The following is a 57,671-nucleotide window of genomic DNA, read 5'->3' on the forward strand; positions in this document are numbered from 1 at the left end:
AAATCCGGCGGCGGCCACGGCGGCCACAACGGGTTGCGGGATATCATTTCCGCCCTGGGCAACAGCCGCGATTTTATGCGCCTGCGCCTGGGCATCGGTCACCCGGGCAGCGCCCGCGAAGTGGTCAAGTTCGTCCTGCAACGGGCCCCGCGCTCCGAACAGGAACAACTGGCAGAAGCCATCGACCGGGCCGTGGACATTACCCCCACAGCCGCCGCGGGCGACTGGGGCGCCGCCATGAAAGAACTGCACTCCACCAAAGCGGCCGCCAAATAGATCACCAGATCGATTTCCCGGACACAATCCACCGCATGGGTGCAGCTGCGACCCATCGCTGAATGAGCAAACAGGAACCAGACCATGGGCTTTACTTGCGGTATCGTCGGCCTGCCCAACGTGGGCAAATCCACCCTGTTCAACGCCCTCACCAAGGCGGGCATCGACGCCGAGAACTTCCCCTTCTGCACCATCGAGCCGAATGCCGGCGTTGTACCGGTGCCCGACCCGCGCCTCGACAAGCTGGCGGAGATCGTCAAACCGCAGAAGGTAATCCCCACCACCATGGAATTTACCGATATCGCCGGCCTGGTTGCCGGCGCCTCCAAGGGTGAGGGCCTGGGCAACAAGTTCCTGGCCAATATCCGCGAAACCGACGCTATCGCCCACGTGGTGCGCTGCTTCGAGGACGATAACGTAATTCACGTGGCCAACCAGGTGCACCCGGTGGCCGATATTGAAGTCATCAATACCGAACTGGCGCTGGCCGACCTGGATACAGTGGAAAAGGCACTTCAGCGCTATACCCGCGCAGCCAAGGGACAGGACAAGCACGCCATCAAGATGAAAGCGCTGCTGGAGAAGATCCTGCCGCACCTGGATGAGGCCAAGCCGCTGCGCTCCTTTGGCCTCAGTGATGATGAGCTGGCTAACCTGCGGGAGCTGAGCCTCCTGACCGTCAAGCCCACCATGTACATCGCCAACGTGGACGAGGATGGCTTTGAGGAGAACCCACACCTGGACGCCGTGGCCGCCATCGCCGCTGAAGAGAATGCCGTGCTGGTCCCGATCTGCAACAAGCTGGAAGCCGAGATCGCCGAACTGGACGACGACGAAAAGCAGGAGTTCCTGGAGGAGCTCGGCATGGAAGAACCGGGACTGAACCGTGTGATCCGCGCCGGTTACGACCTCCTGGGCTTGCACACCTACTTCACCGCTGGCGTGAAAGAGGTGCGCGCCTGGACCATCCCGCTGGGAGCCACCGCGCCCCAGGCCGCCGGCAAGATCCACACCGATTTCGAGAAAGGCTTTATCCGTGCCGAGGTGGTGAGCTATGACGATTATGTCACCCACAACGGCGAGGCCGGTGCCAAGGAGGCGGGCAAATGGCGCCTGGAAGGTAAGGACTATGTGGTTGCAGACGGCGACGTGATCCACTTCCGCTTCAACGTCTGACCCCGTGCCCGCCGCCCCCAGCGCGGCGGGCCACTCTCTCCCTGCCGGCCGCAGCCGGCGCAACCGCCCCGGTAACTGCCCATGATGGAATCCAACTGGCGCATCGGCCTGCCACTGGCCCTGATTACCGCGTTTATGTGGGCCCTCCTGCCCATTGCCCTGAAGGGACTGCTGGACGAGATCTCGGCCACCACGGCCACCTGGTTCCGCTTTGCCGGCGCCGCTGTGCTGGCGGGTGGCTACTACCAGTGGAAACGTCGACTGAACCTGCGCCAGCTGTTCCAACGCTCACTGCTGCCCCTCACCCTCCTGGCAGTGGCCGGGCTATTGACCAATTACCTCTCGTACGCCTCAGGCCTGCGCTTTATCACCCCGGGCGCGGCCCAGATCGTCATCCAGCTGGCGCCCCTGCTACTGCTCACCTCCAGCGTCATCTGGCTGGGTGAGCATTTTTCCCCGCGCCAGTGGCTGGGAGTGCTGATGGTACTGGTAGGCCTGCCGCTGTTCTTTAACCAGAGGCTGCCAGAGCTGCTGCGTGGCGAGGACGCCGACTACCTGCTGGGCCTGGCGCTGTTTGTGCTGGCCGCGGTTGGCTGGGCCGTCTATGGCTTTTTCCAGAAGAAGATTTTGTCCCGCGCCCGCGCACAGGACCTGCTGGTGCTGATCTACATCGCCGGCACCCTGTGCTTCCTGCCCGGCGCAGACCCGCTGAGCGTAACCGGCCTGGACCCGGTGCAATGGGCCCTGCTCCTGTTCCTGACCGTCAACACCCTGGTGGCCTACGGCGCCTTTACCAAGGCGCTGGGGAACTGGGAGGCCTCCCGGGTGAGCGCCACCCTTGCCCTGGTGCCCCTGATGACACTGCTGATCGGCAGCGCCATCGGCACCGTCTGGCCGGACTATATTGAAGTGGAGACCCTCAACTGGGTGAGCTGGGTGGGTGCAGGCGTGGTGGTTTGCGGCTCCCTGTTCGCGGCAATCGGGCGCGGACGCTGACCATTTCACGCCCGGCGGTCGCAGCCCGACAGGCGCCCTGTGACAGCGGCTGGCAGCGACCGCATATAAATCGCCCAATTCGCTAACTTACTGAAAAGAAACGAAAATCGGGGGTTGACAGCCCCTCCCCGGCGCCCGATAATGCGCGCCCTCGGTTAAGCCGAGACACACATTGAAAGACAGTGGCAAGGTAGCTCAGCCGGTTAGAGCGCAGCACTCATAATGCTGAGGTCGGGAGTTCAAGTCTCCCCCTTGCTACCATTTTCAACTTGCGAGTACCCATTCTCGCATCCCTGTAACTGGGGCGTAGCCAAGCGGTAAGGCAGCGGGTTTTGATCCCGTCATGCGTAGGTTCGAATCCTACCGCCCCAGCCATTTTCCCCCCTCCCGCTCGAGACACATACACACCTCCGGAACAAGACCGGTTCGAGCCGCAGGCGGCGCAGCCGCCGGAGACCAGCGAGCCGACAGGCGAAGCTCATCCTACCGCCCCAGCCATTTTCCTCTCTCTCCAATCTCCAGTTTCACCGCATCGGTATAAACACCCGGCGCTATGCACCCCTGTATCCCGGGTTTTCTCGAGCCTGGCCAGGCGCACACAAGGTGCGCCCCTACGCAAGCGTCCTGTAGGGGCGGCCCTTGTGATCGGAGGGTAAGGCGCAGGTTCACGCATCGATTTGCGCACGTCGCGATGCCGGTGCACTGCACTTATTTCGCCTTTTTCGCCCCGTGACGCACTATGGGGAAAACGCCCATAAAAAAAGCGGCCCTGTCGAGCCGCTTTCAGTGATCGGAGCGCCTGTGGTCAGCGACTTTCCATCGCCAGCCCCGCCACAGGTAGCCCTGCCGGGGATTCCTTATCCGGCCCGCCGGCGCGCCGAGCACGGGAGTGGCGCCGGGCCTCGCGGCGCAGGCCCAGCGTTCGCAGCCACTCGAAGCCAGCCAGGCACAGCAGGAGTGCCACGATCGCAGCCAGGATACCTGTTACACCCAATGTCGCCCGCTCCGCCACACAGGTCCAGACGAACTGCACCACACACAGCAAGGCCACCACCAGCAGGGTCGGCCGCCTTCCGATCAGGCTCACCACCAGCACACCCAGCGGTGCCCCCAGGGCGACCACCGGTGCCGCCGCCAGCCAGTTACCGAAGACGTCGGGCTGCCAGTCGCCAGCCAGCGATTTCACTGCAACACCAACCACAGAGGAGAACGCCATGATCACCACCGACGTGGGAATGGCCACCTTGAGATCTACCCGGCTCAGGAGCACCAGTGCGGCATAGATCACCATATCGATCCCCACCCCGGTCACCGCCACCGCACTGAAACCCGCGAGCCCGCCCAACAGCAGGCCCACCCGGAAGTCGAGGGGGCAATCCGGGTCACCGGTGTGGTCGTGGGCGGTAATTTCCCGCAGGCGATACAGGTGCAGGATACCGAAACTCCCCCACAGGATCGCGAAAGCCAGCTTGACCCAGAGATCCGGCACCAGCGGGGCAAACAACAGGATACCGGCCGGCGTCGCCACCAGCGCCCCCATCAATGCGCCTCGCAGCATCGCCCAGGCAAGGGGCTGCCGCCGGGCGAGGATATACAGGCTGGCACTCACCATCCCGATCGACTGGACCGCAAAACTGAAGTCCCGCCCCAGGCTGGCGGGCATATCAAACAGCAGCACCAGTACCGGGAACCCCACGGTTCCACCTCCCATGGGGGTTGAACCCGCTGCATAGCTGCCGAAGGCCATGGCCAGCGCCATGGGCCAGTGCTCGAGCGCAACGTCCAGCTTTCCCTGGCCAAAAACAACAAGGGCCCATACGGCATAGAACAGGGCCAGCCCGGTATACCAGACCCAGAGGAAGGAGCCGGAGCGGCGCTTACTGAACACCGTCACCTCCGGCCATGTCCTGGCGCACCGTCTCGAGAAAATGCTCATGGGTCTGGCACGCCGGCAATACCTGGCCCACCTGGGCGGAAAAGCGGGAGAATATCCCCATCGAATCACGCTCATCGAGCGACATCGTCAGGCGGGGGTAGCGGTTCATACCATAGAGAACATAGCGATAATTCATGTCGGTAAAGATACTGGCAAAACTGCCGGCAAAGTCCTGGTGCTCGCAGATCTTGTGCTCCCAGACCCGCAGTTGTTGCTCCAGCCACGGGCAACGGGACAATGTTGACGCTGCCGCACGCCAGAACGCCGTATCGTCCCTGTCAGTCAGCGCGTAGTGCAGCACAATAAACTGCTTCAGGTCCTCGTAGAAACCGCGCATCCTGGCGTTGTAGGCCTCCCGCAGCGGGGGCACATCCATTCCCCCGGCGAGGTGCGTTGCCAGCAGGCCAACCCCCAGGTGAATCATATGCAGCCCGGTGGATTCCAGCGGCTCGATAAAACCTCCGGCGAGCCCCACTGCGACACAATTGCCCACCCAGCAGTCCTGCCGCCGGCCAACACGCTTGTCCAGGTGGTTGCAGCTGAGGAACTCTGAATCCCGCCCCAGGAAGTCACGCAACTCGGCTTCAGCCTGGGATGGAGTGAGTCGTTTGCTGTCGTAGACATAACCGCAGCCCTGGCGGCTGGTCAGGTCAATCTGCCGGGCCCAGCCGTGATCGAGGGCGGTGGCCACGGTATAGGGGCGTGGCCGCCCGTCCCCAGGCAGGGCTCTCTGGATCGCAACGGCCTTGTCACAGGGCAGCGCATCTGCGAAGGACTCCCAGTTGTCGGCCTTCAGGCGGTCGATCAGGAGTCCCCGAAAACCCGTGCAGTCGACGAACAGATCCCCGGAAATTGATCCGGAGTCAGTCACAACGCTCCGGATCTGCCCATCGCCAACCACGACATCGGAAACCGTCGCCTCAATATGGTTGACCCCCGCCTCGACCGCCTTGCGCCGCAGGAAGCGCCCCATAAGGGTGGCGTCGAGGTGATATCCGTAGGGCGTGACGCCACCAAAATCGGGCGACCTGGGGGCCTTGGGGCATAGTCCATCGGTAATCAGGTGGGAATTGATACTGACAGCTTCATCGTAGCGTTCACTACCGGCGCGATCACTGAGCAGCCAGGCAGAGGAAATATCGATCGATCCCCCCGGCTGCTGCTGGTCAAAGGGGTGGAAGTACTCATGGACCCTGGCCCCGACCGGTTTTTTCCAGTTGCGGAACATAATGCCGGTTTTGACCGTGGCATTGGTTTCGGCCATCAGCTCCTTTTCATCCAGCCCCATGGCGGCGAAAAAGAAGCGAATACTGTGGACCGTGGCTTCACCGACACCTATTGCCCCGATATCCGGGCTCTCGATGACATTGATCGAGAAATTCTTCCGGGCCTGGTTGAAGTAACGGTTCAGGTAGATGGCCGTCATCCAGCCGGCAGATCCCCCGCCGACAATGTTGATCACTTTCATGGGATTTACGGACATAGTTTTGACTAGACAGCCTGCAGGCCAAAGCGGGAGATTTTCTCGATCAGCTCGCGGTGCTGCGGCAGGTGTTCACACAACTGTTGCCCGAGCTGCGCGATTTCGGCAAAACGGGCGTTTGCCTGCCCCCCCGCGCCGTACCGGCCACGGATAGTATTCAAGGAGGTGCCGTACTCCATGCCGTAAAGCACATACAGGTAGTTGGGCAGGTTGAAAATTTCCAGCTTGCTGGGAAAGTCATACCCGGTGGGCGGTTGGAACCGCCAGAGCTCCAGTTTCTCGAGCAAACTGTCGGGGATGGATGCAAGATCGCGATTATCCCTCCAGAACTCGCTGTCGTCCCTGCGGGAAATACAGTAGTGGAGCTTGATAAACTCGATAACCCGGTCCCAGGCGTTGCGCGTGTGCCGGTTGAACTGGTCCGCAGCAATACCCATGACGTGCCGGTTGGCCGGGAAGGTATCCGCCAGCATCCGCGCCGTCGCGTCGTAGACCAGGATCCCCGTCGCCTCCAGCGGCTCGACAAAGCCCTGGGAGAGCCCGATGGCTATACAGTTACCCTGCCAGAAGCGCTCCCGGTAACCTACCTTCATGGGAATACGGCGTACCTGCGCCGTTTCACCGGCACTACCCAGGTACTGGCGAAACACATCCTCCGCCCTCTGGTGATCCGTATGGGCACTGGAGTAGACATATCCAGTCCCCCTGCGGTGCGGCAGGCCGATATCCCATATCCAGCCAGACTCCTGCGCTGTGGCGATGGTGTGGCTGGGTATGGGTGCACGCTCCTCGCCATAGGGCACCTGGGCCGCAAGGGCGAAATCGGCAAACAGTTGTCCAGACTTATCCGTGAAGGGGACCCGCATCGCCTGCCCGAGCAACAGGGAGGAAAACCCGGTGCAGTCGACAAAGAGGTCTGCGGAAATCTCACCGTGTTTATCGGTTTCTACCGCTGCGATATCGCCATTTTCAGCCAGCCTGGCCCGAAGTACATTGCCGGTCAGGTGCCGTACCCCCAGTTTCTCCACTGCGTGCCGGGTCAGCAGGCGGGCAAATTTGGCTGCGTCCAGATGATAGGCGTAACTGGTATATCCCTGGTACTCGGGCTGGGTAATATCCTTGGGCGCCAGTCCCCGGTCACAGACCCTGCCCTGCACCGAAACGGCATCCACATAAGGAACAGCCCCATCCTGCGCCAGCCAGTATGGCGTCAGGTCGCCAGCGTGACTGTCGGGGTAATCAAACACGTGGTGATAGTAGCGCCGGCCAGGCTGGCCCGGGGATCGCACCCAGTCGACAAACTTGATGCTCTGCTTGAAGGTGGCATCACACTCGCGGATAAACTCGCTTTCACTGATACCGAGGTAATTCAGGCTCTGCCTGATGGCAGGCACGGTGCCCTCACCGACACCAATGGTGGGGATATTTTCGGACTCGATTAACGTGACGCGGACACCATCGGGATTATCCGGGGAAAGCCTGCGAGCGAGGTGGCACGCCGACAACCAGCCGGCCGTGCCCCCTCCAACTACCAGCACATGTCGTATTTCACCGGACGCGTGACTTTTGTCCATGAGCTGATTCAGGCTGGCGGATCAGGCGCCGGCCTGCATCTTGGCGAGCTTTGACAGCTGATGCAGTGAGCCCAGCTGGGCATAGAGTGCGGGCAAGAAGCCACGCTTACGGAAATCCGCGAAGTCCTCGTCACCCAGCTCATTGAGCTTCTTCTCGTCGACGATATACAGGCCGGAGAGATTGATTTTCTCTTCGCCCGCATTGACCGAAACGGACTGTTGGGTCAACAGCTCTTTATCGACCAGGACCTGGACAAAGGCACGGGTGATCTGGTCGCTCTCCAGGTAATGGATCAGCGACTCTTTCTTGGCCTTCAGGTATTCACTCTCTTCCCCGTTCTCCTCGAACAGAGGGTTGCCCTCTTCCTTGCTGACCAGGGAGCTGTCCTCATTGATGCCCACGACCAGCTGGTCCTCGCCCTGGCCACTCGGCGCCAGCACAAAGGGGTGATTGCGGATACTGCCAGGCACGAAGACCCCCTGCCAGCGATCACCATCCACGAACAGGTTCTCGCCGACCTTCAGGCCCAGCAGGGCAACTGACTGGAACTGGCCGGTTTCAGAGTTCTTTACAAATACGATCGGGTACTCGGCTCCCAGCCGGGTAAACTCGTGGGCCGTGACCGGCACCATGTGACTGTTCTTGACATGGCCAAAACTACCCAGTTCACGCACCTTCAGGTCACGGTGAGCGTCGCTCTGGAGGGGAACAATCTTGGGTGACTGCTTATTAGTCATACAACACCATCAATGTTACTTAGTTATTCTGTCGGATGATCCGCTAGTATATTTTTCATACGAAAAAAGGGAAGCGTAAACTTCCCTTTTCCGTTACCACCAATACTACCAGATTCCGGATCAGAACCTGGCGGAAACGCCCAGGTTCACCCGGCGAGCAGTCTCGTACTCGTACAGCGGGAAGCCCGGTGTAAAGCCGCTGCCCGGCGCCTGCTCGGCATTGTTACCCAGCTGTACAGACTCCTCGGCCAGCAGGTTGTTGACATCCAGCTTTACATCGACATTGTCAGTCGCGTGCCAGACGGCACTCAGGTCGAGGCTGCCGAAGTCATCGTGCAGGCGGTTTCCGTAGGAACCGGACTCACGAATCATGTACTCACTGCGCCAGTTGTAGGCGATACGCGCCGAGAACATGGCATTCTCGTAGTAACCGGTCAAGTTGTAGACATTCTCGGAGCTGTCGCTCAGGAACGGGTTACCGTCGGTGAAGGTATCCTCGGCAGTCGAGGTGTCAGTCCAGGTGTAGTTCACGATGGTGCCGAAGCCATTGCCGAAATCCTGCTGGTAGCCCAGCTCGATACCCGTAATGTCAGCACTTTCGCCGTTATCCAGCTCCTGTACCATCCAGCCGAATGCCTCTTCACTGGCTGGCAGGTCGAAGGGAATCTCGCTGGCATCGGCGGCGTACTCGCTGATGGTCACGAAATTGGACACATCCTTGTAGAACACTGCACCGGACAGCAGGGAGCCATCGGCGAAGTACCATTCCACACCCAGGTCGAACTGGTTGGCGGTATAGGGCTCGAGGCCAACATTACCCACTACCCAGATCTGGTTGTTGTCGATTTCGTCGTCCGCACCCAGCACATTCGGGTTCACGTACATGTCGACGTATTGCGGGCGAGCAATCACCTTGGCGGCAGAGGTACGCAGGATGACCTCGTCTGTCAGGTCGTAGGCCAGGTTGAAGCTTGGCAGGAGCTCCGAGTAGTCCGCACCCGTCTCGGTGCGCTGCCCGTCAAGGTAATAGGTGGAGGTGGCATCGGTCGCGATATAGCGCAGACCGAAGTTGCCCCGTACCCGGTCACCGGCATAGTTTGCCATTACGTAGAAAGCGTCGTTGGTCTCGTCAATCTCGCTGTAGGAGCCAAGATCCTCGATCTTGCCCACGATGGAGGAGCGTGCCCAGGCCTTGAGCGCACCGGCGTCCAGCTTGGGGATAGAGTAACCGCCGGCTCCCGCGTCGATGGTGCCATCGAGCACTTCCGCAGTGGAAATGGACGTGTCGAAGTCCGGATCCTGCAGGAACTCGTAGCGACGACTGGTGGCATTGTGGTCGGCAGTCTTGATTCCGGTCTTGATGCTGTTGATCAGGCCCAGCTCAACATCAAACTCGACGTCCGCCTGGAAGTAAGACTCCTCATCGGTCTTCGGCGTAGCGTTGAAGTTAGCCCCGGTACCCATGGCGACAGAACCCGGGTCGTAGGAAGCCAGGTCAAAGCCATTCAGGTCCCAGCTTTGGCCACCGCCAAAGAAATCGTAAGTACCACCCGGGATCGGGGTACCACCGGAGCCATCGTCCACTACCATCTCAAAATCCGTACCGCCACTGGACGTGGTGCGGCCAGCCTGAAAGCTCAGTTCGTATGAGTCACCGGAATAAGTGGTGGACAGGTCGAACACATCAGAATTCATGGTCGCTTCACGAGGCCGGGCCTGCAGGAAGGCGACGTTCAGCGGCCCGCGGGCAGTGGTGCCATTCAGCTGGTCAGCCGGGTCAACCTCTACACCACACCAGCCACAGTTGCCCTGGGTCAGCCACAGTGCATAGTTGGTATTGTCCGCTTCCATCTGCATGTCGATGGCATTGAAAACGATATCCAGGCGCTCGGTCGGCTGGTACTGGAAAGTGGCGTTAATCGCAGAGCGGTTACGCTCCTGCTCGAATGCCACCGGGCCTGCGCCCCACTCCCAGAACGCCTCGTTGCCCTGGCGCCGCAGCTGGCGCTCCTGGGATACGGCGGATAGCAGCACACCAAAGGTCTCGGAGTCGTTTTTCCAGCTGGCCAGGCCTGAGAACTGCGGGTCGGTGGAATCGGAATCGGATTGGGAAGACGCTTCAACAGCGCCGTGCAGGGTCATTGCATCGAGGTCCAGCGGCTTGCGGGTATTGATCACCACGGTACCACCGACGCCGCCCTCGGCCAGGTCTGCCTGGGAGCTCTTGTAGACTTCGATATCGCCTACCAGTTCAGACGGCAGCAGCTCATAGTTGAAGCTGCGCTTGGCCGGCTCCAGCACGAACCAGCCGGTGGATGCCACGTTCTGGCCATTCAGGGTGGTCAGGGTCAGGTCGTTACCGGCACCGCGGATAGACACTGCCGCACCTTCACCGAACTGGCGCTGGATCGTCACGCCCGGGACGCGCTGCAGGGACTCGGCAACGTTCTTGTCCGGGAACTTGCCGATATCCTCTGCAGAGATCGCGTCCACGATGGCATTGGAATCGCGCTTGGTACTGAGTGCATCCTGCAGAGAACCGCGAATACCAGTCACGGTTATCTCTTCAAGGGACTGGCCAGATTGGGCAACGGCGAGCGGTGACATCAAGCCACCACTGAGCACGGCCGCACTAATGGAAAGTGCAAGTTGATTGCGCTTTAGCATCGAATTTCCCCTTCCTTTTTATTGATATGAAGGCTGGTTAATAATTTTTTCACCTTGTACCGCCTAAATGATAGCGCTGTCATTCCGTTTTATGATAGCGCTGTCATCTGCAGTTATCGAAGATACACACAAAGAAATTAAAAAGCTACTGCTTCGCGGGTAAAACAGCGGTCAATTCCGGCCAATCCGGGCAAGAAACCGCCCAAATAACGTACATCCCGAATAAAAATTCTTGTTGCCTCAGTCACTTACAAACAGGGAAAAGCGGCAGGCAAAACTGATGCAGGTAAACCCGGAGGGAGGTAAAACGGCAGGTTTTTCGTCGAAAACATTGAATAGCAGGGCCAAACGGGCGCAAATCCTTTTGCACCCGGCCGGGAAGAGCGATCAAGAATTACTCAATCTCTTTGATCCGCATGGAGCTGGTGTGGCCACCCACGTTCAGGCGCTCGCCCTGGGTAATCAGGATACGCTGGCCCTTCTGCAGGTCGATCCGGGAGTTCAGCACCTCGATAATCGATTCGGTCAGGTGGCCCAGCGGCACCGGCGCCGGGTCGAATTCGGCCGGCTCCACTCCTCGCAACAGGACCAGCTGTCGTGCCACCCGCGGGTGACGGGTCAGGGCGTAGATCGGCAGCCGGGTCGTGGCCCGCGACATCAGACGCGGCGTGCGGCCTGATTCAGTCAGGGCCGCGATAGCGCACAGGTTCTCCACTCGTGCCGCCGCGTCGATAGCAGCCTGTGCAATCACGGTGTCGATACGATCAGATGCCCCTCGCTCAACCACCGGGCGCGGCACGCTACCCAGGTATTGCTCGGCCCCCACGATCACCTCTCCCATGGATTCCACTGCCGCCACCGGATAATCACCCGCCGCAGTCTCGGCGGACAGCATGACTGCGTCCGTACCATCCAGCACTGCATTGGCCACATCCATGACCTCGGCACGCGTGGGCGTGGGACTGGTAATCATGGACTCCATCATCTGGGTGGCGGTAATAACACCGCGGTTAAGGGCATTGGCACGGTTGATCAGTTTTTTCTGCACACCGATCAGTGCCGGGTCCCCGATCTCCACACCCAGGTCACCACGGGCCACCATGATCGCATCGGCGGCCAGGATCAGGCTGTCCATGGTTTCGTCGTCCGCAACTGCTTCAGCCCGCTCCACCTTGGCGACAATTGCCGCCTGGCTCCCGGCCTCCTCCATGGCGGCACGCGCAGTTTCCAGATCCGCCGCGCAACGGGGGAAACTGACCGCGAGAAAATCCACGTCCAGTTCTGCCGCCAGCTTGATATCACGATAGTCTTTTTCCGTGAGTGCCGGTGCGGACAGGCCACCGCCCAGCAGGTTGATACCCTTGTTATTGGAGAGCTTGCCGCCCTGCAGGACACGACAGAACAGCTTGGTGGGTGTTGTCCCGGTTACCTCCAGGCGGATCTTGCCGTCATCCAGTAACAGCACATTGCCTGCCTGGCAGTCCTCGATCAATGAGGGGAAGTCGACACCAACGCGATATTCATCCCCGCCCTCGGGCGGACAGTCCGCATCGAGGGTGAACTCGGCATCATTCTCCAGCCAGACACTGCCCGACGCGAAGCGCGCAATGCGGATTTTCGGCCCCTGCAGGTCTCCCAGAACCGCCACCAGGCGGTTCTGGGCGGCCGCGGCACTGCGTACCTCATCGACGCGACGCCGATGGTCGTCGGCACTGCCGTGGGAGAAATTAAGGCGCACCACATTGACGCCAGCACGGATCATCTCCTCGATTACATGAGGCTTGTCTGTGCCGGGACCGAGCGTGGCAACGATTTTTGTGTGTCGGATCATATAGAGACTGTCGTTTTCCAAAGACTGTAGTTACCGCTACGCGGACTTGTTACTGCTGCTGCCGGCCTCAGGCTGTCTCTGCAGCGGCCTGCCTGAGCTTGAGTGCCTCGGCCATGGCGAGACTGGTATCCAGCATGCGATGCGAGAATCCCCACTCGTTGTCGTACCAGGCCATCACTTTCACCAGGTTGCCGCTCACCCGGGTATGGTTGGCGTCGAAATGGCTGGAAGCAGTAGTGTGATTGAAATCAATTGAAACCAGGGGTTGGTCGCAATAAGTCAGCACGCCGCCGCTCGCCTCCGCAGCCTGCTGCATGATCTGGTTGACCTCCTCGGCGGTGGTGTCACGGCCGGCGATGAACTGGCAGTCCACCAGGGATACATTGCTAACCGGGACCCGGACAGCCATACCATCGAGACGACCTTTCAACTCCGGCAGCACCAGGCCCACCGCTGCAGCAGCACCGGTCTTGGTCGGAATCATATTGTCCGCCGCGGCACGGGCGCGATAGATATCCGCGTGCACCGCATCCTGCGTGTTCTGGTCATTGGTATAAGCATGCACCGTAGTCATGAAGCCGCGCTCGATACCCAGCTCGCGATGCAACGCCTTGGCCACCGGGGCCAGGCAATTGGTGGTGCAGGAGGCATTGGAAACTACCGTGTGCTCGGCGGTGAGCTTGTCGTCATTTACGCCGTAAACCACAGTGAGGTCTGCATCCTTCGAAGGAGCGGAAATCAATACCGCCTTGGCACCTGCGGCAATATGCGCAGAAGCCGCTTCCTTGCCAGTAAAACGACCGGTGCACTCGAGCACCAGGTCGACGCCGAGGTCCTTCCAGGGAAGCTGGGCCGGATCCCGCTCCTGACACACCTGGATGCGGTCCCCACCGATCAGCAGTGCATCACCCTCAACACTGACTGGCGTGTTGAAACGCCCGTGAATGGTGTCGAAGCGAGTCAGGTGCGCATTGGATTCCACCGGAGCCAGGTCATTGATGGCCACCAGCTGCAGCCTGTCGTTGTAACCCGATTCGTAGATCGCACGGGTAACGTTGCGCCCGATGCGGCCATAGCCATTGATCGCAATTCTGATTTTCATATCCCAAGCCTCGATTATTGAATTTGTTCCTGCGTATCTCACGGCGGGCTGTCTCGAGTCCCGCCAGCATAATTTGTCAGTTGGCCAGCGTCGCAGCCTCACGGGCAAGCCGTGTCACCTCACTCCAGTTCTTGTCTTTCACCAGCGTCGGTGAGGCCATCCAGGAACCACCGATACAGACCACATTGGCCAGAGCAAGGTAATCCGCCGCATTTGCCGGACCGATGCCACCGGTTGGGCAGAACTGTACCTGGGGAACTGGTCCACCGATGGATTTCAACATCGGCACGCCGCCGGCGGCCTGGGCCGGGAAAAACTTCTGGTAGCGATAGCCGCGCTCATAGAGACGCATTACCTCAGACGGACTGGCCGCCCCGGGCAACAGGGGTACCGCGTAATCCTCGGCTGCATCCAGCAATTTCTCAGTGGCACCCGGGCTCACCATAAATGTCGCACCGGCATTCACAGAGCGGCGCAGGTCGTCCGCGTTCAGGACAGTGCCCGTGCCCACATGTGCGTCTGGCAAGTGCCTGGCGATTTCCTCTACAGCCGCCAGCGCGGCCTCTGTGCGCAGGGTCACCTCCAGCACATTCAACCCTCCCTCGACCAGGGCCTGGGCCAGTGGCAATGCCTCTTTCGCGTCGTCGATTACCAGTACCGGCACTACTCCAGCCTGCGCCAGCACCTCTCCTAACTTGTTCTGCATCAATCAATCCCAGTTATTTTGTGTATCTCAGGTGGCAGGATTTTCTGCCGGTCACGGCGCCCAGTAGACAGTCACCGGCTTCCGTCCCTGGCGAAGGACGCTGCGAATTGGCATCGCCAGTTCATCTGTCCCGAGCAGGGCCTCACGGTAAACTTTCAGCTTCTCGTCGCCGGTGATCAGTAGCTTGATATCCCGCGACTGCAGGATTGCCGACAGACTCAGCGTCATGCGCTCGGTATGGCTACCGGTAACTTCGCTTTGCTTTGCCGTGATTGCCCGGCAGAGTTGCTCTGCATCCGGATCGAGTGCCTGCTCAAGTCCCTCGGAATGCGGGAACAGGGAGGCAGTGTGCCCGTCGCTGCCCATACCCAGCAGGCATACATCAAAGGGTCGCGGCAACTCGGCGTAAGCGCGCTCGCAGTCCGATTGGCCCGCCGCTGCGCTCTGGTGCGCATTTTTCATACCCAGGAAAGGCGCCTCGGCGGCATTGTGTTGCAGCAGGCTCTTCTGGATAAAAGTGTGGTTACTGCCGTTCTCACCAGGTTCAACCCAGCGCTCATCCACCAGCGCCACATTGATCTGTTTCCAGGGCAACGGTCGCTTCGACAAGGCGCGGTAAACCGCTTCCGGCGAGCTGCCGCCGGACACCAGGAAAGTCGCCTGGTCATGTTCCTTGATTCCGCGCTGCAGGGCGCTGGCACAATCATTGGCTAGCGCCATCACCAGGCGTTCGCGATCCGAATAAAACTTTTCTTCTACCATCATGGCTTCTGGCCCCGAGTGGTCTCATTTCAGTTGATTGCTTGTCCGTGCCGGCAAGCCCGCTACTGGGCGTTAAACCAGTGCCGCCCATCTTCCTCCAGCAGTTCGCTGGCGGCCTTGGGGCCCCAGCTACCCGCGCGGTAAAGATGCGGCTGGCTGCCGGTTTCGCGCCAGTGATCGATGATCGGGTCGACCCAGGCCCAGGCCGCCGCCACTTCCTCGCGGTGGATAAACAGCGCAGAGTTATTCGCCGCCGCATCCAGCATCAGGCGCTTGTAGGCATCACTTTTGAAGCTGTCATAGGTTTCCGACAGGGACAGGTTGAGTTCCGCTGGCTGCAGCTCCATTTCCAGGCTGTCCATTTTCTTGGACATGAGAACCAGCTTGATGCTCTCTTCCGGTTGCAGGCGGATTACCAGGCGATTCGGAACTACCTGGCCGGCGCTTTCCCCGTAGACACGGTGCGAAACATTCTTGTACTGGATCACGATTTCCGCACAGCGCTTTTCCATCCGCTTCCCGGTACGCAGGTAGAACGGAACCCCCGCCCAGCGCCAGTTATCGATATGGGCGCGGATGGCTACGAATGTTTCCGTGTTACTGGAGGCAGCATCCAGCTCCTCCAGGTAACCGGGTACCAGCTGGGTGCCCAGCCCCCCGGCCACATACTGGCCACGCACAATATTTTCATCCACTGCTTCCCCGACAAGCGGGCGCAGTGCTTCCAGCACCTTGATTTTTTCCGTGCGGATATTTTTGGAAGACATGCTGTTGGGAGATTCCATGGCAATCAGGCACAACAGTTGCAGCAGGTGGTTCTGCACCATATCCCGCATGGCCCCGGTTTCCTCGTAAAACCCGGCCCTTCCCTCAAGCCCTACGGTTTCGGCGATACTGATCTGGATGTGGTCAATGACACTGGCATCCCACAGGTGCTCAAACAGCACATTACTGAATCGCAGTGCCAGCAGGTTCTGGACCGTTTCCTTACCCAGGTAATGATCGATGCGGAAGATATGGTTTTCAGGGAAGTATTCACCGATCTTGCCGTTGATTTCGGCAGAGGTCTGGGCGTTGTAACCCAGCGGTTTTTCCACTACCACGCGGGACTGCTCGTGAATCAGTCCCTTGACCGAGAGGTTCTCGCAACACGGTCCGAATACCGCCGGCGGAATCGCCAGGTAAAACAGCCGCACGCGATCCTGGTCGGAGCCAAGGATATCGCCGAGCTGGTCCCACTTCTCATCGGGCTTGGCAATATCCAGCGCCACCGCACGCAGCAGGCTGCTGAATGACTCCCACACCGACTCGCTGTACTCGCCGTCCCGCAGATGCGTTTTCAATGCCTCACGGGCCAGGTCCAGATAATTGTCGACATCCTCCTGGCGACGACACACTGGCAGGATGCGGGAGCCGTCTGCCAGCCCACCCTCCAGGTATGCGCGGTACAGGGCCGGAATCAGCTTGCGTAGTGCCAGGTCGCCCACGCCGCCAAACAACACCAAGTCAAAAGGCTTATTCATATCTCTTGCTCTGCCATCCTGTAAGAGTTAGGTCTCCGCGCCGGAACCGGTTAATAGAGCACGCTCGCGCCACTTTCAGCGCCACTGGCGAGCGCCCGGAGGTTGGAAAAGAGCTCGCGCCCCATCCCGCGGCCGTTGGCACTCAGGTCATGCTCCGCCGGTTCACGGGCTTCCAGTTCGGCATCATCTACATGCACGCGCAGCACTCCCGCCTCCGAATCGAGTTCGATGATGTCGCCGTCGCGGATCTTGGCGATGTTGCCGCCGTCGGCAGCCTCCGGGGACATGTGAATCGCTGCCGGAACCTTGCCGGAAGCTCCCGACATGCGACCGTCTGTGACCAGGGCCACTTTGAAGCCGCGATCCTGCAGCACTCCGAGCGTGGGGGTCAGTTTGTGCAGCTCGGGCATACCATTGGCCTGCGGGCCCTGGAAGCGAACAACTGCCACAAAGTCCTTTTCCAGCTCGCCGGCCTTGAATCGCTCCAACAACTCGTCCTGGCCATTCATGACAATCGCCGGAGCCTTCACTTTCAGCTGGTCGTTCTTGAGCGCAGATACCTTGATCACGCTGCGGCCGATGTTGCCCTCGAGCAGCTGCAGGCCACCATGCTGGGAAAAGGGATCGCTGACCGGGCGGATAATGTCCGGGTTGCCGGTCTCCTCGACCGTGGGACGCCAGACCAAACCGGACTTGTCATCGTTGAGGAAGGGGTCGTGGCAATAGGGTTTCAGTCCCGAGTTGCCCAGCACCGTGTGCACGTCATCGTGCAACAGCCCGGCACTGAGCAACTCACGAATCAGGAACTGCATCCCGCCGGCGGCAGCAAAGTGGTTGATGTCGGCCACACCGTTCGGGTAGACGTGACACATCAGCGGTACAACATCCGACAACTCGGCCATATCCTGCCAGGTAATCTGGATACCGGCGGCACGCGCCATCGCTACCAGGTGCAGCGTGTGGTTGGTGGAGCCACCTGTAGCCAGCAGGCCAACGATACCGTTGACGAAGGTTTTCTCGGTGAGGATTTTTGCAATCGGGGTATGCTGGCTGGGCTCGGTGATGTTGACCAGCTGCTTGACGGCCGCGTCGTTCAGCGCGTTGCGCAGTTCCGTGCCCGGGTTGACAAAGGAACTGCCGGGTAACTGCAACCCCATGATCTCCACCAGCATCTGGTTGCTGTTGGCCGTACCGTAGAAAGTACAGGTGCCCGGGCTATGGTATGAGGCGCTCTCGGCTGCCAGTAGTTCCTCCCGCCCTACTTTGCCTTCCGCATACAGCTGGCGCACACGGGCTTTTTCCGGGTTGGGAAGGCCGGATGGCATGGGTCCGGCCGGGACAAATATCGCCGGCAGGTGGCCAAAGGCCAGCGCACCAATCACCAGTCCCGGAACGATCTTGTCACAGATCCCCAGGAACATGCTGCCCTCAAACACATCGTGAGACAGGGAGATGGCCGTAGCCATGGCAATGACATCTCGGGAAAACAGGCTCAGTTCCATCCCGGTGCGGCCCTGGGTAACCCCGTCGCACATGGCCGGCACGCCACCGGCAACCTGCGCAGTGGCGCCATTGCGCGCGGCGGCTTTTTTCAGGAGATCTGGATAGGCACCATAGGGCTGGTGGGCCGAGAGCATGTCGTTGTATGCGTTGACGATCGCCAGGTTCGGCCCACGACCGGAGGCAATCAGGTTCTTCTCTTCCTGGCTGGAAGCCGCAATCGCGTGCGCCAGGTTACCGCATGACAGATGACTGGCAGCGCGCCCCTCGATATGTGACTTCTCGACCTGCGCCAGGTATTCCGCACGGGTTTGCTCGCTGCGCTCGATAATCCGTTCGGTAACCGCTTGAACCTTGCTGTGTACCATAAACTTTCTGCTCTATTGTGTATTTATCCGGCAACCTTGAGGGTTTCCCCCGGGTTCTTCCGCCGGTAGTACTCGATCAGGCGCGCGGTCGAACCGTCCTCGCCCGCCAGGTCGCCACTTCGCAACTTTGGTTGTAGTGCCGATGCAAGGCCTTTACCCAGTTCCACGCCCCACTGATCAAAAGAATAAATTTGCAGGATTGCACCCTGGCAAAATATCTTGTGCTCATATAGCGCAATCAGGGCCCCCACCGATTGCGGATCCAGCCCCCGCAACAGAATGGTGTTGCTGGGTCGATTGCCCCGGTGCACCTTGAATGGCACCAGTTCTTCTACCCGCTCCGCCGGAAGCCCACTATTTCTGAGCTCCGCGGCAACACGCTCACGGCTTACACCGCTCATCAGCGCCTGGCTCTGTGCCAACAGGTTCGCCAGGAGAATCTCGTGATGCGTTTCGAGACCGTGCCCTGGCCGGACACTGCCGATGAAGTCCGCGGGAACCACTTCCGGGCTCTGGTGAAGGTACTGGTAAAAAGCGTGCTGGCCGTTAATGCCCAGCTGCCCCCATATTAGGGGGCCGGTAGCGTACGCTGCCTCCTCCCCCGCTCTGGTAGTAGATTTACCGTTACTCTCCATTTCCGCCTGCTGCAGGTACGCCGGCAACATGTGCAGTGCCTGCTCGTAGGGCAGCACAGCCAGGGCGGGCCACCCCATAAAGGTGCAGTTCCAGAGGCTCATCAACGCCAGCAGCACCGGGGCATTCTCCGCCAGCGGTACTTCCCGGAAATGCCGGTCCATACTGGCGGCGCCATCCAGCAGTGCGCGGAAGCCCCCGAAACCGATGGCAATCGCCACCGGCAGACCAATGGCGGACCAGAGCGAAAAACGCCCACCGACCCAGTCCCAGAAGCGGAAAGTAAACCGGTCGGCAATACCGAGTTCCTGTGCCCGTTCCGGGTTCGCTGTCACCGCCGCGAAATGGCGCTGCAGCAGCTCAGCCTCCGGCGCCAGATCCCCGAGCCATGCCAGCGCACTGCGGGCATTGGTCAGGGTCTCGATGGTGGTGAAAGTTTTAGACGACACGAGGAAGAGCGTGCTTTCCGGCCGCAACCCCTCCAGCGTGTTCTGCAGCTGGGCACCATCCACGTTGGAAACGAAGTGGACCCGGACACCGCCCTGCCAATATGGCCTGAGCGCTTCCACCGCCATCTGCGGCCCCAGGTGCGAGCCCCCCACCCCGAGATTCACCACATCGGTAATAGGGGAGCCATCGCATCCGCGAATGCCGCCATTATGTAGTAAATTTACAAACTCTTTCAAGCGCTCCAGCTCAACCTCAACCTGCCTGCTCACAATTTGACCAGCACTGGTGACAGACTCACCTACAGAACCCCGCAGGGCAGCGTGCAGAACCGGGCGACCCTCGGTGCGGTTGATACACTCCCCCTGGAACATAGCCTCCCGCCAGCCCTCCAGGTCTGTCTCCCGCGCAAGCTCCAGCAGTGCCTGCAACACCTGCTCATCAATGAAGTTCTTGGAATAATCCATTAGAAAGTAAGGTGTCTCGAGCGAGTAGCGCTCGGCGCGCTTGGGATCCTCCGCAAACATCTGCGCCAACTTCCGGCTTCGCATCCCCCCGGCAAGATCCTGTAATTTCTTCCAGACCGGCAAGGCCGTGATATCCATAATGATCCCCTTATTGATTGTTACCTGCCCCGACTCCGGGTGCAGGATTTTCGCCTTTCCTGCGTTGCGGCGGGCCAACCCACACCAACGGACAGCCAGTGAAAACAATGACAACGCTGTCATATTATCGAAAAGTCATGCGCTCCGACAGGCGACAGGCGCCTTTTTTGTAGTATTACTTCACAAACCCGGCTTCACACCTGCCCCAGGCCTGTTCTCGATGCCCGCCGGGCACTCACCACGGCCATGCGCGACGGGCGCGAAGCACCCGGGAATTGCTGGTAGACTGGGGGACTGCGCCGCCCAAGGGGGATGGCCCCGGAATGGAAGTCCCTCACATCGGGACCAAGGACAAGACCGCCGCCAATGAAAGTTACCATCAATGATGTCGCCGCCCGCGCCGGCGTATCCATAAAAACGGTTTCGCGCGTGATCAACAACGAGCCTTCGGTACGCCCCGCCACGAGAAAGAAAGTGCAGGAGGCAGTGGAGGCACTGCACTACCAGCCCAACCTGGCGGCGCGCAACCTCGCCGGTTCACGGGCCTATACCATTGGCCTGATCTACGACAACCCCAACGCCTATTACGTCATCAACATGCAGAACGGCATCCTGGATGCGTGCAAGGCACGGGGATACGAGCTGCTGATCCATCCCAGCAATTCAAAGTCCGAGTCGGTGCACCAGGAACTGGAAGACCTGGTCCTGCACTCGAAAGTGGCCGGCCTGGTACTCACCCCGCCATTTTCGGAGACCAAGTCGGTCATCGACACCCTCAAGCGGCTCAATGTCGACTACGTACGCATCGTCTCCAAGACCGCCGACCTCGAGGACGTTGAGGACTGCATTCAGGTGGACGACACTGCAGCGGCTTTTGACCTGACGCAACATCTCCTGCAACTGGGCCACAAGCGTATCGGCTTCCTGTGTGGAGGGGAGGAGCATGTCTCCACCTACGGCCGGCGCGAGGGGTATCGGCAGGCCCTGGAGCAGGCAGGCATCCCCGTCGAGGAAGACCTGGTCCTGAAAGGGGAATACTCCTTCGACTCCGGTGTACAGGGGGCCAAGAAGCTGCTGAGCCTGGACAAGCCGCCCACCGCCATCTTTGCCAGTAACGACGAAATGGCGGCTGGTGCGCTGTTTGCTGCGCGGTTGATGAACATCGACATTCCCGGGCAGCTCTCCATCGTTGGCTTCGAGGACAGCCCGTTCTCGCGCCAGACCTGGCCCAAGCTCACCACCGCACACCAGCCCAACAACGAAATCGCCAAGTGCGCGGCCGCCCTGGTGTTAAGCAAGGCCCGGGGCCATACCGCCACCGAAAGCGGCTCTGCCAGCAAAGAGGCGGGCATCAAGCGGGAGTTCATACCGGAGCTGGTGGTTCGCGATTCCAGCGGCCCCGCCCCCACGGAGTAAATGCCATTTCCCATGGCGCCGGGCGGCCCGGCGCCACCCCAAGCTCATTTAGCCCGCCCCGGCCTTGCGCCCTTAAGTTCCCCCCCCTTGCCCGCCCCGCTGCCCCCTGTTTGCGCACGCAGACATAACCGGCACGTACAAAAAAGCCCTCACAGGGAGGGCCAAGTCACGAGAACCAAAGGTTACAACGATGAGAAAACAAACTGATTGACGAGGGTCAGCTCCAGCTGCGCATCCTGTGCCCTTTCAGGGCATAGAAAAGGATAAACAGGTAGCAGGGCAGGGCCACCCAGTAGCCCACCTGGGTATTGTCAGCAAAGTGGGCCACCTTGCCGAATACCAGCGGGACAATCGCACCACCGGCGATACCCATGATAAGCAGCGCGGAGCCCTGGGCGGTGAAGCGGCCCAACCCCTCCAGCGCCAGCGGCCAGATCGCGGGCCAGCAAAGGGCATGCGCAAGGCCCATCAGGGCGACAAACGTCACGGTGTCCGGCACCACGGGGATACCCGACCAGCCCCACAACACACTGGCGATCGCTGTACTCTCCGATGAACCGGACAGCACTCCGATAACACACAGGCTGCCCGCAACCGCGGAGCCCAACAACGCCTGCTGCTGGCTGATATAACGCGGGATACCGACCACACCGATGAGGTAACCGATTACCATGAAGACCATGGTGTAGGAGGTCAGGGATGCATAATTCGCCAGCCCCAGGCGTTCGCCGTAGAGGCCAATGGTATCCCCGGCAATCACCTCCACCCCGACATAGGTGAACAGTGCCAGCGCCCCCAACACCACCTGGGGAAACTGCAGGATGCCGGATTTCGTCTCGCTGTCCTTACTTTCCTCTTCCTCGATATCCGGCAGCCCGGAAAATTTCACCAGGGCCACCAGCAGGAACAGCAGGACCGCCATATACACGTAGGGCATGACCAGGCGGCCAGAAACCTCTTCCAGGCGCGCGACACGCTCCACCTCACCGAGCCGGGAGATCGACTCGGTATTGAAATCGACGAGGCCAGAGAGCACCAGTGCGGTAAACACGATCGGTGCCAGGACGCCGGCGCCCTTGTTGATAATGCCCATTATCGCGATACGCGTTGCGGCACTTTCTGGCGGGCCCACCTTGACTACATAGGGATTGGAGGCGGTCTGCAAAATCGTCAGGCCCGCACCCAGGCCAAACAGGGCCAACAGGAATATGGGGTAGCTACCCGTCTGCGCAGCCGGGATAAAAACCAGTGCAGCCACCCCCATGATTGCCAGCCCGATCGCCATGCCGTCGCGGTAACCGGTCTTGCGCAGGATATAGGACATGGGCAGGGCCATGACGGTGTAGGCGATATAAAACGCGAAGGTAACGAACAGCGCCTGGAACTCATTCAGGTCGCACAACACCTTGAGAAACGGGATCAGCGAGCCATTCAGCCAGGTCACAAAACCGAAAATAAAAAACAGCATACCGATGATTGCCATTGGCAAGAGGCTGCTGCGGGGTTCGTTCTGACTCAGAACTGCAGTTTCCATAGGGAGCACCTTTTATCGTTATAATTGCCCGTCTGTTTACTGGGCAGAAAACACGTCCTTTCCAGCAATCCAGGTTTTCTTAACCCGGACATCGCCATCCAATAAAATCAGGTCCGCGCGCGCACCCGCCTTGAGCCGGCCGCCCGGGAAACCGAGAAACTGAGACGGATAGAGCGAGGCCATGCGCAGGGCCTCGGTCAACTCGACACCACACCAGTCGCGGATGTTGCGCACCGCGCTGATCATATCCAGGTGCGAGCCGGCCAGCTCCCCGGTGCTGGAGGTCAGGCGATCCCCCTCGCGCACCACAGTGCGGTCAAACAGCGGGAAGCTGGTCTCCTCGCTGCCCACCAGAGACATGGCATCGGTCACCAGCATGACCTTGCCGCGCGGCTTGGCCTTCAGGGCCAGCGTCATTGCCTCCGGGCTAACGTGGTGGCCGTCCGCGATCAGGCCACACCAGGCTTGATCACTGATCAGGGCCGTGCCCACCATGCCCGGCTCGCGCGAATGCAACGGCGACATGGCGTTGTACAGGTGCGTAAAGCCGGTGGCCCCGGCCTCGAGTGCCGCAGCGGCGGTAGCGCCATCGGCATTAGAGTGGCCAAGGCAGACTTTCACCCCAAGGTCCACCAGCTTTCGAATATCCTCCGGCGCCACATTTTCCGGCGCCAGCGTGACCATCTTGATACCCAGGTCATCACGGGCGTAAATGGCGAGCTCCCCGTCAGTAAGCGGCCGGATAAAACGCTCTTCATGGGTACCCTTCTTGGGCGCACTCAGGTGTGGCCCCTCGAAATGCACACCCAGCACCCCCGGTACGCCCTCACGCAGCGCCTCACTCACGGCATCGGCAGCGAGTTGCATCACCTCGATTTCATCAGTGATGAGCGTGGGCATAAAACCGGTGGTGCCATAGCGCGCGTGGGCGCTGCTCATTTTGGCCAGTGATGCCACGGTGGGCTCATTGTTAAACAATACGCCTCCGCCTCCGTTGACCTGGACATCCACCAGGCCGGGTGCCAGCAGGCCCTCCAAGCGCTGTGTGCCCCCCGGTACACTACCGCCCAGACCGGAAATCCGGCCCTCGCCGTCGATCTGCAGGGTTAAATCGCTATATAACCGCTCGCCGTCAAATAACTTTTCGGCTACCAGAACCTGGTTCACGGGCATCTCCCCATCTGCTTGCTGCGTCCCGTCATCAGACCGTCTGGGTGACTTTCTTCAGGCCGGCGGGCTCATCCGGGTTGATCCCGCGACTGACCGCCACATGGGCCACATCGATATAGAAACGCTGCAACAAGGCCAGGGGCGCGACGCGCGGGTGCACGCCCTGGCTGGGCACATGCAGGTTAATCAGGGTGCCACCGCGGCGGATGATATCGGCGATCTGTTCACTGTGTGCCTGGAAGGACTCGTCCTCGATGGGCACATTAATCACGGTGAGCTTCTGCTCCACCAGAGTCACCGGGCCGTGCAGGAACTCCGCGCTGGAGAAGGATTCCGCGTGGATGTTGCAGACCTCTTTCAGCTTCAGTGCCAATTCGCGGGTAATGCCGTAACCGGGGCCGCGCCCCAGCACCACCAGGTTTTTAACCGCGGCCAGATCCTCCGGGCGCAGCTGGACTTCCGCGTCGACAGCGTCGCGCAGGACCTGCGGCAATGCATCCACCCCGGCCAGCAGCTCTTCGCTCTCGGTCCAGTTGGCCACCAGCTGCAGCACTGCCGACAGCGTGGCCAGGTAACTCTTGGTGGCGGCGACCGCCTTTTCCGGCCCTGCCTTTAGCGGCACTGTGAGGTCGGCGATATCCTTGATCGGCGCTGATTCATCATTCACCAGTGCCACGGTGTAGGCCCCCGCTTCCTTTGCCATCCGGGCCTGCGCCAGGATATCCGGGCTGCGGCCGGACTGGGAGATCACCAGCACCAGCGCGTCCTGGAGTTTCAGCTTGCGACCGTAGACGCTGGAAACCGATGGGGCCGCGGCAAAGGTAGGTACACCGGTCTCGATTTCTATCAGGTACTTGGCAAACACCCCGGCATGATCCGAAGAGCCGCGGCCCACAATCATGACAAAGCGTGGCGGTTGCCGGCGCAGTCTCTCACCGAGCTCTGCCATGACCCCGGCATTGACCTGCAACTGTTCGGCGATCCGGTCGGGCGCCTCACGGGCCTCCGTTTCCATAACCGTCTTGACCATGGTGCTGCCCACCTGTGTTGTTTCGGCGCGATGTCCTGCAGTCATAATATTCTCGAGCTTCTCTGCTTGTTAACCGAACAGGGCCTTCCCCTCAGATTCCGCGATCGGCTCCCCGGCGCTGATGTCCGCCGCCATCGACTGCTGTGCAAAATGCACGCAGCCTATCTCTGGCGGATCCAATGGATCCGCCAGCCGCGCCACCACATGCGGCGCCAGCCAGGGCTGTAAACGTGGGGCCAGGCCGCCGATGATCGACAGGCGCGGCGCGTTGAATTCCAGCAACTTATCCGCGAGGTCACTGATATAACCGGCACCATCACGCATGATCGCGCTGGCTACCGGGTCACCGGCCTCGGCGCACTCAACTACCTGCACTGCCAATCGAGCGTAATGACTGGAAGACTTGCCTCCAATCTTTTCGAACACGTCATTGGCGTCCCTGCTGCCCAGGGCGCGCAGCAGTTCACCCTTCAACCGTGACTCCTCAGCCAGCCCGTCGAGGGCCAAAAACAGGTACTTGACCGCCTCCATCCCCATCCAGGCGCCACTGCCCTTGTCCCCATGGGGGAAACCGTGGCCACCCAGTACCTCTGCCCGCCCACCGACCCAGGCATAACCACAGGAACCGGTGCCCGCAATAATCACCGCACCTTCCCCGCCACGGTGGGCCCCCAGGCAGGCCGAGTGCTGGTCGGTGGTCAGGTACATCTTGCGAAACGGGTGTGACCAGGAGGCCATCTTGTTGTAAAGGCTGGGCATGTTGACCCCGGCCAGCCCGACACCAGCCACCAGCTCGCCCAACAAGTCCGGGGAGAGCCCGGCGTCGGCCAGGGCGAGGGAAGCGGAGCGCACGATCGAGTCGATTGTCTGTGCATATCCGTGCAGGGGGTTGGCGGGGCCCGCGACGCCGGTGCCCAGCACACGGTTGTCGCTATCGACGACCGAGGCGCGACATTTGCTGCCGCCGCCGTCGATACCTATGCAAAGGGGCTCGCTGTGTCTCGAAGCAACCATCTGAATCGGCCTCTAAGAATCTCTTTTGTTATGTATCCATCACCTGCCCTACCCAAATTCCCCGGAGACAGGAAGGGCGCACGTGGCGCCGGTGCCATACGATAAAAATCATACTACAGGACGGATGACAGCGTTGTCATCCCCTTTTTGGGAAAAATTCCGCTTTCAGACGGCAAACTGCACCTTATGCGCCCTCTCTGTGCTGCCGGCGTGATCCAGCACGCCCCTACTGCAACAATCCTGTCACATTTTTCTGCGATAACAGCCGCCGCCTCCCGGCTGCCACAGTCACCGGGGAAAGGAATTGCCCGGGACTATTGAGCAGGATAGAGAGGTTTGTTGATGGGTGCTTTCACGCATAGGGGACTGGCGCTGCTTTTGGTTCTCTGGACACTTCCGTCCTTCGCTACAGAGACCCAGACCCTGTTCCGGCTCACAGGCTCCAACACCATTGGTGCAGAATTGGCTCCCGGGCTGGTTCGGGGCTACCTGGAAAGCCGCGGCGCAACGAACATCAAGCAACGCAGCGCCAGTGAGCGCCACTGGATTAGCGCAGACCTGGCGGGCCGGCGTGTTGAAATCCCGATCATCGCCCTGGGATCCAGTACCGGATTCAAGGCCCTGGACGCAGGAACAGCAGACATTGGCATGGCTTCCCGGAAAATAAAAGCGGGGGAAGTGAAGCGATTGGAGCGCCTTGGGGACATGACCAGTGGGGCCGCCGAGCATGTCATTGGCCTCGACGCCTTGGTGGTGGCAGTACACCCGATGAATCCGCTGCAGCAGCTGTCCATAGAGCAGCTACAGCGCATCTATCGCGGTGACATCCGCAACTGGCGGGATCTGGGTGGCGCCGACCTGCCCATCCAGCCGCTGCATCGCGATATCGACTCGGGAACCCGCGCCACTTTCGACAAGGAAGTTTTTGGCGGCAGCCGGCAGGCCGAACCCCATGTCTACGAGGTGTCAGGCAATGCCGAAACCCACAGGATGGTCCTGTCCCGCCCCGGGGCGATCGGTTACCTGCCATTCGCAGATGCCGAAAAAGTGAAAAAAGTGGCGATCAAGGCCGGCAAGCTGGTCGCGATGGTACCCGACCCTGGCATCGTGGCCACCGAGGACTTCCCCCTCACCCGCCGCCTCTACCTCTATCGCAACCCCGGCCGCCACCAACCGGAGGTCGAAGACTTTCTGCGCTTTGTGGAGTCAACCGCTGGCCAGGAATTGGTGGCCGACAGTGGGTTTATCAACCTTTCGCCAGTCACCCTGGACGTACTGCCCTATCCCAACGCCCCCGGGGAATACCAGGCCCTGATGCGCGAAGGGCGACGGCTGAGCATTTCATTCCGCTTCGCCAACGGCAGTGCCGAACTGGACAACCGCGCCCGCAAAGACCTGCGACGACTGGAGGAATATCTGCAGCAGGCCGGACGCGAGCTCGACCTCACCCTGGTGGGTTTCTCCGACCAGGGGGCCAACAGCAACGTCACGGGCCTGATTTCGCGCTTCCGAGCCTTGAAAGTACGCGGCGCCCTGCTGCGGGAACACAATATCCGTAACATCAATATACTGGCGCTCGGTGCCTTTGCCCCCCTCGCCGCAAACGCCGGGCAGGCCCCATTCAAGAACAGCAGAGTGGAGGTATGGATCCGGTAGCTCCTACCCGGTTGCCTGTGCCGACGAATCCACGCCATTGCAGCCCGCGTAAGTGAGTGCAGGGGGCCGGGTCGTGTCTGAACACTTCATCACGACCGGCCAGCGCTCGCCCCGCCCCCGATTGCATAGACTTGTATTCTGAAGCGGTCTCGAATGTCCACGGCGGCTGAGCCGGGATATCACCAGAAGGCGTGAAAATGTACGGTCTCGTTGACTCCTCACCCGGTAAGGCCGGGCCATGCTGCCGTCCTGGCCCGTGGCGGCGGCCGGCGCTCCTTCTCAGCTGCCTGCTGTTACTGGCCAGCTGCTCCAGTATCCAGTTTGCCTACAACCAGCTTGACCGCTGGATGCGCTGGCAGATTGATGACTATGTGGATTTCAGTGACGAGCAGGAATTGATGCTGAGACAGTCACTAGACCAATTCCACACCTGGCACCGCCGCACCCAGTTGCCCCGCTATGCCGACTACCTGGATGAACTGGCCACACGCGTCGAATCCCGTGACTTCGGACCGCCAGACCTGCCCGCAGTTGAGGCAGAGCTGACCGCATTCTGGGAGACAGCCAGCGCCCAGCTCTACAACCTGCTGATGCCGCTGAGTGCCACGCTGTCTCGCGAGCAGGTGCGTGAGCTGGCAGAGAATATGCGCGAGAAGCGTGAAGAAAGCCTGGAAAAGTGGCAGAAAAGCCCTGAGAAAGTGGAAAAAAGGCGCCGCAAGCGCATCCGCAAGCAGAGTGAGCGCTGGCTGGGATCGCTGCGCGAGGAGCAGGAGCAGCTGATCGCCAGCTGGGTTCACCAGGTCGCCTACAACCCGCTGTTGCGCGACCGGCAGCGGGAAAAGTGGCAGTCCGCCTTTATCGATCTGCTGTGGCGCCGCCCGGAAGGTTACCAGGAACAGCTGCGGGACCTGATCGACAATCCCCAGCAACTCTGGTCGCCGGAATACCGGCTGGTGCAGGAGATGCGCGAACAGCGCGCGCGGGAACTGGGGGAACAGATCCTCGCTACCATCGACGACAAACAGCGTAACCACCTGACCCGGGAACTGCGCAAATACGCCGGGGACTTTCGCGCGCTCAGCGCGCAATAATTACAACTGAAACGAACGACCGGCCAGCAATAGTTGCTGACGACCACAGGGCTGGCCTGCTAAGCTCGCCACCTCAGTTTTCAGCTACATGAGGGATGAACGTGCAAATCGACTCCGCCAGACGCGATCAGTTAGAGCAATGGGCAAAGGAACTGGAGGCACAGTACCAGCGTATCTGCCAACATGAGCTCAACCTGGACCTGACCCGCGGCAAGCCATCCGCGGAGCAACTGCACCTCTCCGACAAGCTGGACGGCATCCTCAATGGTGACTACCGTTCGCCGGACGGCATTGATACCCGCAACTATGGTGGCCTGGACGGGCTGCCCTGCACCCGCGCCCTGGGTGCCGATATATTGCAGGTGCCTACGGAAGAGGTAATGGCGGGTGGCAACAGCTCACTGACCCTGATGTACCATGCGGTCCTGACCGGCTACCTGTTCGGGTATGCCGGCACCAAGCCCTGGCGTGAACTGCAGGCTCCCAAGTTCCTCTGCCCGGTGCCGGGGTATGACCGTCACTTTTCAATCTGCGAGCAGCTGGGTATCGGCATGGTCAACGTGCCCATGACCGCTAGCGGGCCGGATATGGATGTAGCGGAAAAGCTGGTGCGCGAAGACCAGGACATCATCGGTATCTGGTGCGTACCCAAGTTTTCCAATCCCACCGGTGTCACCTACGACCAGGATACCGTCAATCGCCTGGCCCAGCTGGGCCAGCTGGCAAACCCGGGATTCCGGATATTCTGGGATAATGCCTATGCCATCCACGACCTGGACCAGCATATCAACCTGCCCAGCATCCGTTCGGCGACCATCGAGAATGACACTGCCGACTCGGTGATTCAGTTTGCCTCCACCTCAAAGGTCACCCATGCCGGCGCCGGCGTCGCCTTTGTCAGCGCCAGCCGCGCCAACCTGGATTCGCTCAGGCAGCAGATGCAGGCCATGACCATTGGCCCGGACAAGGTAAACCAGCTGCGACATTCACGCCTGTTTCCCGAATTCACGCTGCTCAAGGAGCATATGCAGCGGCATGCCGATATTCTCAAGCCAAAATTCGAGTGTGTGCTGAAACACCTGCAGGAGGCGTTCGGCGATTCGGACCTGGGCGAATGGGAAGCGCCCCACGGTGGATACTTTATCTCCTTTGATACCCGTCCCGGCTGCGCCACTGAAGTAGTGAAGCTGGCGGCCGGCGCCGGGGTCAAGCTCACCCCGGCCGGCGCCACTTTCCCTTATGGCAAGGACCCGGACAACCGTAATATCCGCATCGCACCCAGCTTCCCTCCGCTGGAGGAGCTGGATACCGCCATGTCGGTGCTGGTCCTGTGCATCAAGCTGGCCAGCGTCCGCGAGCAGCTGAAGCACGCCTGATTCCGTCTGCCAACAGGAACTGCCAATCACCGGTAAACAGGGACGCATTTTGCGTCCCTTTTTTTATGCCACGGGTCACCGCCCCAATCACCCGGCCAGGTATCTCCGGGCGAACTTGGGATCCATCATCTGCACATCCACCACTACCAGCCCATCGACCGAACCGCAGAAATCCGGGTCCACGTTAAAGGCATGGAAGCTGGTACCTCCCGGAACCGTGACCGCGGTGTACTTCTTGAACAGGGGTGGCAGCACCACCCCCTCTTCCTTCAGGATCAGCTTGAGCTGCAACATATCCTGCCCGGCATCGCCACTGAGCGATGGCAGGTCTTCACACATCTCCGCAAACGGCAGGCGCGCGTCACCCAGGGGGGCGTCGGGGGAATAGTGATGCAGGAAATAGCGCACGATGGCAGACTTGGCCCGCACGGAGAAGGTGCCAGGCATGGATACCGGGCCAAACAGGTAGCGCACCCCATTGCCGGCGATCCACTTGCCGATACCACACCACAGCAGGTCCAGGCCGCGACTACGCCAGTATTCGGGCAACAGGAAACTGCGCCCCAGTTCTGCCGAACCGGGCAGGCACTCCCGGGGCGGGCGCGGGTACTTGAACAGGGTACAGCTGTACACCTGGTCCGGCTGAAGCCGGTTGGTGCTGGCCAGGCGATAGGCACCGGCAATCTGACTGGCCTTTGCATCCCAGAGCAGGAGATGGTCGTAATGCGCATCAAACGCATCCCAGTCGCGGCACAGGCCGGTTCCCTCTCCCACAGCCCGGAACGCAATTTCCCGGCAACGGGACAGCTCCCGCATCACCGGGCATTCCGGCCGCCGGCGATATAACCGAACCGAAAGGTCCCCCTGCTGCACCAGCACCTGGCACCGCCCGATGACGTCCGCCACCCGCTCCGGCGATTCCGCCGCCGCGACCGGCTCCGGCCCCAGCGGCAGCGGTGAGTGATGCAACTGGTAAACGTGTTTACGCCACAGGCGCCCCTGAGCCCGCGGTGTCAGCGGCCACTGGCAGAAATAACCTGCCTCGACCGGGCTGCCGATCCGGATATCGATACTGCCACTCGCCTGCTTGAACATCTCGCGGATCAGCCACAGAGTGGAAAGAGGTTTGTTGACCATCGACAGGCCGTAAAACCACAGTGAATTACGGCCGCGAACCTGTACCGGCAGGATCGGGGCGCCGGCCCTGGCAGCAAAGCGGATGAAACCCGGGTTCCACCTTCCATCGCGAACGCCCTTTGGGGTCATGCGCGATACCTCACCGGCGGGAAACACGATGACGGCCCCGCCCTGCCCGAGATGCTCATGGATCCGCTCTATATCCCCCCGCCGGGTGTGGCCGTTGAAATTGTTCACCGGCAACAGATATTGGTGCAACGGCTCGATCTTCCACAGCAGCTGGCTTGCCACGGCCCGCACGTCACCACGAACCCGAGCCACCATGTCGATCAGGGCCAGGCCGTCGAGGCTGCCCAGTGGATGGTTGGAGACAATTACCAGCGGACCTGTTGAAGGTATTCGGTCAAGCTCACCGGGAAACAGGTTGTAGTGGAACTCAAAATGGGCGAAGACCTGCCGGATAAAGTCCAGCCCGCCGAGATGGGGATACAGACGGCCGAATGCCTGCAACTTTTCCTCACGGCATATTTTCTTCAGCGTGGCGAAGGCCAGGCGTCTTGTCGCCGTTTGCGGGGCGGAACTGAACCAGGGGTTGTTCGCCACAAGGCTGTCCAGCTGAATCATGCTGCCACTACCTCAGTCATGATATGGGCGATTCTGGGGGGCCGCCGCCAGTGGAGCAGCTCCAGAGTGCCATCGCGCTGTTCCACCACCGCACTCATTGAGTCTACCCAGTCGCCGCAATTTGCATAGGTCACCAGGTGGTCGCCAACACAATCGTCACGCACGGTGCCGCGATGAATATGTCCACAGATCACGCCGTCATAACCACGCTGGGCGGTCTCGCTGATGGCCACCTCCTCAAACCGGTTCATTATCCGACGCGCGGCAGTAATGCGATTCTTCACATGATTTGCCAGCGACCACCAGGGCAGATCGAAACGACTGCGCCAGTAGTTAATCCAGCGGTTAAAGCGCAGCATCATGTAATAGCCCTGGTCGCCGATATGGTAACTGACGGTGTTGATGCTGATATCGTGCTCGAACTGGTCCCCATGGGTCACCCAGTAGCGCTTGCCACTGGCTGCCTCGTGCACCCATTCCCGCTCGATGCGGATATTCCCCAGCTGTTTGCCGGCCCAGCTGCGCATCGGTGCATCGTGATTGCCCGGCACATAAATAACCTCGGGGGTGGTGCTGCTGATTTCGGACAGCACCCCCAGCAGCAGTGTGGAGGCCCTGCACCAGCGGCCTTTCCCCTGGGAGAGCGCCTTCATGTCAAAAATATCGCCCACCAGGTACACAGTATCGGCCCGGTGCCGGGCAAGGAAATCGGCCAGCCGCCGGGGCTCACTGTCCCGGCTGCCCAGATGAACATCGGAAATCCACAGTGCGCGGTAGCGGTTACTCATGGCAAGGTCCCCTGCGGCGGTTTGGGTTACCTTGCCGGGCTATTTTTACAGTAAGGGGGCGATTTGTTGACGGTTATGTTGCGTGGCCAGGCTACTGGCATATCAGCGGCAAGTAGTCCCGGTATAGACGCTGACGCCGTATCCGGACACCGCGAGGAATTCGCGTCAAAACCTGTCAGAAGGCCTGGCTGAATCAATCCCGCACACGCTCGATCTGCTCGAACCGCGAGACACTGGCCAGGTAGTCCTGCCAGCTGCGCTGGAGCTCGGAGGTCTGGTACTGGCGGTATTTCTCCCGGTCCAGCCAGAGTACGGTTGTCCGGGCCCTTCTCAGGTTGATCAATGGCAGGTTATCGATAGCCGCGGAGCCACTGCTGAATACTGAGCCCGCTCTCGAGTGCTGGATCATGTCGCTGACAATTGTGAGCTGAACCTCCTGCGCATGGCCGTCCAGGCGGTCGAGGGCCGCGACATCTGACAGGGCCTCATAAATCGGCGACATATCCTGGTCCCCCGCGGAAACCACCGCGGCAATCGCCTGTTCCAGCGGGCGCTCAAACCGCTCCAGGTAAAGTCGCTCCACAAAAGTCCGGTTCGCGGTCAGGGCACTAATCGCGTCGGCCGACTCCGGCTTGCATACATCCACCACGGATTCTGACAAGCCCTGGTACTTCTCATCCAGGACAAACAGCGTAAACCGGTCATTGATCTGTGCCCGCTCGAGGACACCGGAAATATGCCTGCGGAGGAAGCGCTTCTGGTAGTCCGACAAGGCGTCGGAAACATCTACAATGAAGACATGGTGAGTGGAGCGCGACAGGTTCTTGTTGCACAGGGTTTGACGGTTATAGTCATTTTCCGGTGACGACGTGACCCGCACCACGACCATCGCCAGTGCAACAAGGATCATCACACCGAGCGCGGCCACGAGTAGTCCTTTCTTGTCGTCACCGGACAGGCGACCAAGTATTTCTTTCATCACACTCCGGTCAGGCCCCTGTCCCGCTCTATCCGCTCAATGGTGGTATTGATCTCTTCACTGATACTCTCGAGCTTCTGGCCAATTGCATCCATCGCTACAGCGTACTCCTCGTCGAGCACGGCCATCACTCGCTCGAAACACGTCAGGTCTTCCCGGTGCTGCTCCAGCCCCGCCGTATTGAGTTGGGGAAGCTTCTCGAGTTCCACCTGCAGGAGCTTGCCAAAATAGGCGGCACGACGGTTGGTGATGCGCTCGGCATGGGACTGGTAATAGCGAATCAATTCGTCCAGCAGCCCCTGGGCCTTGACGATATCCTCCTCATACTGCCGCCGGATGTGTTCGCTGCGCTCGATGCTTGCCTTGAACTCAATAAACTCGGAACGAATGCCCTGCTCCCGCTCGGATACTTCCCGCCGCGTCTCTTCCGCCTCCCTGTTAACCTTCTGGAAGGCATCCGCACAGCAGAGCAGCCAGCGCTTCCTTGCATCCAGGTGCCGACGCGTAACCGCTGTGTAGCCCGGGTAGCGGTCGTCAACCAGGAAGAGCTTGGCCACCAACAGCATCACCGCCATGCCGCTGACGATCACCATGATCCAGGAGTTGAAGTCCCGGATGGCCAGCGGCTGGGTCGAGAGGCTGGCCACTGCCATGCCGGATGCCGCGAACGGGTCGGACTCCAGCGCCTCCCGGTAGTGCCCAACCCCCAGCACGAACAGCATGGTGAGCGCTGTCGCGCCGAGGAACAGGCACAGGAACAGCCCCTTTCGCAGGATACTGGCGTGAAACAGGTTGCGCAGCGTAAACGCCAGGAATCCGGCGAACCCCAGGTTGACCAGGGAAATGATAAGCGCCTGGAAAAAGCCACCGACCAGACCCAGCTCACTCCCCTTCGACAGGAAAAATGAATTGAGGGCAGTTTCGAGAATCACCACAAGGAAGATCACAGAGTAGTGCAGGATCCTGGATTCCCGGTATTCCGCATCGCGGGTGAGGCCGTTGCGCAGCCTGAAGATCTCCAGGTCCATTCGAGTCGACGATACAGTGGCGGCTGCGGCTTCCAGTTCGCGACTCAATAGTGAGAACCGGTTTGTCAGCCGCTGATGAATAATCCTGCCGGTATTGCGCAGTTCCTGGTAGTGCTGGCGGATCCTGGCCTCACCACGGCGATCGGCCTGTTCGTCCAGGGCAGCCTGGCGCTCGCGGTGAACGCGACCGATAATCTCGCTGGTAACGTAAGAGCGGAGGCTCTCCTCGCTCTCGGTGTGGCTGTTCCGGTCTGACTCGGGAATGCCTGCTTTGACATCCCGTTCGACACGCTGCTCAATCTTCAGAGTCGAGATGGCAGCCTTGGTCGCAGGTATTGAGGCCATATCCGTCACCTAAAAGACATCCATACATTTAGGTATCAGCGTGGCGCCGGGAGACCGAGGGGCCGACAAGGGGGGCCGGTATCTGGAGTGGCGCGACGCACGCATCCCTTATTTTTAAAGGATAGTGCCCAATAGCGGCATGGAGTCGATTCCGCCGCCGGTGTCGCGGTGACCGGTTGCCCTGGACTGTCGAAAAGTGCGTGCGGGGCGGGGAGGAAGCGTGGAAAAGCAGGCAGCGGCGGCACAGTTGTGCCGCCGGACACTTACTCTCCGTCGTGCGGCGGTTGCATGGGACCGGGGAAAGGGAATTTGGTGACTTTGTCACCCTTGACCTCGACAATCTTGCCGGTGCCTTCCTTTTCCACCTCATCGATCCGCACAATGCTGTGCATGGGAATATAGGAACGGCTGACCGAGGCGAACTCGGACTTGAGTTTTTCTTCGCTGGGGTCCACCACCAGTTGCGACTTCTCGCCGAAGACAAACTCCTCCACCTCGATAAAACCGTACATATCGCTCTGGTAGATGGCCCGGGCGTAGAGTTCATACACCTGGTTCTGGTTGTGAAAAATGACTTTGTAGATCGGATTCGCCATACGCTTCTCTGGGAGGGCGCCGTGCGCCAGATACAGGTTACAGCCGGCGGTGCCGGAAAAAGCGCGCAAGAATAGCACAGGTCCGCAGTCCCACATATAGTACTAGCCCTTCTACCATCTATGCAGTGCCGGCGCGGGTCGCTATAATGCCCGCCCTTTGAATTGACCAGTTTTTAACCAGGCCTGCTATGTCCGACACTTCGGTGAAAAAGCTCTATATCAAGACCCACGGCTGCCAGATGAACGAGTACGACTCGGCGCGTATGCGCGACCTGCTCGGCGAATCCCACGCCATGGTTCCGACCGATGATCCGGAAGATGCCGATGTGCTGCTTGTGAACACCTGTTCCATTCGCGAGAAAGCTCAGGAAAAACTGTTCCACCAGCTGGGGCGCTGGAAGCACCTGAAGGAAAAGAATCCCGACCTGATCATCGGCGTGGGCGGCTGTGTGGCGAGCCAGGAGGGCGAGGCCATCTCCCAACGCGCGCCCTACGTCGACCTGATCTTCGGCCCGCAGACCCTGCACCGGCTACCGGAGATGATGCAGACCCGCGAGCAAAAGAACGGCGCCGTGGTGGTGGATGTTACCTTTCCGGAAATCGAGAAGTTCGACCGCCTGCCGCAACCGGAGGCCGATGGTGCCACCGCCTTTGTTTCCATCATGGAAGGCTGCTCCAAGTACTGCACCTTCTGTGTGGTCCCCTACACCCGCGGTGAGGAGGTCAGCCGCCCGGTAGCGGACGTGCTCGAGGAAGTGGCGCACCTGGCCGACCAGGGCGTACGTGAGGTAAACCTGCTGGGCCAGAACGTGAACGCCTACCGGGCCACCGGCGGCGACGGCCAGGTGGTCGATTTCGCCGAGCTGATCACCTATGTAGCGGCCATCGACGGCATTGACCGCATCCGCTACACCACCTCCCACCCGGTGGAGTTCTCCGACGCCCTGATCGATGTCTATGCGGAGGTTCCGGAGCTGGTCAACCACCTGCACCTGCCGGTCCAGAGTGGTTCAGACCGTATCCTGATGGCCATGAAGCGCGGCCATACCGCGCTCGAGTACAAGTCCAAGATCCGCCGGTTGAGGAAAATCCGCCCGGATATCTGTCTCTCCTCCGACTTTATCGTCGGTTTCCCCGGCGAAACCGAGCGGGACTTCGAGGCCACCATGAAGCTGATCCAGGATGTCGGCTTCGATATCTCATTCAGCTTTGTGTACTCCGCCCGCCCGGGAACCCCGGCCGCCGATCTGCCGGACGACACCCCGGAGGCAGTGAAGAAGCAACGTTTGCAGTTGCTGCAACATCGCATCAACCAGCAGGCAACCGAGATTGCCCGCCGCATGGTGGGCAATACCGAGCGGGTACTGGTTACCGGTGTATCCAAGAAGGACCCGGGCCAGCTGCAGGGCCGGACTGAAAACAACCGAGTGGTCAATTTTCGTGCCGACGATATGGCCCTGATTGGCAAATTCGCCGACGTGGTCATTGAGGAAGCACTGCCCAACTCGCTGCGCGGTACCATGGTCGCATCGGAACTGGATGGCCCCCTGTCCTGAGCCGGGGGCCACAGCCACTGCCGGGGAGCGGCCGGGGCCGCTCCTGCGGGATAGCCGCAGGACCAAGGCACGCACCCGCGACTGTAATACCACCGTGTTATAACGGCTTTAAAAGGTTAGAACCGATTCGTCACAGCCCGCCCTTTCCCATACAGGGAAAATGGGTATACCCTAGCAATGAAATCCCAGATGAAAGGTGCACGGAACCCAATTTGGAAACACATACCCTCGCTCACAGCATCACCCTTGAGCCCAATGACGCCCGCCGCCTGGCCAACCTCTGTGGCCAATTCGACCAACACCTGCGCCAGATAGAACAACGACTGGACATCGAGATCCGCAACCGCGGTAACGAGTTCGCGTTCTACGGCGAACCAGAATCTGCGCGTGCCGCCGGTGAGCTGCTCAGTTTCCTCTATCGCGAAACAGACAGCCGCGACCACCTGACACCGGAGGAAATCCATCTCGCCCTGCAACAATCGGGCGTTGAGGAGCTGCGGCAACAGGCTTCCCCTGACAGCGATGCGGGAGAGTCCGAACAGGTGGTGCTGATTCGCACCAAGAAGTGCTCTGTGCGCCCCCGGGGACTGAACCAGCGCCGCTATGTGCGCTCGGTCCAGACCAACGACATCAATTTCGGTATTGGTCCGGCCGGTACCGGCAAGACATACCTGGCAGTAGCCTGTGCCGTTGAGGCCCTGCTGAAGGACGAGGTGGAGCGTATCCTGCTGGTACGCCCTGCCGTCGAGGCCGGTGAAAAGCTGGGTTTCCTGCCCGGCGATTTAAGCCAGAAGGTAGACCCTTACCTGCGCCCCCTCTACGATGCCCTGTATGAGATGCTGGGCTTTGAGACCGTGGGCAAGTTGATCGAGCGCAATGTCATCGAGGTGGCCCCCCTGGCCTACATGCGCGGTCGTACCCTGAATAACGCCTTCGTGATCCTGGATGAGAGCCAGAACACCACTCGCGAGCAGATGAAGATGTTCCTGACACGGATCGGCTTCGGCTCCACCGCAGTGATCACCGGCGACCCCAGCCAGGTCGACCTGCCTCGCGGCCAGGCCTCAGGCCTGCGACATGCAATCGAAGTGCTGGGCAAGGTCAACGGCATCAGTTTCACCCATTTTGGGGCCAAAGACGTGGTACGCCACCCCCTGGTACAGCGTATCGTCGAGGCTTACGATGTCCATGAGGCAGAACGAGAGGCCCGTGCCGGACAAGTCACCGGGAATCCCGGTGAGAACGCGGCTTGACCGGATGATCAACGCCTCCCATGACTGACCTCCAGCTGGACGTGCAGCGGCCCAGCCGCTGTACCCCCCTGCCCACCGACGACCAGCTCGCGCTGTGGGCCTCGGCCGCCCTTGGTGAGCAGCGCGACAGTGCAGAGCTGAGCGTGCGTATCGTTGATGAGGCGGAAAGCCGCGAGCTGAACCTGCAGTACCGCGGCAAGGACAAGCCCACCAACGTGCTCTCTTTCCCGGCGGACCTGCCCCCGGATCTTGCCCTGCCACTGCTCGGAGACCTGGTAATCTGTGCACCGGTAGTCGCCGCAGAGGCGGAACAGCAGCACAAAGGCCTGTTCGCGCACTGGGCACACATGATGGTCCATGGCACACTGCACCTGCTCGGTTACGATCACATCGAGGATGCCGAAGCCGAAACCATGGAAAACCTGGAAACCCGGATACTCGGGGATCTGGGCTTCCCGGACCCGTATCGTCCCCTGGCAGGGCGCGACCCGGAGCGATCGCAGGATTGCCCGGAGTGAGCGTGTCCCCGGGGCAATGGAGCCTACATACCGCCCCGCAACTGTTGCGGTGACGGTCCTGATGTACGACTAATGTACAGGGTATAGAGAGAGAAAGACGGAGCATGGCCACATCCATGACCACTGACGAACCCCCAAGTAGTCAATCCTCCAGCAAGCCCCGATCGGGGGAGAAAAACTGGCTGGAAAAACTGTTTGGCGCCTTTTCCGCCGAACCCAAGTCCCGCGACGAGCTGCTGGACATCATCAAGGATGCCGCGGAAAACAAGCTGGTGGACGCCGAAGCGCTCTCCATTATCGAGGGCGCCCTGGACGTATCGAGCCAGCAGGTGCGCGAGGTCATGATTCCACGCTCACAGATGGTGGTCGTGAGCCTGCAGGATTCCCCGGAGGAATTCCTGCCCAAAATCATTGAATCCGGGCATTCCCGCTTTCCCGTGATCGGCGAGAGTGTGGACGATATCCGGGGCATCCTGCTGGCCAAGGACCTGTTGCCACTGGTCCTGAAAGGCCTTCAGGACTTCAGCCTCGAGGAAATCATCCGTCCCGCCAACATCATTCCCGAGAGCAAGCGCCTGAATATCCTGCTGCGGGAATTCCGCGAGAACCGCTACCATATGGCCGTGGTGATCGACGAGTACGGCGGTGTCTCCGGTGTGGTCACCATCGAGGATATCCTCGAGGAAATCGTCGGCGAGATCGAGGACGAGACCGACGAGGAAGAGGAAGACAGCTTTATCCGCAAGGTGGGCGACAACGACTTCATCGTGAAGGCGCTTACCCCGATCGAGGATTTCAACGAGTACTTCGATAGCGAACTCAGCGATGAGGAATTCGATACCGTCGGCGGCCTGGTGATGCAGTCCTTCGGCCACCTGCCGGGACGCGATGAGATCACCCAGCTGGGAGAGTTCCGTTTCCGGGTACTCTATGCTGACAACCGCCAGGTGCACTTGCTGCGAGTCAGCCGCAAGCAGGCGCCGGACACCGACGCGGAATAATCCCGCGCGGCCAGTAGTGAACCGAAAACCCATGCGCAAACTCATTTACCCCCTGGCCAGTGCCGCTGCGGGCGCGCTCATGACGTTGTCATTCGCGCCCTTCAATTTCTGGGCCTGTGGCCTGCTGTCGCTGGCTGCATTTGCCGGCCTGGTGCTACACCGGGCAGGGGGCAGACAGCTGCAGGGGCGCAGTAGCGCCTGGCTGGCATTTTGTTTCGGACTGGGACTTTTCGCTAGTGGTGGGTCGTGGGTCTACGTGTCCATTACCCAGTTTGGCGGCTCTTCCATGCCGCTGGGCGTACTCCTGACCGGTGGCTTTGTCGCCATCCTGTCCGCCATGTTGGCGGCTCCCTTCTGGTTCCTGGGCCGCTTTACCGATCGCACGCCCGCGTTTGCGCTGGCCTTCCCGGCCCTGTGGTTTCTCGGGGAATGGCTGCGTAGCTGGCTGTTTACCGGGTTTCCCTGGCTGTATGCCGGCTATGCACATACCAACACATGGCTGGCCGGCTGGGCACCGGTACTCAGCGTCTTCGGAATCGGCCTGCTGCTGGCACTGGGCGCCGCTGTCATTGCCCTGCTGGTGGCCGGTCGCCCGCTGCCGCTCACCCGCCGCGCTTGCGTCGGGCTGCTTTCAGCCGCCCTGCTTCCCTGGCCGGTGGGTGCCCTTTTAGGCCAGGTTGACTGGACGCACACTGCCGGAGAACCTGTAACAGTGGGCCTGGTGCAGGCCAATATTCCGCAGGAAAAGAAATGGCTACCGGAGTTTCGCGCCGAGACCATCAATCGCTACCAGGCTGGCACCCAGGCTCTCGCAGACAGCGGTGCCGAAGTGATCGTGTGGCCAGAGGCCGCGCTGCCGCTTCTTTACGGCCAGGCCCCCAACCTGATGTCGACTCTGCAGCGCAATGCCGAGGAAACGGGCGTCGACCTGATCAGCGGTGTACTCTACGATCGCGTCGACAACGGGCTGCGTGTAGTGCACAACTCCGCTGCCGTATTCGGGCACAATCCCCACGTGTATCACAAGCGTCACCTGGTGCCCTTCGGGGAGTATGTGCCACTGGAGGAGTGGATCCGCGGCACCATCGAGTTCTTCGACCTGCCCACCTCCTTCATCCGGCCGGGACCGGAAGAACAACCCCCCCTGGCAGCCGGCGACCTCACCTGGGCACCGCTGATCTGCTACGAGATTGTCTACCCGTCGCTGGTGGCAGAATCAGCGCTCGCTTCCCAGGTACTTCTGACCATCAGTAACGACGCCTGGTTTGGGGATTCCATCGGGCCCCTGCAGCATATGCAGATGGCACAGATGCGTGCCCTGGAGACCGGTCGCTACCTGGTGAGGGGTACCAATACCGGGGTGACAGCCATCGTCAACCCACAGGGAGAGATCACAGACAAGCTGCCACAGTTCAAGCGTGCCAATATGATTGGCCAGGTCACCGCGATGGAGGGAGCCACACCATTCATGGTGCTCGGCATAATCGGTGTAATGGCTCTGGCCGCGGTGATGCTTACCGGCGCAGTGATGCTGCAGCGCCAGCGGTTGCCCTTGTCCAGCGCCGTTCTGGGCGAGCAACCCGTGGACCAGCTGGACTAAAAGGGCACACGGAACTCCAGGAGGTTGATTCCCGTGTTCAGGGGGGTGAGGCTGGCACTGGAATAATGCATCAACTCGAGAGCAAACCCGTCGAAGTCGGCGCCCACCCCGGTCCTGAAGTTGAAGTGTCCCACGAGGGGAGAACCGTCGACATAGGCGACCCCCACGCGGCCGTAAAGGCTTGCACGGCAAAACTGCCAGCCCGGACGGAAGAGCCGCGAGACAGAGGCAGCATAAGCGAGTCGTTCCTGGGGGCCGTCATCGGTGTCCCCGTATCCAAAGATAAAGGCTCCAGCCTCCCAACGACGGTAACGGAAAGACATTGCCGCCGAGGTCATTTCGCCGGTCATGAAGGCCTTACCCACACTGACGCCAAACCCGTCCGGCAGCGGTTCCGTCGCAAAAGCGGCGGGGGTAACCAGCGAAAAGAGCGCGGCAAAAGCCGCGGCGATCATCTTGCCCTGCATCCTTGCAAAACCTTCTTCAGCTGCGTTGAGCCACTCCGCTGGCCCTAAGGAGAACTATAGCAAGCCACTGTTGCCCCGAGCCGCTGCTCCCGCCGGGAACACGTATTGTCCGTGTGCCTGCCGTTGCCTGGCCTGCCGGCCGCACCCCGATGCAGTAATCTGCCCTGCCGGCATTCCATTCGGCGTGGAAAATCACTGTGGGCCTGGCACAATTGACCTAGACTCGGCATATTTTCCACAAACCGCCAGGCAGGCCGGCTGCTACTATGTATTCGCTGCCCTGCCCGCCGGCGGGCAGTCGCGGGCGACGAACCCAGGCAATTCATTCACTTACTGGATTTCGGCAAGGATGCCCTCCAAATGCACTGTTTAATCACTGGCGGTACGGGGTTGATCGGCCGCCTCTTCTGCCAGCACTGGTTGGCACGGGGAAATACGCTGACCGTGCTGAGCCGGCACCCGGAGCGCGTCCACACACTCTGCGGCGAATCAGCACGGGGCTGTCGCGAGCTTCAGGAAGTGGCGAGTCCGGTGGATGTGATCGTCAATCTGGCCGGAGAGCCAATCACCCACCGCTGGACCAGCAAGCGCAAGGAGGAGATCCGCCGCTCACGCATTGAGACCACGGAAAAGCTGGTGCAGTGGACGCTGGCCCAGCCGCAGCGCCCAAGATATGTGCTGTCCGGGTCGGCGGTAGGCTATTACGGAGACCGCGGGGGTGATCTGCTGCGGGAGACCAGCTCCCCGGGAGGCGGCTTCGCGGCCCAGCTGTGCCGCGACTGGGAAGCCGCCACCCTGCCCCTGCAGCAGGCAGGAATCTGCGTGGGGACAATGCGCACCGCCATTGTCCTGTCGATCCGCGGCGGCGCGCTCGCCCAGATGTTGCCCGCATTCCGCCTCGGGCTCGGTGGCCCCATGAGCTCCGGCGAGCACTGGATGAGCTGGATTCATGAAGAGGATATCGTCGGCCTGATGCTACACGCGATCGATCATCACCTCTGCCTTCCCTTCAATGCCTGCGCACCCGAGGCGGTTACCAACAACAGTTTCTCACGCCTGCTGGCCAAACAGCTGCACCGGCCATGCCTGTTGCGCACGCCCGCCTGGGCACTGAAACTGATGTTCGGGCAGATGGCCGAGGAATTGTTGCTCGCCAGCCAGAAAATGGAACCGCGGGTAGCGCTGGATAGCGGTTACAGCTTCCGCTTCCCAACTCTGGAACAGGCCCTGTCAGACCTGCTGCAAAACGGACACGCCAGCAAGGCACGGGCCTGAGACAAGAGAAACCGGACGCTCCCGTCCTGGCCGGGGCCTCAGGCTGCCTCCGTGCATACCTCGAGCGCTGCCTCGAGATAGCGGCGGCTTGATTCAGCTACCACTTCCTCGGCATGGCATTCCATGGGCGCCGAGCCCACCCACTGGGCGTGCCAGCGGACCAGCTGTCGCTCATCGCCGCTCTCGCGCAGTTCGATGAAGTCTGTCTCCGCCGGGTCCAGCCGGAATTCGCGCACAATCTGTCCGGCGAAGGTCTCGAAGTTCTTACTGATCAGGCCACTGGTGGTGGCAGCCAGGAAAATCAGCTGGCGTCCCTCGCGTTCGACGCGCCTGATAGACAGGCATACGGGACGGTTCAGCCGGTTATGCAGCTGAAGCGGTGAGAAGGATGAGGGAATGTCCATCATCGCGGGAGTACCTCGGTTATTCTTAGTGTTATTGCCACTGCCCACTCTGGCCGCAACACCAAACAATCCTGCCTGGAGTGTCCTGGCGACCACTGTGAGGCGGACATCTTAGTGGGGCCCACTCTTGCGGACAAGGTTGATTTGTGACCGCTTTTTTGGAGTCCGCCTTCTGCGTTTGGTTCCTCAGCAGGAACGCCCCGGCGGCAGGGGCGTCCAGTAATACCACAGCGAGCCGAGCAGCTCCCGCCAGTACACCTGCGTGCGGAGCAGGGCCGCCGCGCTCGGTAACCAGTAGAGCAGCCCCTCCTGGGCCCGCGGCAACAGCTCGCCGGCGCTACCCACCGACTCCGGCTGTACCTGCAGGCCAGCCCGGGCGAAGGCCTTTGCCGCCCGGGGCATATGCCACCAGTGGGTGACCAGTACTACGCTCTCCACCCCCGAATCGTGCAGGATCCGGGCACTGTTGACAGCATTCTCCGCCGTTGTCCGGCTGCAATTCTCGCGCCAGGTTACCGGCCGCTGCAGCACATTCTGTATGAACCCGGCCATCAGGTCGGCCTCGGATGCCTGCTCGGACGCGTATACCCGCCCACCGGACACCAGCAAAGGCAGCTCCGTGGGAGCGTGCCGGGCGGCCCAGGCGACCCGCTCCAGGCTCGTCGCCGAGAGGCGCTCGCTGTCAGCTTCCGCATCCCGGTAGCGCCCGGCCCCCAGAACCACAACGGCCTGGGGCACACTCTGGTTCCCGGGCCGCTCTCCGACCAACTGCGTACCCAGCCAGCCGGAGAATGCCGGAGTCGCGCAGACCCACAATGTGGCGAAGGAGAGCATAGCCAGGGGCAGTGACAGTTTGGCGACAGGGGAAGAATCCGGGAAGCACCAGAATACGAATGCCAACACCATGCCCAACAATGGTGCAAGCGGCGGCAGGACCAGCGCCGTCAGGATAGTATGCAACTCCATTATTCCTGCAGGCCACCCTTGATCTGGCGGAAGCAGCCATAGCCACAGCGATGGCAGGGCGTAATCTGGCTGCCGCGGGGCGGCAGGGCACGGTAACCGCACCCCAGGCACTGCAGCTCCTCGTCCGGCCCGACAATCTCGCCGGCAAGCGCCCAGGGCTCGCCACTGCGAATACAGCGCATCAGGTTGGGCCAGGCTGTCTCCGTGGGATCGGCGGCATCCAGCAGCCAGTCGCCGGTTCGCTCCTCAAGGGTCTGCAGCTCACCGCCCAGGCCCCGCAAGTACTCCACAGCCCGATGCAGGTCATCTTTTAGCCAGGCGCGCAGGAAAGCGGCCTTGTTGGCGGTCAGGTCCTCTACCGCCAGCTCATCCTCGATCATATTTTCCAGATCACGGCGCAGTTCATCCGTCAGATCATCTTCCTGCGGTAACTTCGGTTCCTTCGTCATGGTATCCCCCATATAATTCGGCGTTTGCCAGCCTATCCGGCTGGTGGCTATTTGACCAAGACATGAATCACAAGTCACAAGAGTATAGGTTCCCGCCGATGGAAGAGCAGTACAACCCCGCCGCAGTCGAAGCCGCCGCCCAGCAGCACTGGGAAGCGCAGAAAAGCTTTGAGGTGACGGAAGACACGAGCAAGGAGAAATTCTACTGCCTGTCGATGTTCCCCTACCCCAGCGGCAAGCTGCATATGGGCCACGTGCGCAATTACACCATTACCGATGTGATCTCGCGCTTCCAGCGCATGCAGGGTAAAAACGTGCTGCACCCCATGGGCTGGGATGCTTTCGGCCTGCCGGCGGAGAACGCCGCGATTCAGAACAAGACCGCCCCGGCCAAGTGGACCTACGCCAATATCGAATACATGAAGGGCCAGCTGAAAGCGCTGGGTTTTGGCTTCGACTGGTCCCGCGAGCTGGCCACCTGCCAGCCATCCTATTACCGCTGGGAGCAGTGGTTCTTCACCCGCCTGTATGAGAAGGGCCTGGTATACAAGAAGAATTCCGCGGTGAACTGGTGCCCCCACGACGCCACCGTATTGGCCAACGAGCAGGTGGAGGATGGCTGTTGCTGGCGCTGCGGCACCACGGTCGAGCGTCGCGAGCTGGCGCAATGGTTTATCAAAATTACCGATTACGCCCAGCAACTCCTGGATGACCTGGACAAACTGCCCCACTGGCCGGAGCAGGTTCGCACCATGCAGCGCAACTGGATCGGCAAGAGCAAGGGGGTAGAGCTCAGCTTCGCCCTGCCCCGGACCATCGCCAATGTGGATCACTTCGACGTCTATACCACGCGTCCGGACACCCTGATGGGCGTCACCTATGTATCCCTGGCCGCCGAGCACCCGATTTCCCTGGCACTGGCAGAGGACAACCCCGAACTGCAGGCCTTTATCGGGGAGTGCAAGAAGCAATCCCTGTCCGAGGCCGATATGGCCACCATGGAAAAGCGCGGCATGGACACCGGCCTCGTGGCAATCCATCCCATCACCGGGGACGAGATACCAGTGTGGGTAGCCAACTATGTACTGATGGATTACGGCTCTGGCGCGGTGATGGCGGTGCCCGCCCATGACCAGCGTGACTGGGAGTTTGCCCGCAAGTACCACCTGCCCATCAGGCAGGTGGTGGCACCCGCAGAGGAGGGCAGCGTTGACCTGGAGAGTGAGGCTTTCGTCGACAAGGGTGTGCTGGTCAACTCCGGCGGTTTTGACGGCCTCGACTTCGAGGCCGCCTTCAATGCCATCGCCGATGCACTCAAAGCCGCCGGCAAAGGCCGCGTCACCACCAACTTCCGTCTGCGGGACTGGGGAGTGTCGCGCCAGCGCTACTGGGGTGCGCCGATTCCCATGTTCAACCTGCCCGATGGCGGCGAAATCCCGGTGCCCTCGGAAAAGCTGCCGATCCTGCTGCCGGAGGATGTGGAGCTGGACGGCGTTCAGTCGCCAATCAAGGCGGACCCGGAGTGGCGCAAGGACGAACTCAATGGCAACCCGGTGGAGCGGGAAACCGACACCTTCGACACCTTCATGGAGTCCAGTTGGTACTACGCCCGCTACACCTGCCCCGACTTTGAGCAAGGCATGCTGGATCCGGAACGCGCCAACTACTGGCTGCCCGTGGACCAGTATGTGGGCGGCATCGAGCACGCCATACTGCATCTCCTGTACGCGCGCTTCTTCCACAAGCTGATGCGCGACGAGGGCCTGGTCAGCAGTGACGAGCCCTTCAAGCAGCTGCTGTGCCAGGGCATGGTGTTGGCCGAGTCTTTCTACAAGGAAGAGAATGGCCACAAGACCTGGATCAACCCGGCCGACGTCGACGTCGAGCGGGATGACAAAGGCAAGCCGGTCAAGGCCGTGGAGCGCGCCAGCGGTGATGAGGTCATCGCCGGCGGCGTGGTGAAGATGTCCAAGTCCAAGAACAACGGTATCGACCCGCATGCGGCTGTGGAACAGTATGGTGCCGACACGGTACGCCTGTTTACCATGTTCGCGGCCCCGCCCGAGCAGACACTGGAGTGGCACGATGCAGGCGTAGAGGGTGCCAGCCGCTTTCTGCGCAAACTCTGGAAGACGGTGCACGGCCACATGGCCGCCGGCGGCAGCAAGGCACCTATCGATACCGGCAGCCTCAGTGATGCGCAACAGCAGCTGCGTCGCAAGACTCACGAGACAATCCAGAAAGTCAGCGATGACTACGGCCGCCGCCAGACTTTCAATACCGCCGTTGCTGCAGTGATGGAGCTGCTCAACGAGGTGGGCAAGCTGGCCCAGCGCGACAGCGAACAGGGCCTGGCAGTGGAGCGCGAGGCGCTGGAGGCCGCAGTACTGCTGCTGGCGCCGGTCACCCCGCACATCTGCCACCAACTGTGGCAGGCCCTGGGTAACGAGTCTGCCCTGGTGGATGCCCCCTGGCCCGGCGTGGACGAGCAGGCGCTGGTACGGTCCAGCGTAACGCTGGTTGTGCAGGTAAATGGCAAGGTACGGGCCAAGCTCGAAGTCCCCGCAGATGTGGACAAGGAAACCCTGGAGAAGCTGGCGCTGTCCAATGACAACGTACAGAAGTTCATCGGCGATGCCGTGGTGCGCAAGGTGATTGTCGTCCCGGGCAAACTGGTCAACGTCGTTGCCAAATAGGCAGCCTGCGGATAAACGCGCGGCGGTCCGGCAACCCCGGCACCGCCGCCATTCGCAGACTTGCATACCCGAGGGGACACGACAATGAACAGATTCCTGGTTACCCTGGCCTCAGCCTTCGTGGCAGCCGGCGCTCACGCAGGACGCCTTGACCAGCAGCTGGTAGGCAAATGGCTGAGCCAGTGCAAAGCGGCATCGGGCAAGTACGTGCGGATCGCCAGTGAATTCAACGACGCAGGCGAATACAGGGCGCGCTCAAGGTTTTACCTTGACCCCCAGTGCACTGATGCCATGAATATGGATATGGTCTCTACCGGGCGCTACCGCCTGGGGGAGCCGTTGGCGCTGGACGATGGCAGAGCCGCACGGGAAATTGATATCGATGTTGTCGAGATGCGCAGCGGACAGATGCAGCTCCCGGGGGCCGGCCGGCAGATTCACCAGATTATCGCGATCATCGACGGTCGCCTGGTCTTCGGCGACGCGCCGGGGGTACAGGCCGTTACCGGCGGCGAGCGACCACGCAAACTCAACCTGCAATTTTATTCCCATAAACAATGATAAGAACTTTTTTACGCTCGCTCAGTGTTTTCCTGATGGCCATCACCGTCACCGCCTGTGGCTGGCACCTGCGTGGCGCACCGAAGAACTTCCCGCCCGGCAGCCAGTTGTATATCACCGCGGAGGACACCCAGAGTGATATCGCCAAGCGGCTGACTCGCCTGCTACAGTCCGGTGGCCTGCCGATGGCGGAGTCGCCGGAGCTGGCTGACTATACCCTCATCATCCATGAAGAAATCGAACGCAAACGCACGGTGTCCGTGGATGCCAAGGGCCGCGCCTCGGAATATGAACTGATTACCAGCGCGATTTACAGCGTCAGAGACAGCAATGGGCGGGTACTGCTCAACAATGCCGCGGCAGATGTCTACCGCACTCTCGAGTGGGATGACAACGAAGTGGTAAGTAAGGGCGAGGAAGAACGCCTGTTGCGTGACGAGATGCGTCGAGAGTTAATCGGCCGCATTATCGACCGGCTGCGCCGCATCGATGTGGATGCCAGCCCCGAAGACCGCTCTTACTGAGGGGCAAAAGGCCGCAATGCGCATCAATCCCAGACAGTTACCGCAAAACCTGAAACAGGGCCTGGCCCCTGTTTACCTTGTATCCGGCGACGAGCCTCTGCTGGTGCAGGAGTGCTGTGACAGTATTCGTGCCGCAGCACGCCAGCAGGGATTCGGTGAGCGCGAGCTGCTCCATGCCGAGGCCAATTTCGACTGGGGCCAGCTACTGGCCTCGGCCGGTAGCATGTCCCTGTTCGCGGAAAAAAAAGTGATCGAGGTACGGCTGCCAAACGGCAAGCCCGGCGACAAGGGCAGCAAGGCCCTGCAGGAATTTGCCCGCGTCGCCGGCGAGGACCTCCTGTTACTCCTGGTACTACCGCGGCTGGACCGTTCGCAGCTCAACAGCAAGTGGGTCAAGGCGCTGGACCAGCGCGGTGTACTGCTGCAGGTCTGGCCGGTGGACACGCAGGAAATGCCGCGCTGGATACACCAGCGGCTGCGGGCGGCGGGACTGGATGCGGAGCCGGAAGCCATCCAGATTCTCGCCGAGCGCGTCGAGGGTAACCTCCTGGCGGCGCGACAGGAAATCGACAAGCTCAAGCTCCTCAGCGACGACAACCTGATCACTGCCGATACCATGCGCCACGCCGTCGCAAGCTCTGCACGCTACGATGTCTTCGGCCTGATCGACCGGGCCCTGGCCGGGGATGCAGAAAATGCGGTGCGCACGCTCCAGGGTCTGCGTGCCGAGGGTGTCGAGCCGCCGGTGGTGCTCTGGGCCATCGCGCGGGAAATCCGCAGCCTGCTGGATATCGGGGAGAAACTCGACCAGGGCCAGCCTATTAACCGCCTGGTGCGTATCCAGAAACGCCAGCCGCTGGTACAGTCCGCACTGTCCCGCCTGCACCGGCGCCAGCTGGAAGGCCTGCTGTTACGGGCCCGGGCGGTGGACAGTGCCATCAAGGGCAGCCGCGACCAGGATCCCTGGGCCGGCCTGCTGGAACTGACCATCAACCTGTCCGGACGGCGCAGCCTCTGATTTCTGCGGTTTGTGCTGTCGGGTTCCCCTTCGCTTGCTCTTTTCCTCTTGCCTTCCCTGCCTGCTCGCTGCCGGCATATAAAAGATCACCGGCTTTGGCAGGATTTACGGTTTGCTTTGACCCCGGCCGGGGCTACATTGGCTAGATTATAGGTTGCCCCCTGCCGGGTCCGGGGCGACACAGAATAAAACCAACTACCACCGAGGTGTTTCATGCGCGAAGTGGATCCCAGCGCCGACTCAGCCAGTACCCACGAAGTCACCAACCAGACGCCACCGCTGGCAGGACACAATCTGTTTGCCGGCGACGCTGCCCTGCGTGATGCCGTCAACCACAACGGCGGTCACTGGGCGGAGGATGACTTGCAGCGCTATGGCGAGGTCTGCGGGCGACCGGAGATGATTGAGCGGGGGTTTCTCGCCAACGAGAACAAGCCCAGGTTCGATAGCCATGATCGCACCGGCAACCGCGTCGACCTGGTGCGCTATCACCCGGCCTACCACCAGCTGATGCAACTGGCCCTGAGCGAGGGCCTGCACAGTGCGCCCTGGACAGATCCCAAGCCCGGGGCACACGTCGCACGCGCCGCCAAGTATTATCTGCACAGCCAGCTGGAATCGGGTCACGGCTGCCCCATCACCATGACATTTGCCTCAGTGCCGTCACTGAAGCTCAATCCCCACCTGGCGGCCGAGTGGCTTCCCAAGGTTACCGCCCGCGGTTATGACTACAGCAACCGTCCTTACACCGAAAAGGCCGCACTCACCATCGGTATGGGCATGACGGAAAAGCAGGGAGGCTCGGACGTTCGAGCCAATACCAGCCGCGCTGTGCGGCTCACCGGTGACGGCAGCCTGAACGCCTATGAACTGGTGGGGCACAAGTGGTTTATGTCCGCCCCCATGTGCGACGCCTTCCTTATGCTGGCGCAGGCACCGGGCGGGCTGTCCTGTTTCCTGGTGCCGCGCTGGCGCCCGGACGGCAGCAAGAACCCACTGCAGGTACAACGCCTCAAAGACAAATCCGGCAATGTCTCCAACGCCTCTTCCGAGGTGGAAATGCGCGGCGCGCTGGGGTGGCTGATCGGCGAGGAGGGGCGCGGAGTCAACGCCATTATCGAAATGGTTTCCGCCACCCGTTTCGATTGCATGATCGGCTCGTCCGCCGGCCAGCGCCAGGCGGTTGTGCAGGCAATTCACCACGCCGCACACCGCAACGCATTCGGCAAGACCCTGCTGGACCAGCCACTGATGCAGAATGTCCTGGCGGACCTGCAACTGGAAGTCGAGGGCTCGATCGCCATTACCATGCGTATGGCCCAAGCACTCGATCACCAGGACGACGAGCAGCAGCAACTGCTGATGCGCCTCGGCACGGCGGTGGGGAAATACTGGGTCTGCAAGCGCACACCGCACCACGCCTACGAGGCCATGGAGTGTCTTGGCGGCAATGGCGTAGTGGAAAACTTTGTCACCGCACGCCTGTATCGCGATGCCCCCATCAACGCTATCTGGGAGGGCTCGGGCAATATCCAGGCACTGGACGTGCTCCGTGCGATCGGCAAGACACCGGCAGTATTGCTGGCCTGGTATGACGAACTGGAACGAAGCTCCGGCGCCGACGGCCACCTGGACCGCGCCGTGACCAACCTGAAAAACGAGCTGGCCAACCTGGACCAGCTGGAGTACCGGGCACGCCACCTGGTGGACAGGCTGGCCCTGACCATGCAGGCCCACCTGCTGGTGCAGGGCGGCGACAGCGCTGTGGCAGAGGCTTTTATTGCGTCCCGCCTGGATAGCGACGGCGCCCACAGCACCGGCACCCTCCCCATCGGGCTGGACACGAACAGGATTATCGAGCGCGGCAACCCCCTGCTTTCCTGACCGGCACTACCAGGGCAGAACCCCTCCATCCCAGAACAGCAGCCTGCCGCTTTTATCCCGGCTGAGCTGCTGAAGTACATCGACTATACGCCCGGCACTGGTTGCCGGGCTGAACAGCTTGTCCTCTCTGATATTTTCCTGGAACGGCCCTGACAGAGCGGTATCCGTGGTGCCCGGGTGTACCGCAACCACGCAGCACTCATTCACCTTGCGCCCCCACTCGATTGACAGGTTCCGCACCAGCATATTGAGGGCGGCCTTACTCATGCGGTAACTGTACCAGCCCCCCAGCCCGTTATCCTCGATGCTGCCAACCTTGGCGGACAGTGACGCCCACAGGAATGGTCGGTGTTTTTTCAGTAGTGGCGCCACAGCCTGGGCCAGGTGCAGGTGGGTAAGTACGTTGATGCGCATAGAATGCAGCAGCCAGTCATCCTGGCACTGAGCGAGGGATTTTTCCGGCCCATGGCTGTCGTCGTGAAGGATACCGCAGCAGTGCACCACCCAGGACGGTGCCGGCCCCTGCCGCTGGAGAAATGTTCGCACAGCCTCCACCGAATCCGCTTCCGAGAGCTCCACCGTGCAGTGCCGGTGCGCGATATCGGTTTCCAGCTCCTGTTCACGACTGGTGGTCAGCAGCTGCGCGCCAGGCCAGCGGGCCGCAACTTCCTCCAGTAATGCGTGCGCGATACCGCCACTGGCGCCGGCCACGAGGATGGATTCCGGCTCGGCGTGGGGCCTGTCTGCCACATGACCTCCTGATTCTCTCGCAATTGTTGCCAGTTGCCCTGGAGTGTACCCGGAATACGTGACTATTCAGCCGGAGGTTCACTCTCACCCGATTCGGGCTCCAGGGGCGGTCGCTCACGCACCACCCGCAACAGGGGTTCGTCAGAACGGAAAATCAGCCCGTGGATTTCGGTTGCAGTCTGGGCCTGCAGCAACAGCTGCAGGAACTGGACGATTTCGGCGGATATTTCCTGCCCCGGCACCAGCACCGGAATTCCGGGCGGGTAAGGCACTATTTCGTCAGCACTGGTACGTCCGACAAGGCGTCGCTCGGCCTGGATACCGTTATCCATCAGCGGCAACTCCTCGGCGTCGGAGAAATAGGCATCCGCGGGCAGGCAGGTCAGTCGGGTGAATTCCGGCAGGCGCCGGGGGCTGCCGATGTGTGGACGGCGGCGCTGGTGCTGCGCCAGCTGCTTGAAAGCATGAATCAGTCGCAGCAGCTTGCTCTCGGTGCTGCCCAGCGTCACCAGCACGCTCACCGTGTTGTAGGTGGTTTTCTCCACCTGGATACCGTACTGGTCGAAAAGCCGGATCTGCATTTCCTTGCCCGAATAGCCACTGGCGGAAATATCGATAGTCACCTTGGTCGGGTCCAGCCGGATGTTGTCACCTGCCAACGGCGCGGGAATCAGGTCATCGAGGTCCAGGGCGCGGAAGACACCGGTTTCATCCAGGGCCCGGCGCAGCTTGTCCACCATCAGCATGCAGCGTCGCAGGCAGCTGTAGCCTTCCATTGCCATCTGCTTGCGGGCCACATCGAGGCTGGCAATCATCGCATACTGGGGGCTGGTGGAGGCATGCATGTTAAGGTTTTCCCGGAACCGGAACTCGTCGAAATCCGGGTCTTGCACATGGATCATGCTGGCCTGGGAAAAGGCCGACAGCATTTTGTGGGTGCTCTGGGTGACATAGTCAGCGCCACACTCAAGTGCGGTGGGACGCAGCTCCGGGTGAAAGTAGCCGTGGGCAAACCAGGCTTCATCCACCAGTACTTTCACTCCCTGGCGATGGGCATGTTCGATGATGGGCTGCAGGTCGTAGCGAAGTCCATCGTAGGTACAGGAGGTCACTACCAGCAGCCGGGCATCGCCATGCTCCTCCAGTGCCCATTCCAGGTCCGCGCGACGCACCGGTCCGTAAATACCGTACTGTGGGTGCAGGGTGGACTTCAGGTACACCGGTTCACAGCGGTTCATCACGATGGCGTGATGCACAGACTTGTGACAGGCCTGGTCGACGATAATCTTGCCCCCACCGCCCAGGACCTGCTGGATCACTACCTTGTTGGCCGTTGAAGTGCCGTTGGTCAGGAAGAACGTGTGTTCGGCGCCGAATGTCTTGGCGGCCAGGTCCTGTGCCTCCTGGATGACCGAGTGGGGCTCCAGCAGGCTGTCCAGCACCTGTACCGACACCGACAGGTCCGTATTGAAGATATGCTCCCCCATAAAGCGGTAAAAATCACTGACCCAGGGACTGTTACGCAGGCTGTCACCGCCGGAGTGGCCCGGCGTATGCCACGCATCACGGGCACTGAAGACATAGGCCTTGAGGGTATCGGCAAAGGGAGTGGAGGCACGGCGGGCGATAAAGGCCTGCACCAGCCGGAACATCTGGTTGAAGTTGCCCTCACGCCGGTCGAATAACTCGTCAAAGCGCTGGCGGGCAGAAACTGACAGGGAGCAATCCTGTGCGACCAGGAAGATGTCCAGCTGCGCCCGGAACCCGTGCAGCCGGTCCACCAGCTGCTCTGCCGAAGCCAGGCCGGCAGGTTCTATCCCGGCATCGACAATCAGGGCCTGCAGGTGGGTCTCTTCGCGCATCATCCGGTCGACCCCGGGCAGCGGCACTGACTCGAAGCGCAGCCCGAAGGGGTTCTCATGCTGGGCGGCGGTTATATTCAGTGCCTCAACCCAGTCCCCCGCCAGCTGCGAGTCCGGGCTGATCAGCACGACCCTGCACTCCAGTGGCTGGCGGCGTTCAGTCAGATTGCCCAGGTCAGGCATACTCGCGGTCCAATAGGGTAACTCACCCCATCAGCATAGCCCCTGAAGCGCTGCCCGGATGTCGCTCACGGACTTAACTTACTGATTTTTCAGGGCTTCAGTACGAGCGAAGGGGTATGCAAAGGAACCAGGTGAAAGTCGCGTCAGCCCCGGGGGGCCAGCAATTGGGGGGTCAGAACTTGTCGCTGCGCACCCGACCATCGAAGGCCAGGCACTCCTGTACGCGCTGCCGCTGCACCGGTGAAAGCTGATCCACGGCAAAATAGGCCAGCTCGGAATGTTCGTCAGAAAGGGCTATGGCGCCGTGATCCGCAAAGTGAGCGCGGAAGATAAAGACATGGGAGCGATATACCCGGTGGTAATACACGCCGCTCAGGTAGTCGATCCGGACCTCCCGCCCAAGTTCCTCCCGGCATTCCCGCAACAGCGCTTCATGGATCGTTTCGCCCGGATCCAATGCCCCACCGGGCAGGCCCCAGTTGCGATCGGCGTAGGTTGCCCTGAGCTGCAGTACCTCACCCAGTTCATTGGTAATGACGGCGTGGGCACTGAGACGATAGGTGTCTTCAAATCCCATGCTCGCTCCTCTTGCTTGTACCCTGCCGGTGGGCCCGGGTATCCGGGCCCCCCCAGTATCCGTCAAAAGCCTCCCTGTTGCCACGCCCCGGGGCTGCCCGTTACTGCGTGCCCCGGGCCAGCTCAAACCCTATGCCGAGCGTATTCACCGATTCGTCGTAATCGATCAGGCTTTCCCCATAACCAGTAAAATACTTGACGAATCCCCGTACCCGGCTGCCCAGCGGAAAACCCCAGCGCAACTCAAAAGCACCCCGGTTATCCGAACGCAGGTTGTTGCGCAACATCACGGACACACTGTGGCCGCCACTCCCGCTATAGGTCCCCGCCAGTTCAAAGTGGCCCAGGTAGGCCTCGATATCCGGGTTGTCATCGTCATCCCGATCCTCCGGAATACGATACCAGGGCTTGAAACTGACGATGACATTGTCCCGCTCGAAGAATAAGTTCGCGTAAACCCGGTTCCAGCTGCGCGACAGGGGATCAGTGCGGCCATTGGACTGGTGGTTGAGCGCCAGCTGGTTGGCCACGTTCTGGAAACCGAACAGGGACCAGTCGTTGAGCCAGGTCACGATCAGCTCGGGCTCGTGATTGGTCTCACGAAAGGGAGAGGAAACATCTGAATTATACGCCTGCCAGAAACTCTTGTTGGTATAGGCCAGGCTCATGAAAGAGGCCTTGCCCAGGAAGCCTCGCCAGACAGGAACCTGGACCGAGAGCTGGAACTGCACTTCAATTTCATCCAGGTCGATAGCCACGCCTTCGACCGGGAATTCCTCCAGCCCCGCCTCATTCGGCGCAGGGTTATAGACGACCGGCAGCAGATAGTTGACCTTGTGGGAGGCCAGGGTAAAAGGGTTATTGGCAGCATCGCGAATCGCCTGGGCCGCCTTACTGGACTCTGGCGCCACAGTGGTTTCTGTCTCTCCCGGCGGGGGTTCAGCTACGGTGCCAAACACAGGCTGCGGCTCCCGCTCCTCCGGAGCTTCCCGCGCCCGGGTGGCACAGAAACGGCGCATTTCCTCCAGCGTAATACTCGCGGGTGCCACCAGCAGCTGCTCCCGCAGACACGCCTGTTCACGCTCCTCAATGGTCAGCTCTTCGGAAAACACACTGTCGGCACCGGCGTTTTCCGTATTGGCACCCATAGTCTCAGCGCCGCCGGCCGCCCTGTTATCATCCGGTAGTCGCCCCGGTTCCATGACTCCCTCCTGCTGCGCTGTCGCGGGTACCGCGCCCAGTAGCAAAAGAATCGTCGCCAGACCCAGCGAAAATCGACTCTCCGACAAGTTCCCCTCCCGTAATCAAAGCCGGCAACCGCCGCTAAACTGCTGTCGGCATGATACACGTGTTCGCCGCCGGGAAAACAATAACCGCCGCAAGCTGGCTCGTTTGGTGTATTGCGTTGCACACGGGGTAACAGCCTACTCCCGGTGGCCCGGCCCCCTTTCGCCAAGGCCCAGACATGACATCGAAATCCTTTTAATTATCGAGCCTAGAGCCCCCGCGCCAGCTCAATTCCGACCCCCAGGGACTCCTGCATCCGGCTGTAATCCACCAGGGTCTCACCGTAACCGTTGAAGTAGCGGACAAAACCGTTCAAACGGCCGCCAATTGGGAAACTCCAGCGCAGCTCTACAGAACCTCGATTCTCGGAGCGGAGGTTATTGCGCACGACAAATGACGCACTGTGGCTGCCCGCACGGTAGCCACCGTGCAGCTGGAAATGCCCGAGGTAGAACTCGATATCGGGATTGCCATAACCGGGTTCTGGCAGGCGGTACCAGGGCTGGAAGTTGAGAAAGAAGTCGCCGCGTTCGAACATGAAGTTTGCATACACCCGGTTCCAGCCCCGGGAGAACTCATCGCCACGACCATTGGACTGGTGGCTGGCGCCCACCTGACTGGCCACACAGCGAACTCCGAGAAGTTTCCAGTCGCTGAGCCAGGTCACGATCACCTCAGGCTCATGGCTCACCTCCCGGAAGGGTCCCGAGCTGCTATAAGCCTGCCAGAAGCTG

48 protein-coding genes and 2 tRNA genes (2 of these 50 only partly in view) are annotated in these 57,671 nt (G+C 60.7%); 20 read left to right on the forward strand and 30 right to left on the reverse strand.

Annotated features, from left to right (window positions below; all coding sequences use genetic code 11):
* From pth to LVD11_RS00735, 5 genes are all read left to right on the forward strand, one after another.
* On the forward strand, positions 1 to 276 hold the end of the coding sequence (gene pth, locus LVD11_RS00715; RefSeq protein ID WP_237054950.1) for an aminoacyl-tRNA hydrolase. 333 nt of this gene lie to the left of the window's left edge; the window shows 276 of its 609 coding nt (coding positions 334-609); its start codon lies beyond the left edge, outside the window; its stop codon occupies positions 274 to 276.
* 84 nt (positions 277 to 360) lie between these two features.
* Complete coding sequence (gene ychF / locus LVD11_RS00720; RefSeq protein WP_237054952.1) at positions 361 to 1,452, forward strand: redox-regulated ATPase YchF; 1,092 nt, start codon at positions 361 to 363, stop codon at positions 1,450 to 1,452.
* A gap of 81 nt (positions 1,453 to 1,533) precedes the next feature.
* Positions 1,534 to 2,448 carry a DMT family transporter gene (locus tag LVD11_RS00725; protein ID WP_237054955.1) on the forward strand — a complete coding sequence of 305 codons (915 nt, stop codon included), beginning with the start codon at positions 1,534 to 1,536 and terminating at the stop codon, positions 2,446 to 2,448.
* A gap of 184 nt (positions 2,449 to 2,632) precedes the next feature.
* Positions 2,633 to 2,709 (forward strand) — tRNA-Met (locus tag LVD11_RS00730).
* A gap of 39 nt (positions 2,710 to 2,748) precedes the next feature.
* Positions 2,749 to 2,823: transfer RNA gene (locus LVD11_RS00735), tRNA-Gln, on the forward strand.
* A gap of 430 nt (positions 2,824 to 3,253) precedes the next feature.
* On the opposite strand, the gene LVD11_RS00740 is transcribed toward LVD11_RS00735, so the two are convergent.
* The 12 genes from LVD11_RS00740 to pgi form a co-directional block, all read right to left on the reverse strand.
* Complete coding sequence (locus LVD11_RS00740) at positions 3,254 to 4,336, reverse strand: sulfite exporter TauE/SafE family protein (protein WP_237054956.1); 1,083 nt, start codon at positions 4,334 to 4,336, stop codon at positions 3,254 to 3,256.
* On the reverse strand, positions 4,326 to 5,852 hold the full coding sequence (locus LVD11_RS00745; RefSeq protein ID WP_237054958.1) for a tryptophan halogenase family protein: 1,527 nt from the start codon (positions 5,850 to 5,852) through the stop codon (positions 4,326 to 4,328). The genes LVD11_RS00740 and LVD11_RS00745 overlap by 11 nt, the downstream gene beginning before the upstream one ends.
* A 23-nt stretch (positions 5,853 to 5,875) precedes the next feature.
* A complete protein-coding gene (locus LVD11_RS00750; protein ID WP_237054960.1) occupies positions 5,876 to 7,441 on the reverse strand; it encodes a tryptophan halogenase family protein in 1,566 nt (521 codons plus the stop codon).
* Between the two features lie 21 nt (positions 7,442 to 7,462).
* Positions 7,463 to 8,179: a SapC family protein gene (locus LVD11_RS00755; RefSeq protein WP_237054962.1), complete on the reverse strand. Its 717-nt coding sequence runs from the start codon at positions 8,177 to 8,179 to the stop codon at positions 7,463 to 7,465.
* Positions 8,180 to 8,299: 120 nt separating this feature from the next.
* A complete protein-coding gene (locus LVD11_RS00760) occupies positions 8,300 to 10,846 on the reverse strand; it encodes a TonB-dependent receptor (RefSeq protein ID WP_237054964.1) in 2,547 nt (848 codons plus the stop codon).
* 394 nt (positions 10,847 to 11,240) lie between these two features.
* The gene (pyk, locus tag LVD11_RS00765; RefSeq protein ID WP_237054966.1) at positions 11,241 to 12,677 is read right to left on the reverse strand and encodes a pyruvate kinase; all 1,437 of its coding nucleotides are present in this window, start codon (positions 12,675 to 12,677) and stop codon (positions 11,241 to 11,243) included.
* A gap of 67 nt (positions 12,678 to 12,744) precedes the next feature.
* Entirely contained in the window at positions 12,745 to 13,779 is a 1,035-nt protein-coding gene (gene gap / locus LVD11_RS00770; protein WP_237054969.1) for a type I glyceraldehyde-3-phosphate dehydrogenase, read from the reverse strand.
* Between the two features lie 76 nt (positions 13,780 to 13,855).
* Positions 13,856 to 14,485 (reverse strand): bifunctional 4-hydroxy-2-oxoglutarate aldolase/2-dehydro-3-deoxy-phosphogluconate aldolase, encoded by a 630-nt coding sequence (locus tag LVD11_RS00775; RefSeq protein ID WP_237054971.1) that lies wholly within the window; start codon positions 14,483 to 14,485, stop codon positions 13,856 to 13,858.
* A 51-nt stretch (positions 14,486 to 14,536) separates the two neighbouring features.
* On the reverse strand, positions 14,537 to 15,250 hold the full coding sequence (pgl, locus tag LVD11_RS00780; protein WP_369413295.1) for a 6-phosphogluconolactonase: 714 nt from the start codon (positions 15,248 to 15,250) through the stop codon (positions 14,537 to 14,539).
* 59 nt (positions 15,251 to 15,309) lie between these two features.
* On the reverse strand, positions 15,310 to 16,770 hold the full coding sequence (zwf, locus tag LVD11_RS00785; RefSeq protein ID WP_237054973.1) for a glucose-6-phosphate dehydrogenase: 1,461 nt from the start codon (positions 16,768 to 16,770) through the stop codon (positions 15,310 to 15,312).
* Between the two features lie 50 nt (positions 16,771 to 16,820).
* Positions 16,821 to 18,638, reverse strand: a complete 1,818-nt coding sequence (edd, locus tag LVD11_RS00790) for a phosphogluconate dehydratase (RefSeq protein WP_237054975.1) — start codon at positions 18,636 to 18,638, stop codon at positions 16,821 to 16,823.
* A 23-nt stretch (positions 18,639 to 18,661) separates the two neighbouring features.
* A complete protein-coding gene (gene pgi / locus LVD11_RS00795; RefSeq protein WP_237054977.1) occupies positions 18,662 to 20,323 on the reverse strand; it encodes a glucose-6-phosphate isomerase in 1,662 nt (553 codons plus the stop codon).
* Positions 20,324 to 20,689: 366 nt separating this feature from the next.
* Between pgi and LVD11_RS00800 the strand changes: the two genes are divergently transcribed.
* Positions 20,690 to 21,739, forward strand: a complete 1,050-nt coding sequence (locus LVD11_RS00800) for a LacI family DNA-binding transcriptional regulator (RefSeq protein WP_237054979.1) — start codon at positions 20,690 to 20,692, stop codon at positions 21,737 to 21,739.
* Positions 21,740 to 21,956: 217 nt separating this feature from the next.
* On the opposite strand, the gene LVD11_RS00805 is transcribed toward LVD11_RS00800, so the two are convergent.
* From LVD11_RS00805 to nagK, 4 genes are read right to left on the reverse strand one after another with little or no spacing between them, the layout of a single operon-like run.
* On the reverse strand, positions 21,957 to 23,273 hold the full coding sequence (locus tag LVD11_RS00805; protein ID WP_237054981.1) for a sugar MFS transporter: 1,317 nt from the start codon (positions 23,271 to 23,273) through the stop codon (positions 21,957 to 21,959).
* A 36-nt stretch (positions 23,274 to 23,309) separates the two neighbouring features.
* On the reverse strand, positions 23,310 to 24,440 hold the full coding sequence (gene nagA / locus LVD11_RS00810; protein WP_237054983.1) for an N-acetylglucosamine-6-phosphate deacetylase: 1,131 nt from the start codon (positions 24,438 to 24,440) through the stop codon (positions 23,310 to 23,312).
* A 34-nt stretch (positions 24,441 to 24,474) separates the two neighbouring features.
* Complete coding sequence (gene nagB-II, locus LVD11_RS00815; protein WP_237054985.1) at positions 24,475 to 25,518, reverse strand: glucosamine-6-phosphate deaminase NagB-II; 1,044 nt, start codon at positions 25,516 to 25,518, stop codon at positions 24,475 to 24,477.
* Positions 25,519 to 25,542: 24 nt separating this feature from the next.
* Complete coding sequence (nagK, locus tag LVD11_RS00820; protein WP_237054988.1) at positions 25,543 to 26,487, reverse strand: N-acetylglucosamine kinase; 945 nt, start codon at positions 26,485 to 26,487, stop codon at positions 25,543 to 25,545.
* A 342-nt stretch (positions 26,488 to 26,829) separates the two neighbouring features.
* Between nagK and LVD11_RS00825 the strand changes: the two genes are divergently transcribed.
* The 3 genes from LVD11_RS00825 (at position 26,830) to LVD11_RS00835 (ending at position 30,610) form a co-directional block, all read left to right on the forward strand.
* Positions 26,830 to 28,143, forward strand: a complete 1,314-nt coding sequence (locus LVD11_RS00825; protein WP_237054990.1) for a substrate-binding domain-containing protein — start codon at positions 26,830 to 26,832, stop codon at positions 28,141 to 28,143.
* Between the two features lie 197 nt (positions 28,144 to 28,340).
* On the forward strand, positions 28,341 to 29,234 hold the full coding sequence (locus LVD11_RS00830; protein ID WP_237054992.1) for a DUF6279 family lipoprotein: 894 nt from the start codon (positions 28,341 to 28,343) through the stop codon (positions 29,232 to 29,234).
* 101 nt (positions 29,235 to 29,335) lie between these two features.
* Positions 29,336 to 30,610: an aspartate aminotransferase type Ic gene (locus LVD11_RS00835; RefSeq protein ID WP_237054994.1), complete on the forward strand. Its 1,275-nt coding sequence runs from the start codon at positions 29,336 to 29,338 to the stop codon at positions 30,608 to 30,610.
* Between the two features lie 87 nt (positions 30,611 to 30,697).
* Here LVD11_RS00835 and olsF read toward each other — a convergent pair whose 3' ends face one another.
* The 5 genes from olsF to LVD11_RS00860 form a co-directional block, all read right to left on the reverse strand.
* Complete coding sequence (gene olsF / locus LVD11_RS00840) at positions 30,698 to 32,371, reverse strand: bifunctional ornithine lipid synthase OlsF (RefSeq protein ID WP_237054996.1); 1,674 nt, start codon at positions 32,369 to 32,371, stop codon at positions 30,698 to 30,700.
* Positions 32,368 to 33,159 (reverse strand): UDP-2,3-diacylglucosamine diphosphatase, encoded by a 792-nt coding sequence (locus LVD11_RS00845; protein WP_237054998.1) that lies wholly within the window; start codon positions 33,157 to 33,159, stop codon positions 32,368 to 32,370. The genes olsF and LVD11_RS00845 overlap by 4 nt, the downstream gene beginning before the upstream one ends.
* A 193-nt stretch (positions 33,160 to 33,352) precedes the next feature.
* Positions 33,353 to 34,138 (reverse strand): hypothetical protein, encoded by a 786-nt coding sequence (locus tag LVD11_RS00850; protein ID WP_237055000.1) that lies wholly within the window; start codon positions 34,136 to 34,138, stop codon positions 33,353 to 33,355.
* Positions 34,138 to 35,511 carry a hypothetical protein gene (locus tag LVD11_RS00855; protein ID WP_237055001.1) on the reverse strand — a complete coding sequence of 458 codons (1,374 nt, stop codon included), beginning with the start codon at positions 35,509 to 35,511 and terminating at the stop codon, positions 34,138 to 34,140. Before LVD11_RS00855 ends, LVD11_RS00850 begins: the two co-directional genes overlap by 1 nt.
* A 263-nt stretch (positions 35,512 to 35,774) precedes the next feature.
* Positions 35,775 to 36,107 (reverse strand): DUF1820 family protein, encoded by a 333-nt coding sequence (locus LVD11_RS00860; protein ID WP_237055003.1) that lies wholly within the window; start codon positions 36,105 to 36,107, stop codon positions 35,775 to 35,777.
* Between the two features lie 188 nt (positions 36,108 to 36,295).
* Here LVD11_RS00860 and miaB point away from each other — a divergent pair, with 188 nt between their 5' ends.
* From miaB to lnt, 5 genes are all read left to right on the forward strand, one after another.
* Entirely contained in the window at positions 36,296 to 37,663 is a 1,368-nt protein-coding gene (gene miaB, locus LVD11_RS00865) for a tRNA (N6-isopentenyl adenosine(37)-C2)-methylthiotransferase MiaB (protein ID WP_237055005.1), read from the forward strand.
* A 212-nt stretch (positions 37,664 to 37,875) separates the two neighbouring features.
* A complete protein-coding gene (locus LVD11_RS00870; protein ID WP_237055008.1) occupies positions 37,876 to 38,916 on the forward strand; it encodes a PhoH family protein in 1,041 nt (346 codons plus the stop codon).
* 20 nt (positions 38,917 to 38,936) lie between these two features.
* Positions 38,937 to 39,434: an rRNA maturation RNase YbeY gene (gene ybeY / locus LVD11_RS00875; RefSeq protein WP_237055010.1), complete on the forward strand. Its 498-nt coding sequence runs from the start codon at positions 38,937 to 38,939 to the stop codon at positions 39,432 to 39,434.
* 104 nt (positions 39,435 to 39,538) lie between these two features.
* Positions 39,539 to 40,435 carry a CorC family transporter gene (locus tag LVD11_RS00880; RefSeq protein WP_439651251.1) on the forward strand — a complete coding sequence of 299 codons (897 nt, stop codon included), beginning with the start codon at positions 39,539 to 39,541 and terminating at the stop codon, positions 40,433 to 40,435.
* Between the two features lie 31 nt (positions 40,436 to 40,466).
* Complete coding sequence (gene lnt / locus LVD11_RS00885; protein ID WP_237055012.1) at positions 40,467 to 42,035, forward strand: apolipoprotein N-acyltransferase; 1,569 nt, start codon at positions 40,467 to 40,469, stop codon at positions 42,033 to 42,035.
* Here lnt and LVD11_RS00890 read toward each other — a convergent pair.
* A complete protein-coding gene (locus LVD11_RS00890; RefSeq protein ID WP_237055015.1) occupies positions 42,032 to 42,502 on the reverse strand; it encodes an acyloxyacyl hydrolase in 471 nt (156 codons plus the stop codon). The genes lnt and LVD11_RS00890 overlap by 4 nt on opposite strands.
* A 360-nt stretch (positions 42,503 to 42,862) precedes the next feature.
* Between LVD11_RS00890 and LVD11_RS00895 the strand changes: the two genes are divergently transcribed.
* Positions 42,863 to 43,777 (forward strand): TIGR01777 family oxidoreductase, encoded by a 915-nt coding sequence (locus LVD11_RS00895; protein WP_237055017.1) that lies wholly within the window; start codon positions 42,863 to 42,865, stop codon positions 43,775 to 43,777.
* Between the two features lie 38 nt (positions 43,778 to 43,815).
* Here the strand turns inward: LVD11_RS00895 and LVD11_RS00900 are convergent, their stop codons facing one another.
* The 3 genes from LVD11_RS00900 to LVD11_RS00910 form a co-directional block, all read right to left on the reverse strand.
* A complete protein-coding gene (locus LVD11_RS00900) occupies positions 43,816 to 44,184 on the reverse strand; it encodes a hypothetical protein (protein WP_237055019.1) in 369 nt (122 codons plus the stop codon).
* 183 nt (positions 44,185 to 44,367) lie between these two features.
* Positions 44,368 to 45,147, reverse strand: coding sequence for a YdcF family protein (locus tag LVD11_RS00905; protein WP_237055021.1), 780 nt, complete (start codon positions 45,145 to 45,147; stop codon positions 44,368 to 44,370).
* On the reverse strand, positions 45,147 to 45,596 hold the full coding sequence (locus tag LVD11_RS00910) for a zinc ribbon-containing protein (protein ID WP_237055022.1): 450 nt from the start codon (positions 45,594 to 45,596) through the stop codon (positions 45,147 to 45,149). Before LVD11_RS00910 ends, LVD11_RS00905 begins: the two co-directional genes overlap by 1 nt.
* A 98-nt stretch (positions 45,597 to 45,694) precedes the next feature.
* Between LVD11_RS00910 and leuS the strand changes: the two genes are divergently transcribed.
* The 5 genes from leuS to LVD11_RS00935 all read left to right on the forward strand — a co-directional run bounded on the left by leuS (position 45,695) and on the right by LVD11_RS00935 (position 52,279).
* Positions 45,695 to 48,292: a leucine--tRNA ligase gene (gene leuS, locus LVD11_RS00915; protein ID WP_237055024.1), complete on the forward strand. Its 2,598-nt coding sequence runs from the start codon at positions 45,695 to 45,697 to the stop codon at positions 48,290 to 48,292.
* Between the two features lie 84 nt (positions 48,293 to 48,376).
* Entirely contained in the window at positions 48,377 to 48,853 is a 477-nt protein-coding gene (locus LVD11_RS00920; RefSeq protein ID WP_237055026.1) for a hypothetical protein, read from the forward strand.
* A complete protein-coding gene (locus LVD11_RS00925) occupies positions 48,850 to 49,377 on the forward strand; it encodes an LPS-assembly lipoprotein LptE (RefSeq protein WP_237055028.1) in 528 nt (175 codons plus the stop codon). The genes LVD11_RS00920 and LVD11_RS00925 overlap by 4 nt, the downstream gene beginning before the upstream one ends.
* Positions 49,378 to 49,393: 16 nt before the next feature.
* Positions 49,394 to 50,395: a DNA polymerase III subunit delta gene (gene holA, locus LVD11_RS00930; RefSeq protein WP_237055030.1), complete on the forward strand. Its 1,002-nt coding sequence runs from the start codon at positions 49,394 to 49,396 to the stop codon at positions 50,393 to 50,395.
* Positions 50,396 to 50,608: 213 nt separating this feature from the next.
* A complete protein-coding gene (locus tag LVD11_RS00935) occupies positions 50,609 to 52,279 on the forward strand; it encodes an acyl-CoA dehydrogenase family protein (protein WP_237055032.1) in 1,671 nt (556 codons plus the stop codon).
* A 6-nt stretch (positions 52,280 to 52,285) separates the two neighbouring features.
* Here LVD11_RS00935 and LVD11_RS00940 read toward each other — a convergent pair whose 3' ends face one another.
* The 5 genes from LVD11_RS00940 to LVD11_RS00960 form a co-directional block, all read right to left on the reverse strand.
* Complete coding sequence (locus LVD11_RS00940) at positions 52,286 to 53,029, reverse strand: SDR family oxidoreductase (RefSeq protein ID WP_237055034.1); 744 nt, start codon at positions 53,027 to 53,029, stop codon at positions 52,286 to 52,288.
* A gap of 62 nt (positions 53,030 to 53,091) precedes the next feature.
* The gene (locus LVD11_RS00945; protein WP_237055035.1) at positions 53,092 to 55,074 is read right to left on the reverse strand and encodes an aminotransferase class I/II-fold pyridoxal phosphate-dependent enzyme; all 1,983 of its coding nucleotides are present in this window, start codon (positions 55,072 to 55,074) and stop codon (positions 53,092 to 53,094) included.
* 172 nt (positions 55,075 to 55,246) lie between these two features.
* Positions 55,247 to 55,651 carry an NUDIX hydrolase gene (locus tag LVD11_RS00950; RefSeq protein ID WP_237055037.1) on the reverse strand — a complete coding sequence of 135 codons (405 nt, stop codon included), beginning with the start codon at positions 55,649 to 55,651 and terminating at the stop codon, positions 55,247 to 55,249.
* Positions 55,652 to 55,751: 100 nt separating this feature from the next.
* A complete protein-coding gene (locus LVD11_RS00955; protein WP_237055039.1) occupies positions 55,752 to 56,939 on the reverse strand; it encodes a phospholipase A in 1,188 nt (395 codons plus the stop codon).
* A 206-nt stretch (positions 56,940 to 57,145) separates the two neighbouring features.
* Positions 57,146 to 57,671: the 3' portion of a phospholipase A gene (locus tag LVD11_RS00960; RefSeq protein WP_237055041.1), read on the reverse strand. Its footprint extends 386 nt past the window's final position; 526 of the gene's 912 nt are visible here — the last part of the coding sequence; its start codon lies off the right edge, out of view — the gene reads right to left on this strand; the stop codon is at positions 57,146 to 57,148.

This window comes from Microbulbifer sediminum (genome assembly GCF_021729035.1).
Taxonomy (GTDB): domain Bacteria; phylum Pseudomonadota; class Gammaproteobacteria; order Pseudomonadales; family Cellvibrionaceae; genus Microbulbifer; species Microbulbifer sediminum.

Coding starts and splice junctions, on each gene's coding strand:
- ychF (WP_237054952.1), top strand. CDS start 361: ATGGGCTTTACTTGCGGTATCGTCGGCCTGCCCAACGTGGGCAAATCC.
- LVD11_RS00945 (WP_237055035.1), bottom strand. CDS start 55,074: ATGCCTGACCTGGGCAATCTGACTGAACGCCGCCAGCCACTGGAGTGC.
- pyk (WP_237054966.1), bottom strand. CDS start 12,677: ATGATCCGACACACAAAAATCGTTGCCACGCTCGGTCCCGGCACAGAC.
- LVD11_RS00775 (WP_237054971.1), bottom strand. CDS start 14,485: ATGCAGAACAAGTTAGGAGAGGTGCTGGCGCAGGCTGGAGTAGTGCCG.
- LVD11_RS00905 (WP_237055021.1), bottom strand. CDS start 45,147: ATGGAGTTGCATACTATCCTGACGGCGCTGGTCCTGCCGCCGCTTGCA.
- LVD11_RS00935 (WP_237055032.1), top strand. CDS start 50,609: ATGCGCGAAGTGGATCCCAGCGCCGACTCAGCCAGTACCCACGAAGTC.
- LVD11_RS00745 (WP_237054958.1), bottom strand. CDS start 5,852: ATGAAAGTGATCAACATTGTCGGCGGGGGATCTGCCGGCTGGATGACG.
- LVD11_RS00920 (WP_237055026.1), top strand. CDS start 48,377: ATGAACAGATTCCTGGTTACCCTGGCCTCAGCCTTCGTGGCAGCCGGC.
- LVD11_RS00850 (WP_237055000.1), bottom strand. CDS start 34,138: ATGAAAGAAATACTTGGTCGCCTGTCCGGTGACGACAAGAAAGGACTA.
- LVD11_RS00900 (WP_237055019.1), bottom strand. CDS start 44,184: ATGATGGACATTCCCTCATCCTTCTCACCGCTTCAGCTGCATAACCGG.
- pgi (WP_237054977.1), bottom strand. CDS start 20,323: ATGGATATCACGGCCTTGCCGGTCTGGAAGAAATTACAGGATCTTGCC.
- LVD11_RS00800 (WP_237054979.1), top strand. CDS start 20,690: ATGAAAGTTACCATCAATGATGTCGCCGCCCGCGCCGGCGTATCCATA.
- leuS (WP_237055024.1), top strand. CDS start 45,695: ATGGAAGAGCAGTACAACCCCGCCGCAGTCGAAGCCGCCGCCCAGCAG.
- pgl (WP_369413295.1), bottom strand. CDS start 15,250: ATGATGGTAGAAGAAAAGTTTTATTCGGATCGCGAACGCCTGGTGATG.
- LVD11_RS00805 (WP_237054981.1), bottom strand. CDS start 23,273: ATGGAAACTGCAGTTCTGAGTCAGAACGAACCCCGCAGCAGCCTCTTG.
- LVD11_RS00910 (WP_237055022.1), bottom strand. CDS start 45,596: ATGACGAAGGAACCGAAGTTACCGCAGGAAGATGATCTGACGGATGAA.
- LVD11_RS00825 (WP_237054990.1), top strand. CDS start 26,830: ATGGGTGCTTTCACGCATAGGGGACTGGCGCTGCTTTTGGTTCTCTGG.
- LVD11_RS00750 (WP_237054960.1), bottom strand. CDS start 7,441: ATGGACAAAAGTCACGCGTCCGGTGAAATACGACATGTGCTGGTAGTT.
- ybeY (WP_237055010.1), top strand. CDS start 38,937: ATGACTGACCTCCAGCTGGACGTGCAGCGGCCCAGCCGCTGTACCCCC.
- LVD11_RS00895 (WP_237055017.1), top strand. CDS start 42,863: ATGCACTGTTTAATCACTGGCGGTACGGGGTTGATCGGCCGCCTCTTC.
- olsF (WP_237054996.1), bottom strand. CDS start 32,371: ATGATTCAGCTGGACAGCCTTGTGGCGAACAACCCCTGGTTCAGTTCC.
- edd (WP_237054975.1), bottom strand. CDS start 18,638: ATGGTACACAGCAAGGTTCAAGCGGTTACCGAACGGATTATCGAGCGC.
- LVD11_RS00950 (WP_237055037.1), bottom strand. CDS start 55,651: ATGGGATTTGAAGACACCTATCGTCTCAGTGCCCACGCCGTCATTACC.
- zwf (WP_237054973.1), bottom strand. CDS start 16,770: ATGAATAAGCCTTTTGACTTGGTGTTGTTTGGCGGCGTGGGCGACCTG.
- gap (WP_237054969.1), bottom strand. CDS start 13,779: ATGAAAATCAGAATTGCGATCAATGGCTATGGCCGCATCGGGCGCAAC.
- LVD11_RS00830 (WP_237054992.1), top strand. CDS start 28,341: ATGTACGGTCTCGTTGACTCCTCACCCGGTAAGGCCGGGCCATGCTGC.
- LVD11_RS00925 (WP_237055028.1), top strand. CDS start 48,850: ATGATAAGAACTTTTTTACGCTCGCTCAGTGTTTTCCTGATGGCCATC.
- LVD11_RS00845 (WP_237054998.1), bottom strand. CDS start 33,159: ATGAGTAACCGCTACCGCGCACTGTGGATTTCCGATGTTCATCTGGGC.
- lnt (WP_237055012.1), top strand. CDS start 40,467: ATGCGCAAACTCATTTACCCCCTGGCCAGTGCCGCTGCGGGCGCGCTC.
- LVD11_RS00880 (WP_439651251.1), top strand. CDS start 39,539: ATGGCCACATCCATGACCACTGACGAACCCCCAAGTAGTCAATCCTCC.
- LVD11_RS00755 (WP_237054962.1), bottom strand. CDS start 8,179: ATGACTAATAAGCAGTCACCCAAGATTGTTCCCCTCCAGAGCGACGCT.
- miaB (WP_237055005.1), top strand. CDS start 36,296: ATGTCCGACACTTCGGTGAAAAAGCTCTATATCAAGACCCACGGCTGC.
- nagB-II (WP_237054985.1), bottom strand. CDS start 25,518: ATGACTGCAGGACATCGCGCCGAAACAACACAGGTGGGCAGCACCATG.
- LVD11_RS00890 (WP_237055015.1), bottom strand. CDS start 42,502: ATGCAGGGCAAGATGATCGCCGCGGCTTTTGCCGCGCTCTTTTCGCTG.
- LVD11_RS00855 (WP_237055001.1), bottom strand. CDS start 35,511: ATGGCCTCAATACCTGCGACCAAGGCTGCCATCTCGACTCTGAAGATT.
- LVD11_RS00860 (WP_237055003.1), bottom strand. CDS start 36,107: ATGGCGAATCCGATCTACAAAGTCATTTTTCACAACCAGAACCAGGTG.
- nagK (WP_237054988.1), bottom strand. CDS start 26,487: ATGGTTGCTTCGAGACACAGCGAGCCCCTTTGCATAGGTATCGACGGC.
- LVD11_RS00760 (WP_237054964.1), bottom strand. CDS start 10,846: ATGCTAAAGCGCAATCAACTTGCACTTTCCATTAGTGCGGCCGTGCTC.
- holA (WP_237055030.1), top strand. CDS start 49,394: ATGCGCATCAATCCCAGACAGTTACCGCAAAACCTGAAACAGGGCCTG.
- LVD11_RS00725 (WP_237054955.1), top strand. CDS start 1,534: ATGATGGAATCCAACTGGCGCATCGGCCTGCCACTGGCCCTGATTACC.